The organism is Micromonospora sp. DT231 (assembly GCF_049847025.1).
GTDB lineage: Bacteria > Actinomycetota > Actinomycetes > Mycobacteriales > Micromonosporaceae > Micromonospora.
Window position 1 is genome coordinate 71,567 of the sequence record NZ_JBNCNO010000013.1, and the last position, 56,454, is coordinate 128,020.

At 71.8% G+C, this 56,454-nt stretch carries 51 protein-coding genes and 1 pseudogene (1 of these 52 running past the window's edge); 28 read left to right on the top strand and 24 right to left on the bottom strand.

The genetic code is table 11. The features are described from left to right. Positions 1–269: 269 nt before the first annotated feature. On the bottom strand, positions 270–1,130 hold the full coding sequence (locus ACPXBU_RS27505; protein ID WP_425760405.1) for a hypothetical protein: 861 nt from the start codon (positions 1,128–1,130) through the stop codon (positions 270–272). Between ACPXBU_RS27505 and ACPXBU_RS27510 the strand changes: the two are divergent. Next, positions 1,042–1,437, top strand: a pseudogene (locus tag ACPXBU_RS27510) (hypothetical protein); the annotation flags it as partial. The gene ACPXBU_RS27505 and the pseudogene ACPXBU_RS27510 overlap by 89 nt on opposite strands. A 328-nt stretch (positions 1,438–1,765) precedes the next feature. Here the strand turns inward: ACPXBU_RS27510 and ACPXBU_RS27515 are convergent. Further along, on the bottom strand, positions 1,766–3,061 hold the full coding sequence (locus ACPXBU_RS27515; protein ID WP_425760281.1) for an MFS transporter: 1,296 nt from the start codon (positions 3,059–3,061) through the stop codon (positions 1,766–1,768). A gap of 75 nt (positions 3,062–3,136) precedes the next feature. After that, positions 3,137–4,414: an MDR family MFS transporter gene (locus ACPXBU_RS27520; RefSeq protein WP_425760282.1), complete on the bottom strand. Its 1,278-nt coding sequence runs from the start codon at positions 4,412–4,414 to the stop codon at positions 3,137–3,139. A gap of 153 nt (positions 4,415–4,567) precedes the next feature. Here ACPXBU_RS27520 and ACPXBU_RS27525 point away from each other — a divergent pair, with 153 nt between their 5' ends. Then, positions 4,568–5,335 (top strand): phosphoglyceromutase, encoded by a 768-nt coding sequence (locus ACPXBU_RS27525; RefSeq protein WP_357068292.1) that lies wholly within the window; start codon positions 4,568–4,570, stop codon positions 5,333–5,335. Between the two features lie 50 nt (positions 5,336–5,385). Here the strand turns inward: ACPXBU_RS27525 and phoU are convergent, their stop codons facing one another. Further along, on the bottom strand, positions 5,386–6,039 hold the full coding sequence (phoU, locus tag ACPXBU_RS27530; RefSeq protein WP_393369880.1) for a phosphate signaling complex protein PhoU: 654 nt from the start codon (positions 6,037–6,039) through the stop codon (positions 5,386–5,388). A gap of 204 nt (positions 6,040–6,243) precedes the next feature. On the opposite strand from phoU, the gene ACPXBU_RS27535 reads away from it, so the two are divergent. Both ACPXBU_RS27535 and ACPXBU_RS27540 read left to right on the top strand, forming a co-directional pair. Further along, the gene (locus tag ACPXBU_RS27535; RefSeq protein ID WP_393369883.1) at positions 6,244–7,527 is read left to right on the top strand and encodes a sensor histidine kinase; all 1,284 of its coding nucleotides are present in this window, start codon (positions 6,244–6,246) and stop codon (positions 7,525–7,527) included. A 22-nt stretch (positions 7,528–7,549) separates the two neighbouring features. Beyond that, positions 7,550–8,233, top strand: coding sequence for a response regulator transcription factor (locus ACPXBU_RS27540; RefSeq protein WP_039906992.1), 684 nt, complete (start codon positions 7,550–7,552; stop codon positions 8,231–8,233). Between the two features lie 61 nt (positions 8,234–8,294). On the opposite strand, the gene ACPXBU_RS27545 is transcribed toward ACPXBU_RS27540, so the two are convergent. Then, a complete protein-coding gene (locus tag ACPXBU_RS27545) occupies positions 8,295–8,948 on the bottom strand; it encodes an NADPH-dependent F420 reductase (protein WP_425760283.1) in 654 nt (217 codons plus the stop codon). Positions 8,949–9,531: 583 nt separating this feature from the next. On the opposite strand from ACPXBU_RS27545, the gene ACPXBU_RS27550 reads away from it, so the two are divergent. Beyond that, positions 9,532–10,110 carry a TetR/AcrR family transcriptional regulator gene (locus tag ACPXBU_RS27550; RefSeq protein ID WP_425760285.1) on the top strand — a complete coding sequence of 193 codons (579 nt, stop codon included), beginning with the start codon at positions 9,532–9,534 and terminating at the stop codon, positions 10,108–10,110. A gap of 173 nt (positions 10,111–10,283) precedes the next feature. On the opposite strand, the gene ACPXBU_RS27555 is transcribed toward ACPXBU_RS27550, so the two are convergent. Beyond that, the gene (locus ACPXBU_RS27555; protein ID WP_393370456.1) at positions 10,284–11,081 is read right to left on the bottom strand and encodes a hypothetical protein; all 798 of its coding nucleotides are present in this window, start codon (positions 11,079–11,081) and stop codon (positions 10,284–10,286) included. Between the two features lie 80 nt (positions 11,082–11,161). Between ACPXBU_RS27555 and ACPXBU_RS27560 the strand changes: the two genes are divergently transcribed. Next, complete coding sequence (locus ACPXBU_RS27560) at positions 11,162–12,106, top strand: Ppx/GppA phosphatase family protein (protein WP_393369889.1); 945 nt, start codon at positions 11,162–11,164, stop codon at positions 12,104–12,106. 75 nt (positions 12,107–12,181) lie between these two features. Continuing rightward, entirely contained in the window at positions 12,182–12,988 is an 807-nt protein-coding gene (locus ACPXBU_RS27565) for a sugar phosphate isomerase/epimerase family protein (RefSeq protein WP_425760286.1), read from the top strand. Positions 12,989–13,046: 58 nt separating this feature from the next. Here the strand turns inward: ACPXBU_RS27565 and ACPXBU_RS27570 are convergent, their stop codons facing one another. From ACPXBU_RS27570 to ACPXBU_RS27580, 3 genes are read right to left on the bottom strand one after another with little or no spacing between them, the layout of a single operon-like run. Next, a complete protein-coding gene (locus ACPXBU_RS27570) occupies positions 13,047–13,634 on the bottom strand; it encodes a CGNR zinc finger domain-containing protein (protein ID WP_393369895.1) in 588 nt (195 codons plus the stop codon). A gap of 18 nt (positions 13,635–13,652) precedes the next feature. Next, on the bottom strand, positions 13,653–14,819 hold the full coding sequence (locus ACPXBU_RS27575) for a glutathionylspermidine synthase family protein (RefSeq protein WP_425760287.1): 1,167 nt from the start codon (positions 14,817–14,819) through the stop codon (positions 13,653–13,655). A 1-nt stretch (position 14,820) separates the two neighbouring features. Then, complete coding sequence (locus ACPXBU_RS27580; protein ID WP_425760289.1) at positions 14,821–15,093, bottom strand: hypothetical protein; 273 nt, start codon at positions 15,091–15,093, stop codon at positions 14,821–14,823. Positions 15,094–15,201: 108 nt separating this feature from the next. On the opposite strand from ACPXBU_RS27580, the gene ACPXBU_RS27585 reads away from it, so the two are divergent. The 9 genes from ACPXBU_RS27585 (at position 15,202) to ACPXBU_RS27625 (ending at position 24,152) form a co-directional block, all read left to right on the top strand. Further along, positions 15,202–16,122 (top strand): proline dehydrogenase family protein, encoded by a 921-nt coding sequence (locus ACPXBU_RS27585; RefSeq protein ID WP_425760291.1) that lies wholly within the window; start codon positions 15,202–15,204, stop codon positions 16,120–16,122. An 82-nt stretch (positions 16,123–16,204) separates the two neighbouring features. Continuing rightward, on the top strand, positions 16,205–17,494 hold the full coding sequence (locus ACPXBU_RS27590; RefSeq protein WP_393369905.1) for a hypothetical protein: 1,290 nt from the start codon (positions 16,205–16,207) through the stop codon (positions 17,492–17,494). Between the two features lie 42 nt (positions 17,495–17,536). Continuing rightward, positions 17,537–18,928 (top strand): efflux RND transporter periplasmic adaptor subunit, encoded by a 1,392-nt coding sequence (locus ACPXBU_RS27595; RefSeq protein WP_425760293.1) that lies wholly within the window; start codon positions 17,537–17,539, stop codon positions 18,926–18,928. After that, positions 18,925–19,836, top strand: coding sequence for an ABC transporter ATP-binding protein (locus ACPXBU_RS27600; protein WP_425760295.1), 912 nt, complete (start codon positions 18,925–18,927; stop codon positions 19,834–19,836). Before ACPXBU_RS27595 ends, ACPXBU_RS27600 begins: the two co-directional genes overlap by 4 nt. Next, positions 19,833–21,017: an ABC transporter permease gene (locus ACPXBU_RS27605; RefSeq protein ID WP_393369913.1), complete on the top strand. Its 1,185-nt coding sequence runs from the start codon at positions 19,833–19,835 to the stop codon at positions 21,015–21,017. The genes ACPXBU_RS27600 and ACPXBU_RS27605 overlap by 4 nt, the downstream gene beginning before the upstream one ends. A gap of 239 nt (positions 21,018–21,256) precedes the next feature. Next, positions 21,257–21,466 (top strand): helix-turn-helix domain-containing protein, encoded by a 210-nt coding sequence (locus ACPXBU_RS27610; RefSeq protein ID WP_110563213.1) that lies wholly within the window; start codon positions 21,257–21,259, stop codon positions 21,464–21,466. Positions 21,467–21,680: 214 nt separating this feature from the next. Further along, a complete protein-coding gene (locus tag ACPXBU_RS27615; RefSeq protein ID WP_007465623.1) occupies positions 21,681–21,782 on the top strand; it encodes a 30S ribosomal protein bS22 in 102 nt (33 codons plus the stop codon). A 122-nt stretch (positions 21,783–21,904) separates the two neighbouring features. Continuing rightward, positions 21,905–22,981: an NAD-dependent epimerase/dehydratase family protein gene (locus tag ACPXBU_RS27620; RefSeq protein ID WP_425760297.1), complete on the top strand. Its 1,077-nt coding sequence runs from the start codon at positions 21,905–21,907 to the stop codon at positions 22,979–22,981. Positions 22,982–23,255: 274 nt separating this feature from the next. Beyond that, a complete protein-coding gene (locus ACPXBU_RS27625; protein WP_425760397.1) occupies positions 23,256–24,152 on the top strand; it encodes a lysophospholipid acyltransferase family protein in 897 nt (298 codons plus the stop codon). A 6-nt stretch (positions 24,153–24,158) separates the two neighbouring features. On the opposite strand, the gene ACPXBU_RS27630 is transcribed toward ACPXBU_RS27625, so the two are convergent. The 3 genes from ACPXBU_RS27630 to ACPXBU_RS27640 form a co-directional block, all read right to left on the bottom strand. Next, the gene (locus ACPXBU_RS27630; RefSeq protein WP_425760299.1) at positions 24,159–25,034 is read right to left on the bottom strand and encodes an HAD family hydrolase; all 876 of its coding nucleotides are present in this window, start codon (positions 25,032–25,034) and stop codon (positions 24,159–24,161) included. A gap of 170 nt (positions 25,035–25,204) precedes the next feature. After that, a complete protein-coding gene (locus tag ACPXBU_RS27635; protein ID WP_425760300.1) occupies positions 25,205–26,092 on the bottom strand; it encodes a DUF5667 domain-containing protein in 888 nt (295 codons plus the stop codon). Positions 26,093–26,371: 279 nt separating this feature from the next. Further along, on the bottom strand, positions 26,372–27,328 hold the full coding sequence (locus ACPXBU_RS27640) for an ECF subfamily RNA polymerase sigma factor, BldN family (RefSeq protein ID WP_425760301.1): 957 nt from the start codon (positions 27,326–27,328) through the stop codon (positions 26,372–26,374). Between the two features lie 732 nt (positions 27,329–28,060). Here ACPXBU_RS27640 and ACPXBU_RS27645 point away from each other — a divergent pair. Beyond that, positions 28,061–28,315, top strand: a complete 255-nt coding sequence (locus ACPXBU_RS27645; protein WP_357253871.1) for a glutaredoxin family protein — start codon at positions 28,061–28,063, stop codon at positions 28,313–28,315. A 20-nt stretch (positions 28,316–28,335) separates the two neighbouring features. Next, positions 28,336–28,995, top strand: coding sequence for an HAD family hydrolase (locus tag ACPXBU_RS27650; RefSeq protein ID WP_425760303.1), 660 nt, complete (start codon positions 28,336–28,338; stop codon positions 28,993–28,995). On the opposite strand, the gene ACPXBU_RS27655 is transcribed toward ACPXBU_RS27650, so the two are convergent. After that, positions 28,976–29,626 carry a response regulator transcription factor gene (locus ACPXBU_RS27655; protein WP_393369932.1) on the bottom strand — a complete coding sequence of 217 codons (651 nt, stop codon included), beginning with the start codon at positions 29,624–29,626 and terminating at the stop codon, positions 28,976–28,978. The genes ACPXBU_RS27650 and ACPXBU_RS27655 overlap by 20 nt on opposite strands. 53 nt (positions 29,627–29,679) lie before the next feature. After that, positions 29,680–30,981, bottom strand: coding sequence for a sensor histidine kinase (locus ACPXBU_RS27660; protein WP_425760305.1), 1,302 nt, complete (start codon positions 30,979–30,981; stop codon positions 29,680–29,682). A gap of 368 nt (positions 30,982–31,349) precedes the next feature. On the opposite strand from ACPXBU_RS27660, the gene ACPXBU_RS27665 reads away from it, so the two are divergent. Genes ACPXBU_RS27665 through hemB form a run of 5 tightly spaced genes read left to right on the top strand, consistent with a single transcriptional unit; the run spans position 31,350 to position 37,060 of the window. Beyond that, a complete protein-coding gene (locus ACPXBU_RS27665) occupies positions 31,350–32,120 on the top strand; it encodes a redox-sensing transcriptional repressor Rex (protein WP_425760307.1) in 771 nt (256 codons plus the stop codon). After that, a complete protein-coding gene (locus tag ACPXBU_RS27670) occupies positions 32,117–33,514 on the top strand; it encodes a glutamyl-tRNA reductase (RefSeq protein WP_425760309.1) in 1,398 nt (465 codons plus the stop codon). Before ACPXBU_RS27665 ends, ACPXBU_RS27670 begins: the two co-directional genes overlap by 4 nt. Beyond that, a complete protein-coding gene (gene hemC, locus ACPXBU_RS27675; RefSeq protein ID WP_393369941.1) occupies positions 33,511–34,479 on the top strand; it encodes a hydroxymethylbilane synthase in 969 nt (322 codons plus the stop codon). The genes ACPXBU_RS27670 and hemC overlap by 4 nt, the downstream gene beginning before the upstream one ends. Then, on the top strand, positions 34,476–36,056 hold the full coding sequence (locus ACPXBU_RS27680; protein WP_393369944.1) for a uroporphyrinogen-III synthase: 1,581 nt from the start codon (positions 34,476–34,478) through the stop codon (positions 36,054–36,056). The genes hemC and ACPXBU_RS27680 overlap by 4 nt, the downstream gene beginning before the upstream one ends. A gap of 20 nt (positions 36,057–36,076) precedes the next feature. Then, positions 36,077–37,060, top strand: coding sequence for a porphobilinogen synthase (gene hemB, locus ACPXBU_RS27685; protein WP_425760310.1), 984 nt, complete (start codon positions 36,077–36,079; stop codon positions 37,058–37,060). On the opposite strand, the gene ACPXBU_RS27690 is transcribed toward hemB, so the two are convergent. Both ACPXBU_RS27690 and ACPXBU_RS27695 read right to left on the bottom strand, forming a co-directional pair. Continuing rightward, on the bottom strand, positions 37,011–38,537 hold the full coding sequence (locus tag ACPXBU_RS27690; RefSeq protein ID WP_425760311.1) for a DHA2 family efflux MFS transporter permease subunit: 1,527 nt from the start codon (positions 38,535–38,537) through the stop codon (positions 37,011–37,013). The two genes, hemB and ACPXBU_RS27690, sit on opposite strands and share 50 nt — an antisense overlap. 8 nt (positions 38,538–38,545) lie before the next feature. Next, positions 38,546–39,121 (bottom strand): NADPH-dependent FMN reductase, encoded by a 576-nt coding sequence (locus tag ACPXBU_RS27695; RefSeq protein ID WP_425760312.1) that lies wholly within the window; start codon positions 39,119–39,121, stop codon positions 38,546–38,548. 57 nt (positions 39,122–39,178) lie between these two features. Between ACPXBU_RS27695 and ACPXBU_RS27700 the strand changes: the two genes are divergently transcribed. Beyond that, complete coding sequence (locus ACPXBU_RS27700) at positions 39,179–39,526, top strand: MerR family transcriptional regulator (protein WP_393369955.1); 348 nt, start codon at positions 39,179–39,181, stop codon at positions 39,524–39,526. Between the two features lie 515 nt (positions 39,527–40,041). After that, positions 40,042–40,272, top strand: a complete 231-nt coding sequence (locus tag ACPXBU_RS27705) for a hypothetical protein (protein ID WP_425760314.1) — start codon at positions 40,042–40,044, stop codon at positions 40,270–40,272. A gap of 69 nt (positions 40,273–40,341) precedes the next feature. On the opposite strand, the gene ACPXBU_RS27710 is transcribed toward ACPXBU_RS27705, so the two are convergent. The 3 genes from ACPXBU_RS27710 to ACPXBU_RS27720 all read right to left on the bottom strand — a co-directional run bounded on the left by ACPXBU_RS27710 (position 40,342) and on the right by ACPXBU_RS27720 (position 46,380). Continuing rightward, the gene (locus ACPXBU_RS27710) at positions 40,342–43,644 is read right to left on the bottom strand and encodes a lamin tail domain-containing protein (RefSeq protein WP_425760315.1); all 3,303 of its coding nucleotides are present in this window, start codon (positions 43,642–43,644) and stop codon (positions 40,342–40,344) included. A 93-nt stretch (positions 43,645–43,737) separates the two neighbouring features. Beyond that, positions 43,738–44,754 (bottom strand): GNAT family N-acetyltransferase, encoded by a 1,017-nt coding sequence (locus ACPXBU_RS27715; RefSeq protein WP_393370458.1) that lies wholly within the window; start codon positions 44,752–44,754, stop codon positions 43,738–43,740. A 72-nt stretch (positions 44,755–44,826) separates the two neighbouring features. Continuing rightward, entirely contained in the window at positions 44,827–46,380 is a 1,554-nt protein-coding gene (locus tag ACPXBU_RS27720; protein ID WP_425760399.1) for a lytic murein transglycosylase, read from the bottom strand. 57 nt (positions 46,381–46,437) lie between these two features. Between ACPXBU_RS27720 and ACPXBU_RS27725 the strand changes: the two genes are divergently transcribed. Next, positions 46,438–46,653: an FmdB family zinc ribbon protein gene (locus tag ACPXBU_RS27725; RefSeq protein WP_425760316.1), complete on the top strand. Its 216-nt coding sequence runs from the start codon at positions 46,438–46,440 to the stop codon at positions 46,651–46,653. A 152-nt stretch (positions 46,654–46,805) separates the two neighbouring features. Next, the gene (locus ACPXBU_RS27730; RefSeq protein ID WP_425760317.1) at positions 46,806–49,646 is read left to right on the top strand and encodes an ATP-binding protein; all 2,841 of its coding nucleotides are present in this window, start codon (positions 46,806–46,808) and stop codon (positions 49,644–49,646) included. Between the two features lie 131 nt (positions 49,647–49,777). Here ACPXBU_RS27730 and ACPXBU_RS27735 read toward each other — a convergent pair whose 3' ends face one another. Then, positions 49,778–50,314, bottom strand: coding sequence for a phospholipase (locus tag ACPXBU_RS27735; RefSeq protein ID WP_393369975.1), 537 nt, complete (start codon positions 50,312–50,314; stop codon positions 49,778–49,780). A gap of 180 nt (positions 50,315–50,494) precedes the next feature. Further along, entirely contained in the window at positions 50,495–52,150 is a 1,656-nt protein-coding gene (locus ACPXBU_RS27740; RefSeq protein WP_425760318.1) for a glycoside hydrolase family 10 protein, read from the bottom strand. Positions 52,151–52,383: 233 nt separating this feature from the next. On the opposite strand from ACPXBU_RS27740, the gene ACPXBU_RS27745 reads away from it, so the two are divergent. Then, the gene (locus ACPXBU_RS27745) at positions 52,384–53,832 is read left to right on the top strand and encodes an amino acid permease (RefSeq protein WP_425760319.1); all 1,449 of its coding nucleotides are present in this window, start codon (positions 52,384–52,386) and stop codon (positions 53,830–53,832) included. A 49-nt stretch (positions 53,833–53,881) separates the two neighbouring features. Here the strand turns inward: ACPXBU_RS27745 and ACPXBU_RS27750 are convergent, their stop codons facing one another. The 3 genes in view from ACPXBU_RS27750 to ACPXBU_RS27760 are tightly spaced (at most 10 nt apart) and all read right to left on the bottom strand, a layout consistent with a single transcriptional unit that may run on beyond the window. Next, on the bottom strand, positions 53,882–54,898 hold the full coding sequence (locus ACPXBU_RS27750) for a glycoside hydrolase family 43 protein (protein WP_425760321.1): 1,017 nt from the start codon (positions 54,896–54,898) through the stop codon (positions 53,882–53,884). Continuing rightward, positions 54,895–55,752: a carbohydrate ABC transporter permease gene (locus tag ACPXBU_RS27755; RefSeq protein WP_393369987.1), complete on the bottom strand. Its 858-nt coding sequence runs from the start codon at positions 55,750–55,752 to the stop codon at positions 54,895–54,897. The genes ACPXBU_RS27750 and ACPXBU_RS27755 overlap by 4 nt, the downstream gene beginning before the upstream one ends. 10 nt (positions 55,753–55,762) lie before the next feature. After that, a protein-coding gene (locus tag ACPXBU_RS27760) for a carbohydrate ABC transporter permease (RefSeq protein WP_393369990.1) crosses the window boundary here: on the bottom strand, positions 55,763–56,454 show its 3' portion. The gene runs 274 nt beyond the window's last position; only the last 692 of its 966 coding nucleotides appear in the window; the start codon falls outside the window, past its right edge; it ends in the stop codon at positions 55,763–55,765.

A 56,454-nucleotide genomic window follows, 5' to 3' on the forward strand; every position in this document is an offset into this window, starting at 1 on the left:
CGCTCGCGCTCGCGCCATGCATGATCGTGCTCGAACCAGGTTGTCGTGGCATCTGGGCGCGGGGAGGCCACTTGATCCTGGATCGAGCGCGATCATGGTGGGCAGACGGTGGTTCGGACTGCTCCTGACGGGTATGCCGCTCCGCGCGGTGCGGCGAGGGACCCCCGCGCGCCGAGGACGGAGTGTCAAGGAGCGGAGCGTCCCATGGCTCAGCGGAACAGCTCAGGTCGCGGCGCGACTGCGACCAGGACGAAGCGACAGGCCGGCAATCAGACGCCGGGTACCCCGGGTGTCTCCGAGTCGGAGATCTCCCGGATGCGGGTGGACGACATCCGCGGGCAACTACGCAAACGCGGGGTCTCCGGGATCTCCGCGCTGCGCAAGCCCGACCTGGTGAAACAGTTGGTGCGCTCGATGCGGGCCGGCGCGGGTCGAAGCAGTACCGGCCCGACGGGCCGGGCCACCGGCACCCGGGCGTCGGCGGGTCGCGCCGCCGCCACGAAGAAGTCGGCGGCGAGGCCCGCATCGGGCCGCGCGAAGGCCGCACCGGCGAACAAGAGCGCTCCCGCGAAGCGGGCCGCCGCGACGAAGGCGACCGCCACGCGGACGTCGACGGCGGCGGCGAAGAGGGCGCCGGCGAAGAAGGCGACCGCCGCGAAGAGGACCACAGCGGCGACGTCGACGGCCGCCCGTAAGACCACGGCCGCGAGCCGGACCACGGCCGCCCGCAAGACCACGGCCGCCCGCAAGACCACGGCCGCGAGCCGGACCACGGCCGCCCGCAAGACCACCGCCGCCCGTAAGACCACGGCGGCACGCAAGACAGCGACGGCGCGTACGGCGCCCGCGCGGAAGGCGCCGGCGAAGAAGGCACCGGCCCGTCCGGCGGCGAAGCGCACGGCACCGGCCAAGAGTGCGGCGGCCAAGCGCACGACAGCGAAGCGCGCGACGCCAACCAAGAGTGCGGCGGCCAAGCGCACGACAGCGAAGCGCACGGCACCGGCCAAGAGCGCGCCGGCGAAGCGCACGCTGACACCATCGACTGGTGGCGGCACGACGGCCGGTGGGATCCGGACCGGACGGGGCACCGGACGGTCGGTCCGCAGCTCGCAGGTGATCTCGTCGGTCATGGACCGGCCCGAGCGGCCGGGGCGGAGTCTGATCACCACGAATCACGAGGTGATCCAGCGCTGGGCCCGGGAGCGTGGGGCCAAGCCGGCAACCATCGCGGGCACCGAGCGCGACGGTCGGGCGGGCGTTCTGACCTTCAACATCCCCGGTTACCGGGAAAGTAGCCGAATTCGCGAGATCACCTGGGATGAGTGGTTCTATACCTTTGATCTGCGCCGGCTGAACCTGATTTATCAGGAACAGTTGCGCAACGGTCGGCAGAGCAGCTTCTTCCGGACCGAGTCCCCCGATCGGGAGGACGGTTGAGGCGTTTGCGGGAATGGCTGACGGGTACCCGGCTGTTGCCAGAGATCGAGGCCCGAGCAGCGGATACTCGTCAGTTGTGACCGGCGAGACAGCGGTTCTGGGTTGAATCCAGAATCCGGGCGAACTAACTTTATTGCACCGCGCCACGCTTGGAAACGTTCGGGGGAGCGGCGGATCGATCAGATCCGCGCACCAGGCGAGGCGCGAGGGGACGGGTGGATTTACCGTTGGGGGACGGTGGCCACCTGTTTGGACCGGCGGCTGAGCGGGCGATGCTTACGGGGGTGAGTGTTTGCCCGCCGCCGCCGGCCCCACCGGCGGGCGCCCACTACGACCTCTGGGCCGTGGTGGGCGCTTTGCCGTGTCGAGGGTCGTGCGGTGCGGGCGACGGTGTCTGCTCCCGGCGCAGCGCGGCGACGTGCCGTTCCCGGGGTGGTCCGGCCACCAGGTGCCCGACGGCCGCGGCCAGGCCCAGCCCACCCACGAGCAGCCAGTGCCGGTCGCCGAGGTGTTGCAGGCTCACCCCGCCGAGGGTGGGAGCGACGAACGCCGCAGCCGGAAACGTCAGGTAGAAGACCGCCTGATAGCGGGCGCGTAGCTGCGGCGGCGCCAGGTCGGCGTTGATCTGCGCGTTGGGCGGTGCGGCGAGCATCGAGCCGATCGTCCAGACCGCCGCGGCGCCCAGGTAGACGGCCAGTTCGTCGGCGACGACGAGCACCCCGAAGCCGAGCGCGAGCAGCGCGGTGGAGGCGGCCAGCACGACGTCCTTGTGGTGCCTGTCGATCAGCCTTGGCACGAACAGTTGCCCGATCACGATCAGCGCGCCGCCGAGCGCCACCACCAGCCCGTACGCCGACGGCCCCAGGCCGTCCGCGCGCATGGCCAGCGGCATGATCGTCGACGTCTGCATGGTGAGGACGGCCAGCACGAAGGTGAGCCCGACGAAGACCAGGAAGGTGCGGTCGGTGAGCGCGGTGTGCAGTCCCGGTCGACGGGGACGGAGCGACGCGCGGGTGGCCGGTGCGGAGTCGGCCGGCCGCAGGGTCTCCGGCACCTTCCAGCCGATCACGGCGGCCGCCGTCAAGGTGGCCCCGGCGTCGACCAGGAACAGCGCGGTGAAGCTCGCCTCGGCCAGCACTCCGGCGAGCAGCGAGGCGACCGCCATGCCCAGGTTGAACGCCCAGAACTGCAGGTTGAACGCGCGGGAGCGACGTTCGGCGGGCACCACGTCGACGATCGCCGCGACGAACGCCGGACTGGGCATCGAGTGGACCACGCCGACAAGCGCGGAGAGCACCGCGATCAGGAGCAGGTGCTGGCTGAAGGCGAGCGCCACCATCAGGGCGACAGTGCTCAGGTGCGCGGCGAGCAGGGTCGACCGGCGGCCCCACCGGTCGGCGAGGACACCACCGAGCAGGACGCCGGCCGCGCCCCCGGCCCCGTACGCGCCGACCACGGTGCCGGCCAGCCCGATGCTCGCCCCGCGTACGTCGGTGAGGTAGAGCGACAGGAACAGCATGGCGAAGGCGCCGGCCCGGTTGATCAGCAGACCGGCCCAGAGGTACCAGAAGGTGGCGGGTAGCCCACCTGCGGTGTCGTGCCACAAGCGCCGCAGGGCGTGCACCCGACCTCCATACAGTTCGCTTTCTTAACTGTTCCGAGTGCAGGGTAGGAAATCGGGCCGCCCCGGCGCCAGTCGTCAGGCGGCCGCCTCGGCGGGTTGCGGCGTCCGGCTGGTGTCGACAGGTGCCAGTGCCTCGCCAGAGCGGCGTAGCGCGGCGGCCCGCCGCTCCCGGGCCGGCCCGGACACCAGGTGGGCCACGGCGGTCAGGACGCCGAGCGCGGCGCAGCCGTACCAGAGCGCGTCGTTGCCGATGTGCTCGCGGACCAGGCCGCCGAGGATCGGCGCGCTGGCCCCGGCGATCTGCCAGGACAGGGAGAACACGCCCTGGTAGCGACCGCGCAGCTCGGCCGGGGAGAGTTCGGCGATGAGGGTGGAGTTGGAGGGCGAGTTGAGCATCTCGCCGACCGTCCAGATCAGCACGGTCAGCCCGTAGAACCAGGCGGTGCCGGCGAACGCGGTCAGCCCGAACCCGACGCCCATCACCACGGACGCCAGCGCGAGCACGTGGGAGCGGCTCCGACCCCGGATCAAACGGGGTACGAAGAGTTGGCCGACCACGATGAGGATCCCGTTGAGCGCGATCACCGAGCCGTAGGTGGCCGGGCTCAGGCCGTCGTCGCCCATCGCGATCGGCAGCATCGAGATGTGCTGGAGGAAGACCAGCGCGGCGAACAGGTTGAGGGCCACGAAACCGAGGTAGACGCGGTCGGTGAGGATCGTGCGCAGGGCGCCGCGGGGAGCCGCGGTGGCGGTGACCGAACGGGCCTGCCGTGTCTCCGGTACCCGGGTGAAGATGATCAGCGCGGTGACCAGCATGGTGCCGGCGTCGACAACGAAGAGCAGCAGGTAGTCGGCCTGTGCGGCGAGGCCGGCGAGGACGGCGGCGCAGGCGAAGCCCAGGTTGATCGCCCAGTAGTTGAGCGAGAAGGCGCGCAGCCGGTCCTTCGCCGGCACCACGTCGATCATCATCGCGCCGAACGCGGGCCGGGCCGCCTCGGCGAACATGCCGAGCAGCAGGGCGCCCAGCGCCACCGCCCAGAGGTCCCGGGCCAGGCCGAGGCCGAGCATCATCGTGGCCGCGCCCACGTGGGCGGTGAGCAGTGTCGGCCGCCGACCCCACCGGTCCGCGAGGGTGCCGCCGGCGGTGGTGCCGAACGCGCCGCCGACGCCCCACAGCCCGATCACCAGGCCCGCCTGGGAGGCCGAGAAGCCGCGTTCCTGGGTGAGGTAGATGGCGAGGAAGACGAGGACGAACGAGCCGAGCCGGTTGATCAGGGTGCCGGACCACAGGTACCAGAAGGTGGTGGGCAGGCCGCCGGTGGTGTCCCGGAACCAACTCCGCATCGTCCGCATCTGGCGCCCCCGCTTGCAAGTAATGACCGGTATGACTGTCGCGCCTTACAACCCTAGTAGCGGCCGCAGCCGCAGGTCATCCGTGTTTTCACGTGGTGGTCGTCACGACGGCTGCCCGCGTGTCCCTTCGGCGGTTGAGGCAGGATGATCCGCATGACTGCGAGCGAAGGGCCCACCGTCGGGACGCTGGTCCTGCTGCGACACGGTGAGAGCGACTGGAATGCCAAGAACCTCTTCACCGGTTGGGTGGACGTCGACCTGACCGAGAAGGGCGAGGGCGAGGCGCGGCGCGGCGGCGAGTTGATGCGCGAGCACAGCCTGCTGCCGGACGTCGTGCACACAAGCGTGATGCGCCGTGCGATCCGTACCGCCGAGCTGGCGCTGAACGCCGCCGACCGACACTGGATCGCGGTGCGCCGGTCGTGGCGGCTCAACGAGCGCCACTACGGCGCCCTGCAGGGCAAGAACAAGAAGCAGACCCTCGACGAGTACGGCGAGGAGCAGTTCATGCTCTGGCGTCGGTCGTACGACACGCCGCCTCCGCCGATCGACGACAACGACGAGTGGTCGCAGGTCGGCGACCCCCGCTACGCGCTGCTGCCGACCGAGCTGATGCCGCGTACCGAGTGCCTCAAGGACGTCGTCGAGCGGATGCTGCCCTACTGGTACGACTCGATCGTGCCGGACATCCTGGCCGGCCGTACGGTGCTGGTGGCCGCGCACGGCAACTCGCTGCGCGCCCTGGTCAAGCACCTCGACCAGATCTCCGACGAGGCGATCGCCAAGCTCAACATCCCGACCGGCATCCCGCTGCGCTACGACCTCGACCCGCAGCTGCGCCCACTCACCCTGGGCGGCACCTACCTCGACCCGACGGCAGCGAAGGAAGCCGCCGCCGCGGTCGCCAACCAGGGCCGCTGAGCCGACGACGAAGGCCCCCGGGATTCCCGGGGGCCTTCGTCCTGCCCGGTTCAGCTCGCGGAGGGCCCGCTCTGCCCGGTGATCAGGTAGATCACGTGCTCGCCGGCGTTCACCGCGTGGTCGGCGAAGCGCTCGTAGAAGCGGCCCAGCAGGGTGGCGTCGATAGCGGTCTCCACCCCGTACGGCCAGTCGTCGCCGAGCAGCACCGCGAACAGGTTCTTGTGCAGCTCGTCCATGGCGTCGTCGTCGCCGTCCAGCTCGCCGGCCAGGTCGGCGTCGGGCTTCGCCAGCACCGAGCCGATCTTCACGGCCATCCGGTCGGCGATCTCGGACATCTCGGTGAAGACCGTCCGCAGCTCGGCCGGGACGGCGGGGGAGGGGTGCCGGCGCAGCGCGGTCTTCGCCACGTGCTCGGCGAGGTCGCCCATCCGCTCCAGATCAGCGGCCACGTGCAGCGCGGTGATCATCGCCCGGAGGTCGGAGGCGACCGGCGCCTGTCGGGCGAGCAGGTCACAGACCCGCTCCTCGACGTGTCGGTAGAGGTCGTCGATCTCGGCGTCCCGCTCGATGACCGTCTCGGCGGCCTGCCGGTCGGCGGTGAGCAGGGCCCGGGTGGCCTGGCGCATGGCGGCGCGGACGCCCTCCGCCATGTCCACCAGCAGTTGGCTGACGATCTGGAGGTCGGCCCGAAACTCGTCGCGCATCATCACGTCCTGTGGTCGGTCGCCGCCGGCGGGTGCCGGCGCAGGGGGTTGAGCAGGTGCGACGCCAACGGTATGGGGCGCGGACGGACCTCGGATGAACCACGGTGAACGACGCCAGACGCAGGGGTGAACACTTCTCGAAGTGCGGGTGGTTCGTCCCGTTCTGTGTGGTAGCCAGGTTAACAATGACCCTACGATCGCCGGGTGGAGTGGACGGTGGCGGTCGTGGTGGCCGTGGCGTTGGTGGCCGGGTTGGCCGCCGGTCTTCTGCTGCCCCGGTTCCTGCCCGTGCGGGACGGCCGCTCCACGTCGACGGGGAGCATCAGCTCCCGCTGGAGCAGGGGGAGGCCCGCGATAGCCGACGAGCAGCAGGCCGGGCTCGGCCGCCGGACGATCGACTCACTCCGGGCCGGTGTCGTGGTACTGGACAACGACGACGTCCCCGTGTTGATCAACCCGGCCGCCCGCGCGATGGGGCTTCTGCGTACCGGCAGCACCCCCGGCTCGATCGCCGCGCACCCGCTGATCCGTACCCTCGCCGGCCAGGTGCGGCGCACCGGAGTGCGGCGCGAGATCGAGCTGGACCTGCCCCGAGGTCGCGACAGCGCGGGGGAGAACCCGCTCGGCGTGCACCTGCGGGCGATGGGTCTCGGCAACGGCTTCATCGCGGTGGAAGCGGTCGACGTGACCGAGTCGCACCGGCTGACCCGCGTACGACGCGACTTCGTGGCCAACGTGAGCCACGAGTTGAAGACCCCGATCGGGGCGCTACAACTGCTCGCCGAGGCGTTGCTCGACGCCACCGAACCGGCCGACGCGGCGGCGCCCGATCTCTCCGAGGACCTGGTGGCCGCGCGCCGGTTCGCCGAGCGGATCCAGCACGAGTCGACCCGGCTGGGTCGGCTGGTGCAGGAGTTGCTGGAGTTGACCCGGTTGCAGGGCGCCGAACCGCAACCGCCACCCGAGCCGGTCGCGTTGGACTGGGTGATCGCCGAGGTCGTCGACCGGACCCGGACCACTGCTTCCGCCCGTGGGGTCGAGGTGACCGTGGACGGTCAGCGTGGCCTCACCGCGTACGGCAGCGACTCCCAACTCGCCACGGCGGTGGCGAATCTGGTGGAGAACGCCATCAACTACTCGGGTGAGGACACCGCGGTGCGGGTCACCCTCCGCGGCGACGACGAGCACGTCGAGATCGCGGTCGCCGACCAGGGCATCGGGATAGCCCCGACCGACGTGGACCGCATCTTCGAGCGGTTCTACCGGGCCGACCAGGCTCGTTCGCGTGCCACCGGCGGCACCGGACTCGGCCTGGCAATCGTGAAACACATCGCGAGCAACCATGGCGGACGGGTCGAGGTGTCGAGCACTCTTGGTGGTGGATCGACGTTCACCCTCCGGCTGCCCGCCAGTCCACCGGACGACCTGCTGGCGACACTGCCGCCGGTTGGGATCGAGTCCGGTCCGGCTGGGCTACGGCAGGTCTGACAGCAATGAAAGGAAATCCCCGTTGAGCCGCGTTCTGGTGGTCGAGGACGAGGAGTCGTTCTCCGACGCCTTGTCGTACATGCTCCGTAAGGAAGGCTTCGAGGTGTCGGTCGCCGCGACCGGCACCGACGCCCTCACCGAGTTCGACCGAACCGGCGCCGACATCGTGCTGCTCGACCTGATGTTGCCCGAGATGTCGGGGACCGAGGTCTGCCGGCAACTTCGGCAGCGGTCGGCCGTGCCGATCATCATGGTCACCGCCCGGGACAGCGAGATCGACAAGGTGGTCGGGCTGGAGATCGGCGCCGACGACTACGTCACCAAGCCGTACTCGCCGCGGGAACTTGTCGCCCGGATCCGGGCCGTGTTGCGCCGGCAGAGCCCGGAGGTGGCCGAGGCGGGGGCGCCGACACTGGCCGCGGGTCCCGTGCGCATGGACATCGAACGGCACGTGGTGACCGTCGAGGGCGGGGCGGTGCAGTTGCCGCTCAAGGAATTCGAGTTGCTGGAACTGCTGCTGCGTAACGCGGGCCGGGTGCTCACCCGTGGCCAGCTCATCGACCGGGTCTGGGGCGCCGACTATGTCGGTGACACCAAGACGCTGGACGTGCACGTGAAGCGGCTGCGTTCCAAGATCGAGCCGGAGCCGTCCGCGCCGCGTTTCATCGTCACCGTCCGGGGCCTGGGCTACAAGTTCGAGCCGTGATCGGCGTACCCGAGGGGGGTCTGCGCTCGACGCAGGCCCCCCTCGGGCTGTTCGCGCTTGGTCAGCGGACGACCTTGAGGTTGAAGATCGCGGTGTCGAGCCGGCCGTAGAGCCGCAACCAGAGCGGCATCAGCATCTCGGTGCCCCGCGCGGTGGAGAGGTCGCCGAGGTCGATCACGTCGGTGTGCCCGAAGCTGATGAGCAGCCCGGTGACGATCCGCTTGGCCTCCGCGTCGTCACCGGAGACGAACACGCTGTGCTCACCGTCGGCGAGTTGACGCGGATGCACCATCAGCTCGGCGGTCAGTGTGTTGAGCGACTTGACCACCAGGGTCTGTGGAAACTCGCGCTGGATGCGTTCGGCGAGGGAGTCGGTGTTGTGCACCGACAGGGTGGGCGGGAAGCCCGCGCCGAAGTCGAGCGGGTTGGCGATGTCGAGCAGCACCTTACCGGCCAGATTCGGTGCGCCGGCCGCCGTCAGGGCGGGAAGCGAGCCGTTGCCGTTTGTGGCGTTGACCACCAGCTCGGCGGCGCTGGCGGCTTCGGCCAGGGTGCCCAGGCCGACCTCGGGGTGCTGCGCCGACCAGGCGGCGTAGTCGCCGGCCCGGGTGGCCGCGACATCGCGGGTGCCGATGGTGACCTGATGGCCCAACTCCGCGGTGCGAGCGGCGATCGCCTGCCCGACCGAGCCGGTTCCGAGAACTGCGATACGCATGTCGATCGATCCTCCGTCGGTGTGCCGAGTGGACTCGTGCCGAGTGTCAGCAGGCTAACAGACAGGTCTGTCTACTGCGGCCCCATGAAGGGCGTCGTGCGCGTCAAGCCCACGTGCCAGGGCGGGGCGAGGCGGGCCGGGGCGCGCGGGGCGTGGCGGGGCGGGGCGGGGCGCGCGGGGCGCGGCGGGATATGGCCGGTGGCTGGGTGCACCCCCGCGACCCCTGTAGAGCTGCCCCAGATGTGGGGCGGGTCAGGCGTGTGGCTCCAGGAGGACTGGAATCGCGCTGCCCGCGCTGCCCGCGCTGCCCGTGCTGCCCGTGCTGCCCGTGCTGCCCGTGCTGCCCGTGCTGCCCGTGCTGCCCGTGCTGCCCGTGCTGCCCGTTTTGAAGTGTCCGCCCCATATTTGGGGCAGCTCTACAGGGGTCGCGGGGGTGCACCCAGGACCGGGCAGTGGACGTGCCGAAGGCGGTGGGACGCCAGGCGGGCCACGCCCGGGCGGTGCCGGCCGTTGACGCGATGAGGTTTGCAGACGGAACTGTCTGTAGGATCTGTGCCGCCACCAGCAGATCGAGGGAGTGTCGATGCCCGCGCCCCGCACCCCGGCCGGCTCGGCCCGGGACCGGATCCTGGACACCGCGTTCCGGCTGTTCTACGCGCACGGGCCGCGCGGCGTCGGCGTGGACACGGTGATCGCCGAGTCGGGCGTGGCGAAAGCGACGCTCTACAAGCACTTCCCGCGCAAGGACGATCTTGTGCTGGCGTACCTCGATCGGGTTGACCAGGCGTGGTTCGGCGCGTTGCGGGCGGCGGCCCGGGACGCCGGCGGCGAGCCGCGCGACCAGTTGGTCGGGATGTTCGACGCGCTGGTCGGCGCCTGTCGCCGGGACGGTTACCACGGCTGCGCGTTTCTCAACACCGCCGCCGAGTCACCTGCGGGCGGGCCGGTGCACGCCCGGACGGTCGAGCACAAGACAGTGGTCCGCGCCTGGGTGACCGAACTGGCCCGGCAGGCCGGCGCTGCCGAACCGGAACTGCTCGCCCGGCAGCTCACCCTGTTGCTCGACGGCGGGCTCGCCAGCGGTGTGCTGGACGGCGACCCGGCGATCGCCGAGGCGGCTCGGCGCAGCGCCCGCACCCTGGTCGACGACGCCCTACGCTGACCCGCCGCCGAGCGCTCAGAACAGCTTGCGCAGCGCGGCGGCGATCTCGGCAACCTCGGTCAGCCGGCTCTCCGTCACGCTGATCACCAGGTCGTACGCGATGTCCTGGTCGACCTCGTCGAGCTGAGCGACGGTGACGGCGTCCCTGATAGCAACTCTGCTACCAAGATCTGCTAAATCTGGTCGGCGGGGTGTGGGGCGACCATGCCCTGCTTCGTCCGGGCCGCGCACAGCTCGGCCAGCCGCTCGTAGGCGGCAGCGCCGATGAGCGCGGTCAACTCCGGGGCGTACGACAGGTACATCGGCTCGGCGCCGACGTGCGCGTCCGTCGAGGAGGTGCACCACCAGTCCAGGTCGTGCCCACCGGCGCCCCAACCGCGCCGATCGAACTCGGAGAGGGTGGAGACCAGCACCTTGGAGTTGTCCGGCCGCTTGACCCAGTCCTGATCCCGGCGGATCGGCAGCTGCCAGCAGACATCCGGCTTGTATTCCAACGGGTGCACGCCGTCGCGCAACGCCTGGCCGTGCAGAGCGCAGCCACCGCCGCCGGCGAAGTCGGCGTCGTTGAGGAACACGCAGGGACCGTCGGGGCCCTGGGTGGCGGTGCGGCGGGCCGGGTTCTTGCCGTCGATGGTGTCCTCGTCGGTCCAGTTCTTGAACCCGCGCCGGAAGTGCTGCCAGGTCGCCGGGGTGAGCCGCTTGACGGCGTTGCGGACCCGCTTCTCGTCGTCCGAGTCGGTGAAGAACGCCCCGTGCGAGCAGCAGCCGTCGGCGGCCCGGCCGGCGATGATGCCGTGGCAGCCCTTGCCGAAGATGCAGGTCCAGCGGGAGAGCAGCCAGGTCAGGTCGGCGCGGATCAGGTGCGTCTCGTCAGCGGGGTCGGTGAACTCGATCCACTCCCGCGGGAAGTCCAGTGGCACCTCACGGCTGCGCGGGTCGCCTGGGTCGTCCACCAGCACACGGAGCTCCATCGTCACCCGGACCAGCGTACGCGCGGTGACGTCCGCAGGCCGGCGAGCCGCGCAAACGAGTTGCACCTAGGGTCTTCACCATGCGACTGGGTGTCCTCGACGTCGGATCCAACACGGTGCACCTCCTCGTGGTGGACGCGCACCACGGCGCGCACCCGTGGCCGGCGCACTCCGAGAAGGTGGTGCTCCGGCTGGCCGAGCAGATCGGCCCCGACGGCGCGCTGACCGAGGCGGGTGCGGACGGCCTGGTCAAGGCCGTGGGCATGGCCAAGGCGGCGGCCACCGGCCTGGCGGCGGACGACCTGATCGCGTTCGCCACGTCCGCGGTGCGCGACGCCACCAACGCGGCCGAGGTGCTGACCCGGGTCCGGGATGAGACCGGTGTACGGCTCGCGGTGCTCTCCGGCGCGGACGAGGCGCGGTCGACGTTCCTCGCCGTCCGGCGGTGGTTCGGCTGGTCGGCGGGGCGGCTGCTGGTGCTGGACATCGGTGGCGGCTCGTTGGAGATCGCCGCCGGCATCGACGAGGACCCGGGCGTCGCGATCTCGCTGCCGCTCGGTGCCGGCCGGCTGACCCGCGAGCGGCTGGGGGTCGACCCGGCCAGCGCGGCCCCGCCGTCGGCGGAGGCCGTCGAGAAGCTCCGGGAGTACGTGGACGGCCGGCTGGACAAGGTGGTCGACCAGATCACCCAGGTCGGCTGGGACCGCGTGGTCGCCACCTCGAAGACGTTCCGGACCCTGGCCCGCCTGGCCGGGGCAGCTCCCTCCGGTGCCGGGCTGTGGGCGCGGCGCAGCCTGACCCGGGCAGGCCTGCGACAGGTCATCGGGTTCATCCGACACATCCCACCGGCCCAGTTGATGGAGCTGGAAGGGGTCAGCGCGGGTCGGGCGCACCAGCTGCTGGCGGGTGCCGTGGTGGCCGAGGCGGTGATGCGTCGCCTGGATCTGGACTCGCTGGACATCTGCCCGTGGGCGCTGCGCGAGGGCGTCATCCTCCGTCGACTCGATCAACTCGAACCGATCTGACCCGGCGGCCGGTTTCGGCCGGTTTGCCGGCGCTCGTCGCAATGGCGACAGCGCTGCCGGGCTACGCTGGCTGATGTGACTTCCCGCGTTCCCGTGCTCCTGTCCAGCTCGTCGGTCTTTCCCGAGCCGACCGCGGCGGCCTTCCAACTGGCCGCGGCACTCGGCTACGACGGGGTCGAGGTGATGGTCTGGACCGACGTGGTCAGCCAGGACGCGGGCGCGCTGCGCGGCCTCTCCGCGCACTACGGCACGCCCGTGCTCTCGGTGCACGCGCCGTGCCTGCTCGTCACCCAGCGGGTGTGGAGCCCGGACCCGTGGGAGCGGCTGCGCCGGGCCGCCGAGCTGGCCGAGACGCTCGGGGCGCCGACGGTGGTGGTGCACCCGCCGTTCACCTGGCAACGGGACTACGCGCGCAACTTCACCGAGGGGTTGGCCACGGTCGCGGACCGGTTCAGCGGGCTGCGGTTCGCGGTGGAGAACATGTACCCGGTGCGGATGGCGGGCCGGCAGTTCGTCCCGTACGTGCCCGGGTGGGATCCCACCGACACCGGCTACCCGTCGTACACCCTGGATCTGTCGCACTGCGCGGCCTCGCACAGCGACCCGCTGGAGATGGCCGACCGGATGGGCGCCGGGCTGGCGCACGTGCACCTGGGCGACGGCACCGGCGAGGGCCGCGACGAGCACCTGGTGCCCGGGCGCGGCACCCAGCCCTGCGGTGAGCTGCTCTCCTCGCTGGCCGGGCGTGGCTTCACCGGGGCGGTGGCGGTGGAGGTCGCCACCCGGGGCGCGAAGAGCCGCGCGGTACGCGAGGCGGACCTGCGTGCCGCGCTGGAGTTCGCCCGTCAGCACCTGACCGCGGCGTCCCCGGTCGACGCCTGACCACGTCCGCGTCCCCGGTCGACGCCTGACCACGTCCGCCCGCAACGGGCGGGCGGTGTCAGCTGACCGGTGAGAGCGCGTCCACGGCGCTCGTCGGCTGCGCGGCGACCGGCACCTGCTCACCGACCGCCGCCCGCTTGCGGGCCCGGTGCGCCGCCACGTGCGAGCGGGTGGCGCAGCGCTCCGAGCAGAACCGCCGGCAACAGTTGGACGACGTGTCCAGGTAGACGTTGCCGCACCGCTCGTCGGCGCAGACCCCGAACCGGGCACTGCCGTACTCGCAGAGCCAGACCGACAACCCCCAGACCGCGCCGGCCAGGTATTCGGCACTGACCGAGGCGCCCCGGCTGGTCACGTGCATGTGCCAGTCGCTGGAGTCGTGCCCGGAGATGCGCGGCTGCACCGGGAAGGCCTCGAGCAGCGCGTTCAGCTCGGTGACAGCCTGGCCGTCGCGCCCCGAGGTGCCGTACTCGAAGACGTCGCGCAACCGTTTCTGGGCTCGCCGGAAGATCGCGACGTCCCGGTCCGCGACCTCGTCGCGCATCCAGGCGTTCTCGTCGGGGAAGAGGGCCCGCAGGTCGTCGAGGTCGTCCAGGCGGGCGTTGACCAGGTCAACGCCGGTCCGGGCGTACGCGTCGAAGTTCACGCCCCAACGGTAGACGACTCATGGGGTGCGTGCCGCGTCGATGTAGTGCGGCAGGAACCTCGCGTAGCCGTCGGTGATCAGACTCGCGCTCTCCCGCACGCCCACGCCGGCCGACTCACCGTCGACGATCCAGCTGCCCAGCACCATCCGGTTGCCGTCGAACTGCGGCAACGCCCGGAACTCCTGGTAGCACCAGCCCTCGTCCCCGTAGATCCCCGGATTGGTGATCTCCTCCTCGGCGGTGACGATGCGTACCGAGCCGCCCTCCCGGCCGAGCAGCGGCTTGGCCACGTACTCCGTCATGCCGCGCGGCGAGTCGAGGTAGGCGGGAAGGAGCAGCTCGTGGTCGGGGTACAGCTCCCAGAGGACCGCGAGCAGTGCCTTGTTGGACAGCAGCAGCTTCCACGCCGGCTCGATCCAGGTGGTCGGGGTGCCCGGGGTCAGCGCCGCCGGCCCGTACGGCTCGGCCAGCATCCACTCCCACGGGTAGAGCTTGAAGCACGTGGTCACCGGACGGTCGTCGGCGTCGACGAAACGCCTGCCGTCCCAGCCGATCTTCTGGATCGGGAGCAGCTCGACGTCCAGGCCGGCCTGACGGGCGGTCTCGGCGAGGTAGCCGGCGGTCATGTGGTCCTCGCCCGACTCCTCCTCGTTCGACCAGAGCACGTGCACCCGTCGGTCGTGCAGCCCGGCCCCGATCTTGGCCCAGGCGCCGACCAGTCGCTCGTGCAGGCTGTTCCACTGGTCCAGCTCCGGCCGGGTCTGCTCCAGCCAGTACCACTGGATGATGCTCGCCTCGACGAGCGCGGTGGGGGTGTCCGCGTTGTATTCCAGCATCTTCGGTGGCCAGGTGCCGTCGTACGCCAGGTCGAAGCGCCCGTAGAGGGTGGGTGGGGCCTCCCGCAGCGACCGGGCCACGGCGTCGGCCGCCCACTCCGGGATGCCGAAATCGGCGTACCGGCGGGTGGCCACCACGTGCGCGGCAGCGGCCACCGACATCCGGTGCAGATCCTCGGTGGCCTCCTCCAGCCGCAGCACCTCGTCGAGGTCGAAGGCGTACGCGCCGGTCTCGTCCCAGTACGACATGATCCCGCCGTCGGGCAGCTCGGTGTCGACGTAGACCAGACCCTGCGCCCGGATGGTGGCGTCCCAGTCGGGTCGGGGCGTGACCTTCTCGCGGCGCACCTCAGCCGCCGCAGGAGGCGAGGTGGGTGCCGAACCCACCCCGATCGGGCAGGGCGGCCGTGGTCGGCTCCGGGGCGGCGCGGCCGGCGGACGGGTCGGGGACCCGCATCGCCAACGCGACCGTGTCGCCGCCGCCGACCGGCCCGAGGGCGCAGTCGTCGTCATCGTCGTCGTCAGAGGTCATGTTGCAGCCGGAGAGGGCGAGCGCGAGAGCGGTGAGCGCGCCGAGCTGCACGGAGGCCGACCGTAGCCGGCGGCGGGGGCGTTGGTCCACGGCATCGTTGTAGCCGATGGGCGCCACCGCCGTTGCCCCGCCCCCGGGTCCGGGGCGACCCTCCCCGCCCCTCGGCGGGGGTCCTGGCAGGGGCGATACGCTCGGCTCATGCTCCGTTCCGTCATCCTCGCCGCCTCCCGGTCATCCCAGGTCGAGCGGCTCGTCGCGACCGCCCCGTACACCCGGGACGTCGTTCGCCGGTTCGTCGCCGGCGCCACCACCGACGACGCGTTGCGCGCGACCCGCGAGCTCGTCGACAACGGTCTCGCGGTCACCCTCGACCACCTCGGTGAGGACACCGTCACCCCCGAGCAGGCCATCGCCACCCGGGACGAATACCTGAAGGTGCTGAAGATGCTCGGCGGCGCCGGGCTCACCCCGCCCGCCGAGGTGAGCGTGAAGCTCTCCGCTCTCGGACAGATGTTCGACGAGCAGTTGGCGTACGACAACGCGCGGGCGATCTGCACGGCGGCGGACGCGGCGGGCACCACCGTCACCCTGGACATGGAGGACCACACCACCACCGACTCGACGCTCGAGGTCCTCAGCCGGCTGCGCAAGGACTTCCCGTCGACCGGGGCCGTGCTCCAGGCGTACCTGCGCCGGACCGAGTCGGACTGCCGGGAGCTGTCCTCGGCCGGGTCGCGGGTGCGGTTGTGCAAGGGGGCGTACAAGGAGCCGGAGTCGGTGGCGTACCAGTCGGCCCGGGAGGTCGACAAGTCGTACGTCCGCTGCCTGAACATCCTGATGTCCGGCGACGGCTACCCGATGCTCGCCACCCACGACCCTCGGATGATCGCGATCGGCGAGGACCGGGCCCGCTGGTTCGACCGGGGACCGGAGCGCTTCGAGTTCCAGATGCTCTACGGCATCCGCCCGGAGGAGCAGACCCGTCTGGCCGGCGAGGGCTACATGGTGCGCACCTACGTCCCGTACGGCGACGAGTGGTACGGCTACCTGATGCGCCGGCTCGCCGAGCGCCCCGCCAACCTGGTCTTCTTCGGCCGCGCCCTGATCTCCAAGAAGTAGTTCCCCCGGTTCGGCCGACGGACCGGACCGATCGGCCGGGGCGGCTTCGCCCCGGCCGGCGGATGGTCGTACCCTTCGGCGGGTGACTGACGGGGTGCAGCAGCCAGCACCACGGCGGCTCTGGCCGCTGTGGACGGTGCTCGTGGTGGTCGTCCTGCTGCTGGGCTGCGGCCTGCCGGCGCTGCTCGTCGTCGGCGTGATCCGAGAGGGTGGCGCCCGGTCCACGATCAGCCGGGCCGGCGCCTCGACGGCCGACGACCCCGCCACCGCCGCGGCCCGCGAGCTGACCGACCGGATGACCGCCCAGCTCGACAGGCAGTCCGCGGCGCTGCTCGGCGGCGACCGCGCCGGCTTCCTCGCGATCGCCGAGCCCGTCGTGCACACCGAGCTGCGCCGACGCTTCTCCGCACTCCGCGAGCTGAAGGTGACCGTCTGGCGGGCCGAACCGAGCGGCCTGCCCGCGCCGATCATCGGCAAGCCGGGGGAGTGGCGGCTCCTGGTCCGCTTCCAGTACTGCTTCGTCGCGCCGAACTGCCGGCCCAGCCCGGTGCTGATCGGCACCCGCTGGCGGGAGAACGGCGACCAGCCCCGGTTGGTCGCCATTGAGGAATCCAAGTCGGTGGAGACCGGCACCCGACCGTGGGAGGTCAGCGACCTGGTCGTGGCGATCGGCGCGCGGACCATCGTCGCCACCACCCCGGCGCTGCGCGGCAAGCTGCCCGGTCTGCTGGCCCAGGCCGAGGCGGCCGCCAAGGTCGCCGACGGGTACGTGGTCGCGGGCTCGCCACCGGACCGCTACCGGATCTTCTACGCCGGCCGCGCCGAGTGGAAGCGCTGGTACGGCGGTGACCGGCCGGGGTGGACCGGCGGTTACGCGGTGACCGTGGGCGGCGGCCACCACGAGGTGGTGCTCAACGCCGACGGGCTTCCCAGCAGCGGCACCGACGACCTGCTCCGGCACGAGTTGACCCACGCGGCCTCGCTGCCGGAACGCGGCTACCCCGGCAAGACCACCTGGTGGCTGGTGGAGGGGCTGGCCGAGTTCGCCGGTGCCGGGGGTCAGGCGGTCGACAGGTACGAGGGGCTCGCCGAGGTACGCAAACTGGTCCGGGGCAGGTGGGACGGCAAGTTGGCGGGCGTCAACCCGGCCGACGACGCCTCCGCCGAGCAGGTCGGCGGCAGCTACGGTGTCGGCTACCTGGCCGTCCGGCACCTCGTCGACAGGTACGGGCCGCAGCGGTTGCTCACCTTCTTCAAGGCCGTGGTGCACGAGCGCAAGACCCTCGACGTGGCCGCCGAGGAGGCGTTCGGCGAGCAGTGGTCGACGCTGCACGACGAGTGCGTCGCGTATGTCCGTGCCGCCACCGCCTGACGTGCTCGCGGGTGGCGCGACGGTGCGCCGTACCATCGATGGGTGCGCCGCCCTCAGTCACCTCGGCCGGGCAGCACCATCCGGCCTCGCCTGCTCGTCGCCCTGACCGCCGTCGCCGTCCTCACCTTCACCACCGCCGCCTCGTGCGGCGACGACGACACCGACCTCGCGCTGGCGTCGGCGGCCCGCAACCCGGTCAGCGAGCTGATCGATGCCCCGGCGACGGTGACCGCCCGCGCCGCCGCGACCCTTACCGCTCCCGCCGACGGCACGCTGAGGAGCCTGCGTGTCCAACCCGGACAGCGGGTGAAGAGTGGTCAGGTTCTCGCCGTCGTCGACTCGCCCGCGGCCCAGCAGCGGCTGCGTCAGGCGAAGGAGGCGTTGGACGCGGCGAAGCGTGCCGGTCGGGGTGTCTCCACCGGCAACCTGACCAGCAGTCGACGTGGCACCGACAGGGCGGCCGACGAGGCGTTCGACGCCACCCGTAAGGCCGCCGAGAAGATCGCCGACCCGCAGGTGCGGGACGCTCTGCTGACCCAGGTGACGGCCGCGCAGCGGCAGTACGCCGCCGCCGCGCGCAGCGCCGACCAGGCCGTCCGCGCGGTGCAGCGGGGGATCAACGGGCTGAGCTCGGCCGTCGGGGCGCTCTCCGCGGCGCAACGGCTACAGGCCCAGCAGGCGTACGACCTGGCGAAGATGACAGTCGACGCGTTGACCCTGCGCGCGCCGATCGCCGGCATCGTGCAACCGGGCGGCACCCGGGCCGGCGGTGGTCCGAGCGGTGGCCTCGCAGGGCTGTTGGAGCAGGCCGGTGGCGCCCAGGCGGGCGGCATCGACCCGTCCGTGCTGACGCCCGGCCAGGGCGGGCCGCCCGCCGGGGTGGACGACGCGGTCGCGGTCGGCGGCCAGGTCACCGCCGGCACACCGGTGCTGACAGTTGTGGACACCGGGCAGCTGGGGTTGCTCGCCGAGGTGGACGAGACCGACGTGCTGCTGGTCCGGGCCGGTGTGACCGCCACCGTCGAGTTGGACGCGGTCAGCGGCGCCAGCTACGACGCGACGGTCCGCTCGGTGGACGTGCTGCCCACCAACTCCGCCCAGGGCGGGGTGACCTACCGGGTGCGCCTCGCGCTGGGCGCCGGAAAGCTGGCCGAGGACGCGCCGGCCCCGACGCCCCGCCCGGGCATGAACGCGATAGTGCACCTGCGGGTCCGCGAGGCCGCCGACGCGGTGACCGTACCCGCCTCGGCGGTGTTCTCCGCCGACGGCCGGGACGCGGTCTGGGTGGTCCGCGACGGCCGGGCGGGCCGGGCGGCGGTCACCGTGGGCGTCCAGGGGTCGGATCTGGTGCAGATCCTCAACGGCGTGCAGCCCGGCGACCGGATCGTGGTGCGCGGCACCGACCAGGTGCGTGACGGCCAGGAGGTGCGGTGACCGACGCCCCGCCGGCGATCGAGGCGGTGGAGGTGTCCCGGACGTACCAACTGGACGGGGTGTCCGTCGAGGCGTTGCGCGGGGTGTCCCTCGTCGTGCGACCGGGCGACTACGTGGCCCTGGTCGGTCCGTCCGGCTCGGGCAAGTCCACACTCATGCATCTCCTCGGCGGGCTGGACCGGCCGACCGGTGGCCGGTTGGTGATCGGCGGTCGGGACGTCAACACCCTCGCGCCGCCGGAGATGGCCGCCCTGCGCAACGAGACGATCGGTTTCGTCTTCCAGGCGTTCCACCTGCTGCCGCGTACCTCTGCGGTGGAGAACGTGGCCCTTCCGCTCGTCTACCGGGGCGTGCCGGCGCGGCAGCGTCGGGAGCGGGCGGCGGCGATGCTCGGCCGGGTCGGCCTCGGGCACCGCCTGGACCACCGGCCCAACCAGATGTCCGGCGGGGAGCAGCAACGGGTGGCGATCGCCCGCGCGCTTGTCACCGAGCCGACGGTGCTGCTGGCCGACGAACCGACGGGCAACCTGGACAGCGTCACGGGCACGGCGGTGCTGGAGTTGTTGGAGCAGTTGAACGTGGAGTCCGGGGTGGCGCTGGTGATGGTCACCCACGACCAGGAGGTGGCGGCCCGAGCCCAGCGGCGGATCACGATGCGCGACGGAGTGGTCGTGTCGGACAGCGACACCCCTCATGATCGACCGCCGTCCGTCGATACCTGTCGACCTGCGACACTGGTCTCCGCTCCCAGCGCGGAGCCCCGGTCCGCGTCCGGAAGCGGCCCGGGGCACCCGTCCGGTGGCTCCGGTGGCGCCGCCGGAGCCACCGGGCGCCTTCCGCGGGAGGCCGATCCGGGCCGGCCCCAGGTCGAGCGGCCCGAGGTCGAGCGGCCGGGGGGCGCGGCGTGAGGGTCGCCGAGGCGTGGCGGGTGGCGCTGGACGCCCTGCGGGCCAACCGGTTGCGCAGCGCGCTGACCATGCTCGGGGTGATCATCGGGGTCGCCTCGGTGGTCCTGCTGGTGGCCATCGGCACCGGCACCAAACAGAAGGTCGAACAGCAGGTCGAGGGCCTCGGCTCCAACCTGCTGCTGGTGGTCCCCGGCCGGATCGAGGTGGGCAACGCGCCGGTGGTCTCGCCGCTGACCCTCAAGGACGTCGACGCCGTCAGCCGGGTGGTCGGCGACCCCGACCTGGTGGCGGTCACCGTCGCCTCCGGAGCGACCGCGCGGGCCGGTGCCCGTTCCGACTTCACCACCGTGCAGGGGGTGCTGGAGACCACCCCGACGGTGTTCACGCGGTCGCTGGCCCGGGGCCGCTATCTCACCCGCACCGACGTGGACACCAGCCGACGGGTGGCGGTGCTCGGCGACGCGGTGGCCCGCACGCTCTTTCCGGACCGGGACCCGCTCGGCCAGCAGGTGACGCTGGCCGGGGTGCGGTTCCGGGTGATCGGCACCTTCGCGCCCCTCGGGCAGAGCCTCGGCGTCGACCGGGACGACGAGGTGCACGTGCCGGTGACCGCCGCGCAGCGGCTCTGGGGCACCCAGCGGGTGGACGGCATCGCCGTGAAGGCCCCGGACCGGGAACGGATCGACGAGCTGGGCGAACGGATCGTCGCGGAGCTGAACCGCCGCCACCCGGACACCGAGTTCAGCGCCGTCACCCAGCAGCAGATCCTCGGTGTGCTCGGCGACATCCTCGGCATTCTCACCGGCGTACTCGCGGCCATCGCCGGCATCTCCCTGCTCGTCGGCGGTGTCGGGGTCTCCAACATCATGCTGGTGAGCGTGCGGGAGCGGACCCGGGAGATCGGGCTGCGCAAGGCCGTCGGGGCCCGCCCCCGCGACATCGGTGTGCAGTTCCTGCTGGAGGCGGTGCTGCTCACCACGATCGGTGGGGTGACCGGGATGGCGCTGGGCGTAGGCACCGCCCTGCTGATCGACGGGCTGTCGCCGATCCCGGCCGCGATCACCTGGTGGTCGTTGGCGCTCGCCTTCGGGGTGTCCGCCGTGGTGGGCATCGTCTTCGGGGTCGTCCCCGCGCAGCGCGCCGGCCGACTCGACCCGGTGGTCGCGCTGCGCGCCGAGTGAACAGCGTCGGAGCAACGGAGACGCCGGGGCGGCGTCGGAGCAACCGGACGCGGGGCGCGGGTGGGGAGATTCCGGGAGTGTGGATCGGGTGAACGGCGAGAAGAAACATGATCAGTTGTACGAAGGGATCGCGCCGGTCACAGCCGCCCCGCTACCGTACTGGTAACACGCGCGTCGCCGCCCGGCCCGGAGCATCCGTCGGGTTGGCACGCGCCGGGCATGGGATGGGTTGGTGAGCCATGGCCGGGTCACAGTCCGACGGGCGACTGTCGGAGGTCAGGTTCCTGACCGTCGCGGAGGTGGCGACGGTCATGCGGGTCTCGAAGATGACTGTCTATCGCCTGGTGCACAGCGGTGAGCTCACCGCCGTCCGGGTCGGCAGGTCGTTCCGGGTGCCCGAGCACGCGGTGCACGAATATCTCCGGGGCGCTTTCCAAGAGACCGCCTGAGTCGTCGTTCGGCTTCCCAGGTGCCGTCCAACCGGCATCGACGGGGGCGCGTTGGTCCGGCTGAGGCCCTCCGGCTACCCTGGAGCCCGACCGAGACCCCACCGGTGCGCCCCGCCGCCCAGACTGGTCCGGTCCGTTGTCCGCAAGCGGTCGCCGTCGCCACCTGCGTGGTGTCATCCGGTCCGCCCCGCACGTTGTATCGAAAGGCTGTCGTATGGGCTCGGTGGTCAAGAAGCGCCGTAAGCGCATGGCTAAGAAGAAGCACCGCAAGCTGCTGCGTAAGACCCGCGTCCAGCGTCGCCGTCTCGGCAAGTGATCGCCGCCGGGCTCCGTGCCCGGCGTTCGGCGGCACTTGCCAAACTGTCGACCCCCGGAGGCTCAGGTGATCAGGCCGTGGTCGTCCCGGCTCGGTCCATCCTGCCGGGGTAGGTGCGTCAGATGACCCCCGGTGGCACCTCAGGTGCTCCGGGGGTCGTCCTCGTCACCGGGGTCGGCCGCTACCTCGGTGCCCACGTGGCGGCCCGGCTGGCCGCCGACCCGCGTATCGAACGGGTCATCGGCGTCGACGCACCGGACTCCGGCACCGAGTTCACCGACCTGCTGGACCGGGTCGAACGGCTCCGCGTCGACCCGGGTTCGCTCGGCGGCCTCCTCGCCGACCTGGACGTCGACGCCGTCGTGCACCTCGCCCTGGTCAGCTCCCCCGACCCGCAGCACGGTGGCCGGTCCGCGATGAAGGACCAGAACGTCATCGGCACCATGCAGCTCCTCGCCGCCTGCCAACGGGCACCACGGCTGCGCAAGCTCGTGGTCCGCTCGTCGACCGCCGCGTACGGGGTGTCGTTCCGGGATCCGGCGGTCTTCACCGAGGAGACCGAGCCCCGCGAGGTGCCGCGCGGCGGTTTCGGCCGCGACATTCTCGACCTTGAGGGGTACGTCCGTGGCTTCCGGCGCCGCCGGTCCGACGTCACCGCGACGGTGCTGCGCTTCGCCCCGTTCATCGGCTCGACCGCCGACACCACGTTGACCCGCTACTTCGCTCAGCCGTTCGTGCCGACGGTCTTCGGCCGTGATCCTCGGTTGCAGTTCCTGCACTTCGACGACGCGTTGGAGGTGCTGCACCTGTCGATCGTGGAGGACCATCCCGGCACCTACAACGTCGCCGGTCCGGGGGTGCTGTCGCTGTCGCAGGCGATCCGGCGGGCCGGTCGGGTCGCCGTACCGGTGCTTGAACCGGGTCTCTCCGGTGCCGCCGCGCTGGCCCGCAGCATGGGCTTCGGCCGTTACGGCCTGGACCAGGTCGACCTCTTCGTGCACGGCCGGGTGGTCGACACCAGCCGGCTCGAGCAGGAGTACGGCTTCACGCCCCGCTCCACCGCCAAGGCGTTCGAGGACTTCATCCGCGCCCACCAGGGCGGGGTGGTCGTCACCCGGGGTCAGTTGGCCGCCGCCGAGCAACTCGTCCTGGACGGCATCCGGCAGGTCCGCTCCGCAGTCCGAGAGCGGTCGTCGTGAGCGCGAGGAGTGAGCCGGTTTTGCGAGCCCCGCAGTCGCGAACCGAGGTGGCACCGTGACCGGGCCGGGGGAGGGGCGCGAGCCGCAGGGGATCGGGCGTTTCGACGTACCGCGGCCGCCCGCGATGGACGTGGAGCCGGCGCGGCGTAACGGACATCGGCCGGCCGCCCAGGTCGCGCCGACCCCGACCCCGACCCCGACCCCGACCCCGACCCCGACCTCGACGCCGGGCGACGAGGTCGACACCGCGGCCACCGACGAGCCCGGGGGTGACCTGGTCGGCTCTCCGGCTTCGGGCGGCACCGCGCCGGCGGTGCGGGACCGGCCGGGGGACCACTGGGACCGCAAGGTCGCCAACGGCCTGGCCTTCCTGCGCCGGCGCCTCTCCGGCGACTACGAGGTCGACGAGTTCGGTTTCGACTCGGAGTTGACCGACGCGGTCTTCCACCCCCTGCTGCGGCTGCTCTACCGGGACTGGTTCCGCACCGAGGTCAGTGGCATCGAGCACGTGCCCGTCGACGGACCCGCCCTGGTGGTCGGCAACCACTCGGGGACTGTGGCGCTGGACGCGTTGATCCTCTCGGCGGCGCTGCACGACAAGCATCCGGCCCACCGCTACCTTCGGCTGCTCGGCGCCGACCTGGTCTTCCGGATGCCTGTGGTGTCCGAGTTGGCCCGCAAGACCGGTGGCACGGTGGCCTGCAACCCGGACGCCGAGCGGCTGCTCGGCGGCGGCGACCTGGTCGGGGTGTTCCCCGAGGGTTTCAAGGGCATCGGCAAGCTCTACGCCGACAGGTACAAGCTGCAACGGTTCGGGCGGGGCGGGTTCGTCTCGGCGGCGCTGCGCACCGGCACCCCGATCGTGCCGGTCGCCATCGTCGGCGGCGAGGAGATCTATCCGATGCTCGCCGACATCAAGCCCCTGGCGCGGCTGCTCAAGCTGCCCTACTTCCCGGTCACGCCGACCTTCCCGTGGCTCGGGCCGCTGGGCATGGTGCCGCTGCCGAGCAAGTGGCTGATCGAGTTCTGTCCGCCGATCCCCACCGCGCACCTGACCGACTCGGCGGACGACCCGCTTGTGGTCTTCAACCTCGCCGACCAGGTGCGGGAGACCATCCAGCAGACCCTGCACACACTGCTGGAGCGACGGCCGGACCCGTTCGGTCCCTGAGGTTTCTCAGCCGGCGCGGCGGCGGCGCTGCAACGCCAGCCCGGCGGTGACGGCGCCGACGACCAGCCCGGCCGCCGCCGTCGACGGTACGGCGATCTTGACCGCTCGGCGTCCGGTGCGGAAGTCCCGTACCTCCCAGCCGTGCTGGCGTGCCTGCCGCAGCAGGGCGCCGTCCGGGTTGACCGCCACCGCCCGGCCCACGGCGGAGAGCAGCGGCAGGTCGTTGGCCGAGTCGCTGTACGCCGCGCAGCGGATCAGGTCGAGCCCTTCCACGGCGGCGAGTTGGGTGACCGCCTCGGCCTTCGCCGGCCCGTGCATCAGGTCACCCACCAACCGCCCGGTGTACGCCCCGTCCACCACCTCGGCCACCGTGCCGATGGCACCGGTCAGGCCGAGCCGGGCGGCGATCACCCGGCCGATCTCCACCGGGGCGGCGCTGACCAGCCAGACCCGCTGGCCGGCCGCCAGGTGCCGTTGCGCGAGTTGGTGGGTGCCGGCCCAGATCCGGGGAGCCATCATCTCGTCGAAGATCTCCTCCGCGAGGTGCTCCACGTCGTCGACCCGCCAGCCCTCGACGAAGGCCAGCGCGGCCTCCTTGGCCAGGGACATGTCACCGGCGTGCTCCCGGGCCAACAACCGGAACCGCAGTTGCTGCCAGGCGAAGCGGGCCAGGTCGGCGGTGGTGACGTAGTTGCGGGAGGCGAGCCCACGGGCGAACCAGTAGATCGACGCGCCCTGCATCATCGTGTTGTCCACGTCGAAGAAGGCCGCAGCGGTCGGGTCGGGTGCGGGGGTGACGGCGGGGGTCAGGTCGGTCTCGGCCCAGCCCGCGGTGTGCCCGTGGGCGTCGGTGCTGACCGTCACCTTGCGGCTGCGCGCCACTCGACTCCCTTCCTCACCAGTAACGACGGATGCCCCAGGGCATGTCGAAGACCCTGGCCGGGGCTTCTGACACATGCCCTAGCGAGGGTAGCCGCCGCGCACGGTCGACCGGCCGGGCACAGAACGAACTGTGGCGAGGCCGGTCGGACGTGCGGTATAGGGGGAGGGGGTCAGCGCGCCCCGGGGCAGGCGCTCGGGTACGGGCCGAGGGTGTCGCTGGTGGTCGGGGCCGGCAGGCCGCAGGCGATCGCCGCGCCCAGCGTGTCGGAGCGCTCCCGGATGCTGTCCAGCAGGCGCAGGGACCGCTGGGTCCGTTCCCGGTCGACGCGGGTGCTCCCGTCGAGCAGACCGCTGACCGCCCGGCGTTGGCTGGTGACGAACGTGTTGAGCGTCTCCAGGCTGCCCGGCTCCGCCCGCTGCGCCGCCGCGGTGGTCAGCAGGCGGACACCCTGACGGGTGTCGGCGTCCATGTCGTCGAGGACGGCGCTGTAGCCGATCCGGTCGCCGCGCAGCTTGGAGGCCTCGGCGAGTCTGGTCCGGGCGAAGTCCAGGAGGAGTTGACCGCGGCTGATGTCGGAGCTGGCCAGGGCGAGCTGGGCCCGTTCGGTCGAGCGCTTCATGCCGTACAGCGCGTCGCCGGGCACCGCGTTCTCGCTGGCGGCGGAGATGCCGGAGACGGCGATGGCGCCGGCGGCGATGCCGACCAGGATCGCGCCCCGGGCTCGGGCCCGACGGGCGGTGACCGCCGGCAGCAGCCGGCCCCGGGCGGTCGTGGCCGGACGCGTGGCGGCAGGTTCGCCGGCCGTCGGCGCGGTGCCGAGCCCTTCCCGTTCGGCGGTGGCGAGCAGCATCGCCCGCAGACCGGTCCGGAAGTCCTGGTCCACCTCGACAGCCGGAGGGTCGGTCCTGATCCGTTGGCCCACCGCGACGAGGGGCGCGAGTTGGCTGTCCACCCGGGCTCGTACGTGGTGTCGCCGAGCGCCGTTGGCCTCGTCGAGAAGCTGCGCGAAGCGCTCGGCGCGCCGGCGAGAGAAGAGGATGTCGTCCACCGCAGGCACCTCCTCTCGCTGGTCACGGCCGGTCGGCCGCCGTCAATGCCGGGGACCGGGCGGCAGTGTGACACCACGGAGGTGAGGTGCCGCCGGCTCGCCGGTCGGACCTCGGTGCCCCGGCCTGCCGGGACAACCACCGGTCGCACCCGGAGAAACGCGGCGGACCGGGCACGGGTTACGGGCCTGGCGGGGCGGAAATTACAGAAAGTGATCGTCGTCACCGGGCGGGACCGACCCTGAGCTGCACGGACGTCGATCGACGTCCATCGGTCCCGCCGCCACAAACTACGGCTGAAAGCCGTCCGGGAGCAGTCGGGCCAGGGCACGCACGGCGCGGTACTGGAGGGCCTTGATGGCACCCTCGTTCTTGCCCATCGCGCGAGCTGTCTCGGCGACCGAGAAGCCCTGGAGGAAGCGGAGCACGATGCACTCCTGCTGCTCCGGGTTGAGCTGCTTGACGGCGGTGAGTAGCGCGACGTTGGTGATGTGTTCCACCACCGCCGCCTCCGGGCTGCCCTCCGGGCCCCGGTCCTCCCGATCGGCGTCGAGCACGTCACCTGTGGTGACCTCCAGCCGGTACCGGCCCGACTTGAAGTGGTCCGCGACCAGGTTGCGGGCGATCGTCACCAGCCAGGCGCCGAGGTCGCGGCCCTGCCAGGTGAAGCTGCCGATCCGCTTGAGCGCACGCAGGAAGGTGTCCGAGGTGAGGTCCTCGGCGAGTTGGCGGTTGCCGACCCGGAAGTAGATGAACCGGAACACGGTGTCCACGTACCGGTCGTAGATCAGACCGAACGCCTCGGACTCGCCGGCCTGGGCGCGCTCGATGAGAGTCCAGACCTCGGTGGCCGGGTCGGACGGGTCCGGGCGGCTCGGGAAGCCGGTCGGGGTGGTGGCGGTGGTGGCCGGCACCACCGGGATCACCGCCGTCTCGCCCGCCGCTGGATCGGTGGTCACCGTCGGTGTGTCGCTGACCCGTCGACCCTGCGCCGGCATTGTCGGTCGGGGTGGAACGGCGACCCGGCCGCCGGTTGGCCGTGCGTTTCCGCCGGGCACCACGGGCCGCGGCGGCGGCTCGTTGTGGTGTGGCCGGCTGCGGGTGCGTTGGGTCGCGCCGTCGCCCCGCACGGCGGCGCCGTGTGGTTCGTCCAGCGGGGCACGGACCGTCGGTCTCTCGTTGACGTGTGAGCGTGCCGGCTGGCCGGTCAGGCCGAGCGGGCGTTCCGCGTAACCGAAGGTGGTCACCGAGTTGCCCCCGTCCCGTCGGTCGCCGGATGGGCCGGTCTGTGCGTTGTCGGGGCGGACCGACCGGGCAGTCGGTCGGGCAGGACGGTCGCGGGGGTTGCCGATGGGCGGCAAATCCCCTGGAGGTGCTGGTCCAATGCGCTAACAGGCACGGGGGCCTCCTCGGGCTGAGGGGTGTCGACTCACGGCAAATGGGGTGAGCCGACCCGAGTGATAATAGGGCCAACGTCACCCGCGCGTGGCAAGTCCGTTACACAAGGCGGAAGTATTTCCCGCTCCGTTCGACCACTGCCGGACCGGTTGTCCGTCGTGTGCGATTGACTTTCCGTCGACCCGGTGTTCCTCGATGGATGCGCTGGTCGCGGCCTGTCGCCCGTTCGGTTGTCCCGATCGTCACGGGTGGCCGTGTGGGCGTGGCCGAAACGTCTGCGGACGACGCCGCCCATCCCATCGGCGGGACTTGATCGGATCGCCGATGGCACACCGGGCAGTCCCGTAGACGGGACGCTGCGGTCGCACCGCCCGAACACCCGTCCCGTCCGTCGGTCGTGGCCGGTCGCCGGCCGCTGTGCCAGACTTGATCACCGCGCAGACCGAGTCGGCGGTACCGGGTGTGCCGCATCCGCGAACCGGCGAGACTGTGCGGGCGTACGTGGTGACGGCGTCGGCGCGACAGGTGCCCGTTCCGACCGACCTGCCGGCGAGCGCCGAAACCCCAGACGGAGGTAAGCGATGTCCAGTGACGCCCGGCTCGCCCTGATCACCCGACCCGGCTGCCACCTGTGCGACGACGCCAAGGCGGCTCTCGACCGGGTGGTGGCGGTCACCGGCGACAAGTGGGTCGAGTGGGACGTCACCGACGACGAGGGGCTGGAGAGGGAGTACGGAGACCGACTGCCGGTGGTGCTGCTCGACGGCAAGGAGCACGGCTACTGGCGGGTCGAGGAGGACCGGTTGCTGCGGGACCTGACCACGCCACAGCTCTGAGGAGTGCCTATGGTGCTCTGATGACCTCACCGCCGCACCTCGTCTGGGACTGGAACGGCACCCTGCTCAACGACCTCAGCCTCGTGGTGTCCGCCACGAACGTCGTGTTCACGAGCCTTGGTGGGCCGACGGTCAGCCTGGACGAGCACCGGGTGCGGTTCCGTCGGCCGATCGCCGAATACTACGCCGAGGTGCTCGGGAAGGCCGTCGACGACGACGAGTTCGGTCGACTGGACAAGATCTTCCACGACGCGTACCGCACCGGTTTGACCACCTGTGAGCTGGCGGCCGACGCGCGCGCCGCGATGGCCGCCTGGCCGGGCAGTCAGAGTCTGCTCTCCATGTGGTTCCACGAGGAGCTGGTGCCGACCGTGCACACGTACGGGTTGACCGGCCACTTCACCCGGGTCGACGGGCTGCGGGCCACGGTCGGCGGCGGCCGCAAGGCCGAGTCGCTCCGGTCGCACCTGGCGGAGCTGGGCGTGGACGGCGCGTCGGTGGTGCTGATCGGGGACTCCATCGACGACGCGGACGCCGCGCTCGCGGTGGGCGGCCGTGCGGTGCTCTACACCGGCGGGTTCACCGACCCGGCCCGGTTGCGCGCCTCCGGTCACCCGGTGGCCGACACCCTCACCGACGCGGTCGACCTGGCGCGGGAGGTCAGTTCCGCAGGTAGGTGAGGACGGCCAGCACCCGCCGGTGCTGCTCGGTGTCCGGCGGCAGGGTGAGCTTGGTGAAGATGTTGCGCACGTGCTTCTCCACCGCGCCGTCGCTGACCACCAGGGCGCGGGCGATGGCGGTGTTCGAGCGTCCCTCGGCCATCAGGGCGAGCACCTCACGCTCGCGGGGGGTCAGCTCGCGCAGCGGGTCGTCGCGGCGGCGTCGGGCGAAGAGCTGGCCGACCACCTCCGGGTCGAGCACCGTGCCGCCGGCCGCCACCCGGCGCAGCGCGTCCAGGAACTCCTCGATCGCGGCGACCCGGTCCTTGAGCAGGTAGCCGATGCCGCCGCCGGCGCCGCCGGTGGCCAGCAGATCATCGGCGTACGAGACCTCGACGTACTGGGAGAGCACCAGGATCGGGGTACGCGGCACCAGCCGGCGTGCCTCCACCGCCGCCCGGAGTCCCTCGTCGGTGTGCGACGGCGGCATCCGGACGTCGACGATCGACACGTCCGGTTGGTGCTCCACCACCGCCTTGACGAGCGCGTCGCCGTCCCCGACGGCGGCCACCACCTCGTGCCCACTCTCGGTCAGCAGCCGGACCAGCCCCTCCCGGAGCAGGACGGCGTCGTCGGCGATCACGATGCGCATGGCTGTGTTGTCTACCACGTCCGGCCGGTCATGTGTGCGCGGCGCGGGACTGGTCACAGCGGTAGCTCGGCGCGGATCTCGGTGGGGCCGCCGACCGGGCTGATCACCGCCAGCTCGCCGCCGGCGGCCCGGACCCGGTCGGCGATGCCGGCGAGTCCGTGCCCCTTGGCCAGGTGTGCGCCGCCCTGTCCGTCGTCGCCCACCCGCACCTGGAGGTGGACGCCCTGCCGGGCGACGGCCACCACGGCCTCGGTGGCCCGTGCGTGTTTGGCGACGTTCGTCAACGCCTCGGACACCACGAAGTACGCGGTGTTCTCCACCGCCGGGTCGAGCCGCCCGCCCGGGGTGCCGAGCTGCGGGTCCACCTGGAGTTCGATCGGGATCAGCCCGCGCCCGGCGATCGCGGCCAGGGCGCTGGGCAGACCCCGGTCGACGAGGATCGGCGGGGCGATGCCCCGGGACAGCGCCCGCAGCTCGGCCAGCGTGTCCCGGGTCTGGGTGACGGCCTCGTCGATGGTCAGGCCGGCGGCCTCCGGGTCGGAGGCGAGCTGCATCCGGGCCCGGCTGAGGTCCATGGCCAGGCGGACCAGGCGCTGCTGGGGGCCGTCGTGGATGTCGCGTTCCAGTCGGCGCAGCGCGGACGCCTCGGCGGACACGGCGGCCCGTTTCTGCTCCTCCAGCACCGTGATCCGGTCGCGCATCTCGGCCACCCCGGTCAGCATGGCCTTGGCGAAGCTGGCCTGCAGCAGCGCGCATCCCCGGACCACGATCGGCAGGGTGATCAGGAAGAACACCCCGAGCGCGGTGTTCAGACCGATCCGGGCGGTGGTCGAGTCGCCGAGGCCGAGCAACTGCGCCAGGTCCTGGTCCTCGCCACTCGGCCGGGGCAGCGCCCAGTCGTACACCCAGTAGAGCGAGCCGGCGATCGCGGCGGCCCACCAGATCACGGTCACCAGGAAGGTGGCCGCCGCCGCGACCAGCCGCAGGATGCCGTGTGCCAGGTCGAGCCAGGACTGGGCGTCCCGCATCGGCACGAAGATCCGCCGCCAGGCGTTCGCGCCCGCCTCGGGCAGCCGGTAGTGCGGCCGGATCCGGGGTTGCCGGAGCACCGCGGGCAGCCGCAGCCGTTCGATGTCGGCCAGCCCTCGGGCGGTGTACAGGGTGCCGCTGAGGATCGGCAGACCGATGACAGTCACCACCAGGCCGATGCCGACCGCGGTGCCGACGATGAGGACGACGAAACTGGCCACCGCCAGGGGTAGACCGAGTAGCACGTAGCCGGAGTCGACAAAGAGTTGGCGGGGAATGCTCGGTGCCAGCGTGGGTTGGTCGCTGGTGGCGGCAACGGCGGTCATGGGAAAAGGCTAGGCATTGCGGCTTCCGATCCCCATCCCGAAGCCCCGCCTCTCCCCCGTAGTGCTGCCCCTACCACCTGCGGAGCGACACTGTGAGGCTCGGCGCGGGATTGGTCAGAGAAGTCGGGATTGAGCAATAATTGGCCGGGCGGCGCGGGCGAAAGTCGCTAAATCGATCTTGCGGAATGGAGGTGCTGGTGGAGTCGCGGCGCGCAGCGACAAGATCGCGATTTGTGCACGTCTTCACAAGCGCCTACTCTGTGACTCCGACGCGCCCTGCTAGCACAGCCGGCAATCTCGGTCGCCAGCGGGAGTCCATAAGCGGCCGACCAGCGGAGTTGGCCGAGGATCGCACCGCACGGAGTCTCATGAGTCAGCACCGTCACCCAGGCGCGCCCGGCCGCGCCGGTGCCGTACCAGCGCTCCCGGATCTGCCCGAGGCCACCGTCGCTCGGCTTCCGGAATATCTGCGCGCGCTGCACAACCTCGCCGACACCGGGCACGAGACGGTCTCCAGCGAGGAGCTCTCCGCCGCAGCCGGCGTCAACTCCGCCAAGCTCCGCAAGGACCTCTCCCACCTCGGCTCGTACGGCACCCGGGGCGTCGGCTACGACGTCACGCTGCTGATCGAGCAGATCGAGAATGTGCTCGGGCTCACCCAACGCCGGGCGGTCGCCCTTGTCGGCGTGGGTAATCTCGGTCACGCTCTGGCCGGCTACGACGGCTTCGCCGGCCGGGGCTTCCGGATCGCCGCACTGCTCGACGCGGACCTCTCCCGCGTCGGCGAAGAGATCAACGGCCTGGTGGTCCGGCATGTCGACGAGCTGGCGACGGTCGCCGCGGAGGAATCCCTCGCGATCGGCGTGATCGCCACCCCGGCCGCGGCCGCCCAGCAGGTCGCCGACCAGCTGGTCGCCGTCGGCGTGACGAGCATCCTCAACTTCGCGCCGTGCGTACTCTCGGTGCCGGAGGGGGTCGACGTGCGCAAGGTCGATCTCGCCATCGAGCTGCAGATTCTGTCCTTCCACGAGCACCGCAAGGCGTCGCTGACCGCGCTGCCCGCCACCGGCGGGTCCGCTCTCACGGCCCTGCCGGGCGGGTTCGCGGCCACCGACACCCAGGAGGCGATCGGCACGTGAAACTGCTCGTCGTCGGCGCGTCCTACCGGACCGCCCCGGTCGCCACGCTGGAACAACTGGCCGTGCCTCCCGCCGACCTCACCCGCACCCTTGATCGCCTGATCGCCCAGCCCTACGTGGCCGAGGCGGTGATCGTCTCCACCTGCAACCGGGTGGAGGTCTACGCCGCCGTGTCCGGTTTCCACGGCGGGCTCGGCGACGTGTGCGCCGTCCTGGCCGATCAGGCCGGCAGCTCGCCGGCCGCGCTCGCCAGCCACCTGTACGTGCACTACGACACCGCTGCCGTGGACCACGTGTTCCGGGTCGCCACCGGTCTGGACTCGATGGTGGTCGGCGAGGCGCAGATCCTCGGCCAGTTGCGCGACGCGTACCACTGGGCCACCGGTGCCGACTCGGCCGGCCGCCTGCTGCACGAGCTGATGCAGCAGGCGCTGCGGGTCGGCAAGCGGGCCCACGCCGAGACCGGCATCGACCGCGCCGGCCAGAGCGTCGTCACCGCCGCGCTGGAGCTGGCCGCCGGGCACCTCGACGGCGACCTCGCCGGCCACCCGGCCCTGGTGGTCGGCGCCGGCGCGATGGGCTCACTCGGGGTGGCCACGCTGTCCCGGCTGGGCGCCGGCCCGCTCACCGTCAGCAACCGGGGCGCCGACCGGGCCGTCCGGCTCGCCGAGTCGTACGGGGCGAGCGCCGCTCCGATGACCGAGCTGGCCGACACCCTCTCCACAGTGGACATCGTAGTGGCCGCCACCGCGTCCACCGAACCGGTCCTCACCCGAGCGGTGGTCGGCGCGGCGCTTGCCGAACGGGACCCGCTCCGGGGCCCGCTGGTCCTGCTCGACCTGGCCGTCCCGCGCGACGTGGAGGATGGTGTCGCCGAGCTGCCCGGCGTCGAGGTGATCGACATCGACCGGATGGCGGCGCTGCTCGCCGACGGTCCGGCCGCCGCGGACGCCGCCGCCGTCGAACGGATCGTGCTGGGCGAGGTGGAGAGCTTCCTCACCTGGCTGCGTGGTGCCGACGTGGCACCCACCGTGGCCGCGCTGCGTGGCCGGGCCGACGACGTGGTCACCGCCGAGCTGCGCCGGCTCGCCCAGCGTCGCCCCGACCTCGGTGACGACCTGCGCGCCGAGGTGGCCCGCACCGTGCACCGGGTCGTGCAGCGGCTGCTGCACCAGCCCACCGTCAAGGTCCGCCAGTTGGCCGCGGAGCCCGGCGGCGACCAGTACGCGGCCCTGCTGCGCGAGCTGTTCGACCTCGAGGTGCCGCAGACCTCTCCGGTGGACACCGTGCCGGACGTGCTGACCCCCGACCTCGGCATGGCACTGCCCGGCGTCGACCCGGTTTCCGGAGCCGACGCCGCCGAGCCCACCCCACCCTTCGGAGGTGCGCGATGACCGCCCCCCTGCGCCTCGGCACCCGGGGCAGCACCCTGGCGATGGCCCAGTCCGGCCAGATCGCCGAGGCGCTGACCGCCGCCACCGGCCGCCCGGTCGAGCTGGTCGAGGTGGTCACCGCTGGCGACCGCTCCAACGCGCCGGTGCACCGGCTCGGCGTCGGGGTGTTCGTCTCCGCGCTGCGCGACGCGCTGACCGCCGGGACCATCGACTTCGCGGTGCACTCCTACAAGGATCTGCCCACGGCTGCCGCCGCCGGGCTGCACATCGCCGCGGTGCCCGCCCGACAGGACCCGCGTGACGCGCTGATCGCCCAGGGCGGCCGGACGCTCGCCGAGCTGCCGCCCGGAGCCACCGTGGGCACCGGCGCGCTGCGCCGGATCGCCCAGCTGCACGCGCTCGGCCTGCAACTGGAGGTCACCCCGATCCGCGGCAACATCGACACCCGCCTGGCGCGGGTGCTCGGCCCCGAGGCCGACCTCGACGCCGTCGTCCTGGCCCGGGCCGGACTGGCCCGAATCGGTCGGGTCGACGTGATCACCGAGACGCTGGACCCGATGCTGATGCTGCCCGCGCCCGCCCAGGGCGCGCTGGCCGTGGAGTGCCGGGTCGACGACAACGACCTGGTCGAGCTGCTCGCGACGCTCGACCACGCACCGTCGCGTTCCGCGGTCACCGCGGAACGCGCGTTTCTGGCAACCCTGGAGGCCGGGTGCTCCGCACCCGTCGCCGCCTACGCCGAACTCGCCGAGGGCGACGACGGCGATGAGATCTACCTGCGCGGGGCGGTGATCAGCCCGGACGGCACGCGTGACCTCCGGCTGTCGCGCACCGGAACGCCCGCCGACGCGGCGGAGATCGGTAAGGCACTCGCCGCCGAACTCCTCGACCTCGGCGCCGACTCGATCCTCGGCCACGAAGGACACACCGGCCCGGGGACCCAGCAATTTGGGAGCACAGAATGACCCGCACCCGTAAGCCCGTCGGCCGTATCGCGTTCGTCGGGGCTGGCCCCGGTGACCCAGGGCTGCTGACCCGTCGGGCCCACGACGCCCTGGTCGACGCCGACCAGGTGATCTACGACCGGGGAGTCCCGGAGTCGTTGCTCGCCGTCGTACGCGCCGAGGCCTCCGACGATGCCGAGTTCACCCCCGCCGAAGGCGCGCCGGGGGACGTGGCGAAGGTGCTGATCTCCGCGGCCCGCTCCGGGTTGAACGCGGTGCACCTGGTCGCCGGCGACCCGTTCGGCCACGACTCGGTGGTCAAGGAGGTGCAGGCCGTGGCCCGCACCGCCGCCCACTTCGAGGTGGTGCCCGGTGTCGGCCAGGCCGAGGGTGTGGCCACCTACGCGGGTGTTCCGCTGCCGGGTGTGCGTACCGCAGCCGACGTCGAGGACGTCAGCGCACTGGACTTCGAGGCGCTGGCCGCGGCCGTCGGGCGGGGTTCGCTCGCGCTCGCCGTGGACGCCGGTGACCTCGCCGCCGTCCGGGACGGGCTGCTCTCCGTCGGGGTCGACGGCACCACGGGCGTCGGCGTGACCGGCGACGGCACCGGCGAGACCCAGTACACGACCACGTCGACGGTGGACAGCTTCGTGGCCGCCGCGCTCGGCTTCACCGGCCGGGTGGTGCTCACCGTCGGTGTCGGTGTGGGTCAGCGCGACAAGCTGAGCTGGTGGGAGAACCGCCCGCTGTACGGCTGGAAGGTGCTCGTACCCCGGACGAAGGAGCAGGCCGGCGCGATGAGCGCGCGGCTGCGGGCGTACGGGGCGATCCCGTGCGAGGTGCCGACGATCGCGGTCGAGCCGCCGCGTACCCCGGCGCAGATGGAGCGGGCGGTCAAGGGCCTGGTCGACGGCCGGTACGCCTGGGTGATCTTCACGTCGGTCAACGCGGTCCGCGCGGTGTGGGAGAAGTTCGCCGAGCACGGCCTGGACGCCCGGCACTTCGGCGGCGTCAAGATCGCCTGCATCGGTGAGGCGACGGCGGACGCCGTGCGCGCGTTCGGCATCCAGCCGGAGCTGATCCCCGCCGGGGAGCAGTCCTCCGAGGGTCTGCTTGCCGAGTTCTCCCCGCACGACGAGATCCTCGACCCGGTGGGCCGGGTGCTGCTGCCGCGCGCCGACATCGCCACCGAGACGCTCGCCGCCGGGCTCACCGAGCGCGGCTGGGAGGTCGACGACGTGACCGCGTACCGGACCGTGCGGGCCGCGCCGCCGCCCGCCGAGATCCGGGACGCGATCAAGTCGGGCGGGTTCGACGCTGTCCTGTTCACGTCGTCCTCCACCGTGCGGAACCTGGTCGGCATCGCCGGGAAGCCGCACGCGCGTACCGTTGTTGCCGTCATCGGGCCCAAGACGGCGGAGACCGCGACGGAGTTCGGCCTGCGGGTCGACGTCCAGCCACCGCACGCCTCGGTGCCCGACCTGGTGGAGGCGCTCGCCGCCTACGCCGTCGAGTTGCGCGAGAAGCTGGCCGCCATGCCGGCCAAGCAGCGCCGCGGCTCCAAGGTGCAGGGCCCGACCGCCCTGCGCTTCCGGTAGTCGTTCGAGGAGGGCCTGTCATGTCGTACCCCGAGATCCGGCCCCGCCGGCTGCGCCGCACCCCGGCGATCCGCCGGCTGGTGTCCGAGACCCGGGTCGACCCGGCCGAGCTGGTCGTGCCGATGTTCGTCAAGGAGGGGCTGACCGAGCCCCGCGCCATCGGGTCGCTCCCGGGGGTGCTCCAGCACTCCCGGGACTCGCTGCGCAAGGCGGCGGCCGAGGCGGTCCAGGCCGGCGTCGGCGGGATCATGCTCTTCGGCGTGCCGGAGCGGCGGGACCCGACCGGCTCCGGCGGCATCGACCCGAACGGCATCCTGAACGTCGCCATCCGCGACGTGGTGGCCGAGGTGGGCGACGCCGCGGTGGTGATGAGCGACCTCTGCCTGGACGAGTTCACCTCGCACGGGCACTGCGGGCTGCTCACCCCCGGCGGCGAGGTCGACAACGACTCCACCCTGGCCGCGTACGCCGAGATGGCGGTGGCCCAGGCCGCCGCCGGGGTCGGCATGGTCGGGCCGTCCGGGATGATGGACGGCCAGGTCGGCGTGGTACGCAAGGCGCTCGACGCCGCCGGGCACCAGGACGTGGCCGTGCTGGCGTACGCGGTGAAGTACGCCTCGGCGTTCTACGGCCCGTTCCGGGAGGCGGTGGAGTCGGCGCTGGAGGGCGATCGGCGCACCTACCAGCAGGACCCGGCCAACCTGCGCGAGTCGCTGCGTGAGGTGGCGTTGGACGTCGCCGAGGGCGCCGACCTGGTGATGGTCAAGCCGGCGCTGCCGTACCTCGACGTGGTGTCGGCGGTGCGAGCCGCAGTGGACGTGCCGGTGGCCGCCTACCAGGTCTCCGGCGAGTACGCGATGGTCGAGGCCGCCGCCGCGAACGGCTGGGTCGACCGGGAGCGGGTCATGCTGGAGACGCTCACCTCGATCAAGCGGGCCGGCGCGCAGGTCATCCTCACCTACTGGGCGGTCGAGGCCGCCGGGCTGCTGCGTCAGCGCTACTGACCGACTCCGCGGTTCCCGCCGGGGTGGCCATCTCGTCGGCACCCGCGACGGCGGACGGAAGTCGCCGGCTGGTCAGCCAGGCGAGCGCCAACAGCACGGCCGACACCGCCAGCGCGAGCCGGGTGGCCTGCGCCAGGTCCGGCGCGAGGCCGAGCCGGCTCGCCGGGTCGAGCCGACTGGCGGCCGTGATGCCCCCGCCGCCCAGGCTCGGGACGAGCTGGCCCGCCAGCCAGGACAGGGCGGCAGCGACCAGCGCGGTGCCGGCGGCGACCGAGCTGTGCGACACGGTGGTGAGCAGCGTGGAGCCGGACGGCAGGTCGGCGGGCGGGAGTGATCGACTGGCCGCGGTCATCGTCGGCATCAGCGTCGCGCCCATGCCCAGGCCGATGACCGCACCCAGCGCGGCCAGCAGCGGGTACGACGTGTCGGCGTCGAGCACCAGCACCCGGGCCACCGTGCCGGCCACGGCGGTAGCGATGCCGAGCCCGACGACCCGCCGCGCCGAGACGTGGTCGACGAGCCGGGTCGCGACCTGGAGCATCAGCCCGGTGGTCAGCGCCTGCGGGATGCCGATCACCCCGGCCAGGGTGGCCGAGTCACCGCGTACCACCTGCACGTAGGCCGGGATGATCAGGAACGAGCCGAAGTATCCGGCGGCGAACAACGCCACCGTCGCGGCGCCTCCGGCCATCCCCGGGGCGCGCAGCACGGCCAGGTTCAGCAGTGGTTGCCGTATCCGGCCGGCCCGCCAGACGAAGGTGACGACCAGCGTGGAGCCGAGCGCGAGCGGCAGCAGCACAGGTGTGCTGACCACCCCGCCCCGCTCGCCGGTGACGCTGAGCCCGTACACCGCCAGCGCCAGGCCGGGGCAGAGCAGCAGCAACCCGACGACGTCCAGCCGGACCGGTGGTCGTCGCGGGTCGGCGGCCGGCAGCACCGATCGGCCGAGCAACACCGCCAGCAACCCCACCGGCAGGTTGATCCAGAAGATCCACCGCCAGGACGCGTGATCGAGCAGGAGCCCACCCAGCACCGGCCCGATCAGGGGCCCGACCAGGACCGGCAGGCCGAGCAGGCTCATCATCCGTCCTCGCCGCCCCGCCGGCACCGCAGCGAGCGCGAGGGCCATCCCGACCGGGTTGAGCAGCCCGCCACCCAACCCCTGGAGCACCCGGAACACGATCAGCGACTCGACGTTCCAGGCGGCTCCGGCCAGCACCGAGCCGGCGGTGAACAGCAGCAGCGCGGTCAGGTAGGTGCGGCGGGCACCGAAGCGGCCGATCGCCCAGGCGGCGGTGGGCATCACCGCGACCAGGGCGAGCGCGTAGCCGCTGGTGACCCAGCCGATCGTGGTGAGGTTGGTGTCGAGGTCGTCGACCAGCTTCGGGAGGGCCACCACGGTGACCGTGGTGTCGATCACCGCGAGCAGGCCACCCAGGGTCAGGTACCAGCCGAGCCGTCGCGCGGATGCGTCCATGTCGAGGCTCAGGGCCGGGCCCGACGGGCAACGCGCAGCGCCTCGGCCCACCAGGCCAGCTCGCTCAGCGTGGAGTCGGCGGCCTGTCGCAGCGGCTCGTCGTCGACCAGCCGACCGGTCTCGTCGAGCCGTTCCCACGGTGCCCGCAGCACCACCCCGGAGCGGGTGGTGGCGGCCTGCACCTCGGCGAAGACCAGCCGGAGCTGCTCGACCGCGCGGATGCCGCCGGAACCGGCGCCGTACGACACGAAGGCCACCGGCTTGCGGGCCCACTCCCGGTAGTGCCAGTCGATGGCGTTCTTCAGGGCGGCCGGAAAGCTGTGGTTGTACTCGGGTGTCACCACCACGAACGCGTCGGCGGCGGCCAACCGGGCACTGATCGGGCTGGCCGCGTTGCCCCCGGGAGGGGTGTCGACGAGGGGCAGCGGCACCTCGGCGAGGTCGACGAGGTCCAGGTCGAGGTCGGCTCGGCGACCCGCGTGGGTGACGAACCAGTCGGCGATCGAGCGGCCCACCCGAGGTTGACGGACGCTCCCGACGAGCACGGCGACGGTCGGCGGAGCGGTGTCCTCTTGCGTAGTCATGCCTCGGACGCTAGGACTTGAAGTAATAGTGAAGTCAATGGTGGCGGGGGAGTGGCGATGGGCACGTTGACGGTCGGCGAGGTGGCCCGGGAGAGCGGGGTCAGCGGCTCTGCCGTGCGGTTCTACGAGCGGCAGGGCCTCATCTCGGCTGCCCGCACCAGCGGCAACCAGCGGCGCTTCGACTCCGACGCGGCCTGCCGGATCAGGGTGGCGCGAGTGGCCCAGCGCGTCGGCCTGACCGTCAACGACATCCGCGCCCTGCTCGCGGCCCTGCCATCCGACGCCGGGCCGGCGGACTGGCAGGGCGTGCACGATCGGCTGATCGCCGAGGCCGAGCGTCGCATCAGCGACCTGCACGCGGCACTCGACGACATCGGCTCCGGTCGCCGCCTCTGCGACCTCTGACGTCGCCCAGTCGACTCGCCCGGCGGTGTCCGGCCGCGAGGAGGCGCATCGATCGTGGCGCGCTTGATGGAGCGTGCACAGGATGTGGCCTCGGCGGCTGGCCCCGGGTTTCGTTTGGCCGGCCCCTGGCCCCGACCCTCCATGCCTACCTTTGCTCTGCACCCGCGGATGCGACGGCTACGGTCCGCGACTGGCGCATATTGGGGTGCAGAGCAAAGGAGGGAAGGGTTGGGCTACCGTCCCTGCTCCTTGGCGACGAGGACGTTATCCACAGGTCCTTTCGTTTTCCACAGGCTCGGCAGACGGGGCTGCGAGAAACGGAGCGAGCCGGGACGGTGGCGGCATGGACGACTCACCGATACCTCCGGATGCGGGAGCATCCAGCACCGCGCGGCGGCAGGTGATACTCAGCGAGCCCTCCGACACGCCGTGGCCGGTCGTCGGCATTGTCCGGGCGATCCGTCGTCACGCCGACCTGAGCCAACGTGAGCTGGCCCGGTGGGCGGAAGTGCACCATGCGACAATCGGCCGCATCGAGGCGCCGCTACCCGTCGCACCTGGACACCATCCTCGACCCCGAGCCGGGGGAGTGGTGGGCGGACATCTACGGGCTGGCCCGCCCACCCGAGACGTTCTACCGCAACCGGGAGGTTCGGGACGCGATGCGTCGGCGCAGTCAGTGGGAGGTGCGGGTGGCCCAGCACCGGGGCGATCCGCCGCCGCCACAGCTCTGGCGATACCGCTGACGCGTGGATCGGCGACGGCCCGCCGAACCCCACTCGGGGCGGCGGGCCGTCATCGACCAGACTCCGGGATCAGTCGTCGTTGGTGATGGTGCCCGTCGCCAGCGGGTCGGCCAGTCGCAGGCCCGGTACGCCCGCCACCAGCAGCGTCAGCTTCTCGTCCGACTCCCGCTTGCGGTCACCGCGCACGGTCACCGGGAAGGCCACCGACGTCTGCCCGGCGGCCAACACCTTGCAACCGGCGTACGTGTCGAAGTCCGCACCCGACTGTGCGGTGAGGCCGACGGTGGTGGCGCAGAGCAGCGCCGGCTGGGACAACGGCCGGGACACGGTCGCGGTGAAGGTGAGCTGCCGGGTGCCCTGGTTGCCCTCGACCACGGCCGCGTCGGCGGCGGTGAGCGAGGCACGGGACCGGAACCGGGCCACCTGCGGGTCGTGGTCGCTGGACCCCCGTGAACCGTCGCCGGTGAACTCCGCCGGCCAGTCGGCGTTGATGTGCGCCGCCCGCACCTGCACGAGATCGCCGTAGAACGCGTCGTTGACGAACAGGTGGTCGAGTGTCTGCGCCTGCCCCTCGAAGCTGTACGAGTACGCCGACGCCGGCACCTCCGCGACCAGGTTGTCCCACAGGTTGTGCAGACCCGCCTCGTACAGCGGCGCGAGCTGGTCCGACGGCGTGGGCTGCGCGCCGGTGGCGCTGAGTTCCTGGTGCCCAAAGGGCAACGGATCGTCCGGGCGGGGGAAGACGTTCAGGTCCCCGCCGTAGACCACCCGGGCGCTCTGGTCGGCGGCCTCGATCGCGGTGACGATCGCCGCGCCGTAGCGTGCCTGCTCCCGCCGCTGCCCGACCCGGCCGTCCGGGCCGGAGGAGTAGTGGTTGCTGAGCGCGTACAGGGTGAACCGTTCGGTCGAACCGGGCGACGCTGCCACGCTGAACTTGCCCAGTTGGGGAGCGCGGGTGAAGACGTTGTTCCCGTCCCGACCGGTCGAGGTGTCCACGTCGGAGGGCAGCACCGCGTTGAGCGCCTTCGGGTTCTGCACGTCGGCGTTGGCCGGCAGCCCCGCGGCGCGGTACTGCACGGTCGGTGCCGAGCCGAGCAGCGGGTCGTTCGCCGTCGCGGCCGCCAACGACAACCGGTCCGTGCGGTACAGGAAGGCCGCGGTGATCCCGCGGGCGTCCGCGCCGGTCCGGTCATAGGCAGCGGCGTACGCGGGCCCGCCGACCGCCGCCACCCGGAGCGCCAGCTCCTGGATGCTGTCCGGAGCGCCGTCCGCGTTGTTCGTGTCACCGCAGCTCAGCGCGGCACCGGAGACCGTGCAGATGTCCTGGTCCTCGGCTTCCTGCACCAGGATCAGGTCCGGTGCGTGCAGATCGGAGACGATCTGGTCGGCGAGTGCGCCCAACTGCTGCTGGTAGTCCGCCTCGCTGCTCGGCACGTAGTCGAACGGCGGGTCGACACCCGGGCAGCCGGCGTTGCCGGTGAAATCACAGCCGTCGAACGGGTCGTCGCGGTAGTCGTACAGGTTCTCCACGTTGTAGGTGGCGACGGCCACCTCCTGCGACCGGTCGGCCGGCTTCGGCGGGTTGTTCTTCGACGGGTCGGCCCCGGCGGCGAACTCCGCCTGCTCGACCTGGACGCCGTACTTCTCGAACGAGTAGTAGACCCCGCCCACCGCGTCCGCGCGCAGCGTGTCGAAGGTGTGCGCCGGCGGGAGCAGTGCGGCGCTGTCCCCGGCGGTGGCCTTCACGCCCATGCTGCCGAGCAGCGTCCGCTGGCCGTTGCCGTCGTCGAAGCGGCGGGTCGGGTCGTTGTCCAGCGGGTGCGAGTCCCGGAAGACCCGCCGGGCGTACGGGTCGGCGCGGTCCAGCAGCGGGTCGTCGCGGTCGACCACCCACAACTCGGCGTCGGCGGTGGAGGAGAAGACGTCCCGTCCGCTCACCGCGCCGCTGCCCGCGCGTACCCGCATCCGGGCGCCCTCGTGCCGCTCCCAGAAGCGCAGCGCGTCGGTCAGCTCGACCGGCGGCACCGCGTCGGTCACCGCGACAGTCGTGTCCACGGCCAGGCCGGTGGCGATCCGGCGGACCAGCGACGCGCCGGAGAGCTGGGTGAAGGTGTAGTACTCCGACACCCGGGCCCGCAGCACGACCTCGTCGCCGACCGTCGGCACGTAGCCGCCGATCAGCGACGTGAAGGCGCCCATGAACACGAAGACGCCGTCGGAACTGGTCGGGTCGCCGTCGGTGTCGCCGGTACGGCTCTGCAGGAAGAAGCCGTGCTGCTCCGCGCCGGCCGACGTGCGGGCCAGGGTCAACTGGGTGATCACGCCGCGTACGTCGTACATCGTGCTGCTCGTGCCGTTGCCGCTCGCCGGTGCGAGCGGCGACCGGTCGGTCGGACCGGCCTCGGCGTCGGTGGTCGGGCCCTGCACCTCGCCGACGGTCAGCTCCCGGGTCACCTGCACGGCCAGCGCGCAGGTGGCGGTGCCACCGCCCGCGTCGGTCGCGGTCAGGGCGACGGTGTACGCCCCGGCGGCGAGGTCGGCGCTCACGCCGATCGTGGCACGGGCGGTGCCGCCGCTGCCCTCCGCGGGACTGAAGGCGGTACGGGTGATCGAGCCGGCGGACGGGATCGGGCTGACCGAGGTCACCGCCAGGTCGACGATCGTGTCATCGGGGTCGGTGGCGGTGACCTCCCGGCTCGCCGCCGTGCCCGCGCTGGTGACCAACGGGCCGCCGCAGGTCAGCGTGGCCGGGACGTCGACCGGGCCGCCGCCGTCCACGGTGTGCGTGCCGAGGCCGTCGAAGGTGTCCACCGGGAAACCGGCCCACTGGGCCGCGGGGTCGAACGCGTCCGTCGGGTCGGTGTCGCCGCTGGTCACAGTCGGCAGGCGGCGCAGTGTGTCGTCCGCGGTGCTGGTGACGCCCGCGCCCCACTCGGTGCCCGGGTCGACGCCCACCTGCCCGATCGAGTCGAGCACCGTGGCGCCCCGGAGCAACACGATCGCGTCGTCGCCGTTGAACAGGCTGGCCCCGGTGGTCTGGTCGGCCTGGGCGAGGACGGCGGCCCCGGCCGAGGCGCTGGCGAACACGAACACGTCACCGGCGGACACGTTCCCGGTCAACGCGATGGTGGTGGCCGTTGTCGATCCGTTGAAGTAGAGCTGGAGCCGGTAGCCGTCGGCGGCGAGGTCGACCGGGGCCCCGGTGCCGTTGAACAGCTCGATCGCCTTGTTGTTCGACGAACCCTCGACGTACTCCGAGATGAACAGATCGGTGGGCGCGGCGCTGGCCGCGGTGGGTGCGACGCCGAGCGCCGTGATGGTCACGGCGGCGGTGGCGGTCGCGAGCGCGGCGATTGAGCGGCGCGGGCGCATAGGGCCTCCACGATGGGTGGATGGGAGTCAACGCACGTTAAGGTGCGCGATGGTCCAGCGTCCATCCCCTAGTGGACAGTTGCGTGAATTCCCTCAGCGCGGCGGATCGAGTCGGTGCACCAGCTCCGCGACGTCGACGCTGTATTCCCACCAGTCCCGGTCGGGCTGGTAGCCCAGCTCGGCGTTGACCTTCAACATCGCCTCGTTGGCCTGCGCGTTCCAGGTCTGTACCTCGATCAGCTCCGGCTCGGCGGAGCGCAGCTCCAGCAGCATTCGGGCCTTGATCGCCCGGTCGATGCCGTAGCCCCGGTGGTCCTGCGCGACGATCGTGTCGTACTGGTCGGCACGGGTCGGGTGCTGCGCGGGTACCACCACCTCGGTCAGGCCGGCCACCTCGCCGCTCTGCTCGTGCCGGGCAAGCACGATGTACGGTTTCATGCCCCGCCGGTGCAGGGTGTCGAGGCTGTCGCGCAGCCGCTCCGGCTCGTAGGAGCTGGGGCGCAGCTCACCGTCGTCGACGTCGCGCACCTCGGCCTTCGCCCGCGCGTACGCCTCGATCAGGTCGTCCGGTGGCCCACCCGGGAAGAACTCCAGGTGGTAGCCCGCCGCGATGCCGTTGGCCATCTGCGTCAGCTCGGCCCAGTCGACCGCGGTCAGGTCGAGCACGCTGCGCGTCTCCACGTATTCCTTGGTGAAGCCGAGCGACTCGTAGAAGCCGACCGCGGGCGTGTCACCGACCACCTCGACCCCGATCGAACGGAAGCCCTCCTGGTAGACCCGGCGGGCGGCACGCAGGACCAGGTCACGGCCGAGGCCGCCGCGCCGCACGGACGGGTGCACCAGCACCTCGAGCACGCCGATGTCACCGAGGAGCAGCACGTGCACCTGGCCGAGCACCGCGCCCGGATCACCGGGGTCGGTCGGCTCCGCCTGGGCGATCCAGGAGATCCGCCGTTCGCCGGGCATCACCTCGGCGAGGTATTCGCGCAGTGAGGTCTCCCGCCACGGCGGATCCTGCGGCAGATCGGCCGCCAGCACCGCGTTCAGCGTGACCAGCAGCGACGCGATCTCGGCGGACGACGCGGTCCTAGGGTCCCACTCGCGCACCATCACCCGTCTAGCTTGCCGCTAACAGAGGCCGGGGGGAAGTGTCCAGTTCTCCAACGTATCGAGACGATCACTTCACAGGCGACTGGCCCGTCCGTACCGGTTGGCGGTGTCGTAGACCTCCTGGGCGTACCGCCGTACATCGTTGTAGGACAGGATCGCGTTCCACCAGTCGCCCGGGATGCTCAGGTTGCGACCGCCCTTGCAGAGGTAGTTCCCCGCTGCCAGGGCGGCGTCGTCCAGGTCGTGCGGGTCCTTGATCCCGTCCTTGTCGGCGTCCGCGCCGATCTCCTGCCAGGTGGTCGGGATGAACTGCATCGGCCCGATCGCCCGGTCGAGCGTCGTGTCCCCGTCGAGCACCCCACGGTCGGTGTCGATGATCCGCATCCGGCCGCCGTTGCCGTCCAACGGCAGCCCGATGATCTTTGGTAGCGCCTTGCCGTCCTGCCCCAACCGGGCGCCGTTGGCCGAGCCGTGCCCCGATTCGACCTGCCCGATCGCGGCCAGCGTGGTCCAGCTCAGCGCGCAGCTACGGTTTGTCTGGGCGAGCATCAGCTCGGCGTAGCCGTACGCCTGCATGGCGACGGCCGGAATGTTCACCCTGGCGCTGATTTGCTGCGCCCAGCCAGCCAGGGCGTCCGACGGCCGCCCGCCGCCCCCCGGACCGATGCCGGGTCCGGTGGGCAGTCCACCGCTGGGTAGTCCGCCACTGGGCAACCCGCTGGGCAGCCCGCCGCCCGGTAGCCCGCCACTGGGCAGCGGGCCGGTGGGGACCAGCCCGGTGGGCAGTGGACCGGTGGGCAGGCGGGACGCCGCCCCTGGCGGCACGGTGGGCGTGCCGGAGGCGTCGGCCGAGACCGGGCGGGGTGCGCGGATCGTGGCCGGCACGAGCAGGGCGCCCGCCGCAGCGGTCGCGGCCACAAGCGCCAGCAGGAAGAGGCCGGGCAGGGTGAGCCGACCACTCGGTCGGCCAGCCCAGGCCCGGGTCGCGCGGGCGGCCGAGGCTGCCATCTGGCGCGGCGGCAGCCGAACCGCGTGCGCGAACGGCACCCGCCGTCGCCGGGCGGGGCCGGACGCCGGTACGGGGGACAACTCGTCCACGGTTGTCTTCGCCGGGTCCGCGGCGGCCACGATGACGGTCTTCGCGTCGTCGGCGGGCGTGCCGGTCTTCGTGTCGTCGGCCGGTGCGCTGGTCTTCGCGTCGTCGGCGGGCGTGTCGCTTTTCGCGTCGTCGGCCGGTGCGCTGGTCTTCGCGTTGTCGGTCGGCGTGTCGGCGTTCGGCCCGGTGGCGGACTTCGACGTGGCCGGATCAGTGGCGCTGCCGGCCGCCTTCGGGTCGTCGGCCTTGGGGGCCGTTACCTGCGTGTCGGCGCCGCCGTCCGCGACCGGATCGGGCTTGGCCGGGTCCTTCGTGCCGCCGTCGGTCACGCCCGAGCCCGGTTCGGACGTGGCGGCGTCGGTCGGGCTGGGTGTGGTCGGCGTACTCGCGGTCCGGCTGCTCAGCCAGGGCCGGCGGGGGCGGGGCACCGCGCGGACCGGGTCGGGCGCGGCTCCCGAGCCTTCAAGTGGCCCGTCCAGCGGCGCGGCCGGTCGTAACGGTTGCACACGCGTGTCGTCCTCGCCGTCCACCACCCGTCGAGTATCACCCATCCTCCGCCGGACGTCAGATCCACGTACCCTGGGTGCATGCCCCGGTACGAGTTCCGCTGCCGCGCCTGCGGCGACACTTTCGAGGTCAACCGTCCAATGGCGGCGGCCGCTGACCCGGCCTCCTGCCCGCAGGGACACGCCGACACGGTCAAGCTGCTCTCCGCGGTCGCGGTCACCGGCCGGGGTGGGGCCGTCGGTGGTGCCCCGGCACCCTCCGGTGGTGGGTGCTGCGGAGGCTCCTGCGGCTGCTGATCGGACCAATTCACCGCCACCTGGTGGGCTGGCCTTGCCGTGAGCGGGTCCGAGTGGCACTTTGAGGCGGCATCTGCCCGACCGTTCTTACGATGCGTTACCGCTCGGACTCAGGCAGCATGAACCCGACGTCACGGGCGGAGGTTCCACGCATGTCGCCACGGATCCAGCTCCCGAGCGGTTGGGTGACCTTCGTTTTCACCGATATCGAGGGCTCGACCCGGCTGGCCCAGTTGCTCGGCCCCGACTACCGCCCGGTGCTCGCCGAGCACCGCCGGCTGTTGCGCCGCACGCTGGCCACCACGGGTGGCGCGGAGCTGTTGACCGAGGGCGACTCGTTCTTCCTGGCCTTCCAGGACGCGACGGCGGCGGTGACCGCCTGCCTGACCGCCCAGCGGGCACTGTCCAGCCACGACTGGCCGACCGCCGAGGCCGCACCTCGGGTGCGGATGGGCCTGCACACCGGTTACGCCGAGCCGCGCGACGGCGACTACGCCAGCCCCGAGGTGCATCGGGCTGCCCGGGTGGCTGCCGCGGCGCACGGCGGGCAGGTGCTCTGTTCGGCGCCCACCGCCCGTCGGGCCGAGCCGCTGCCACCAGGTGCGACACTGCTCGACCTCGGTCTGCACCGGCTGCGCGGCTTCGACGACCGGGAACGACTCTTCCAACTGGTCGCGCCGGGCCTGGAGCGGCAGTTCCCGCGCCCGCGCACCGCCGACGCGGTGGCGCACAACCTGCCGACCCAGGTGACGTCGTTCGTCGGTCGGCAGGCCGAGCGCGTCGAGTTGAGCCTGCTGGTGGAGCAACACCGCCTGATCACGGTGCTGGGCGCGGGCGGGGCGGGCAAGACCCGGCTCGCGGTGGAGTTGGCAAGCGGGGTCGTCGAGGCGTACCCGGACGGGGTGTGGTTTGTCGACATCGCCGCGGTGACCGACCCGGGGCTGGTGGCGTTCGCGATCGCCGCGGTGCTCGGCCTGCGACCCGAGCCGGGTCGGCCGATGCTGGACACCCTTGTCGAGTACGCGGCCGGTCGCCGCATGCTCGTCGTCCTGGACACCTGTGACACCCAGCCGGCCGCCTGCGCGGAGGTGATCGCCAGGTTGTTGTCCGGCGGCAGGGGGGTGCGGGTGCTGGCGACCAGCCGTGAGTCGTTCAGCCTGCCGGGCGAGGTGGTGTGGCGGATCCCGCCGCTGTCGGTCGACCCGCAGGCCGACGGTGTGGAGAGCGACGCGGTGGCGCTCCTGCTGGACCGTACGGCGGCGGCGCGGGGTGGCCGGCGGCCGGACCCGGCCGAGTCGGCCGACCTCCGGCGGGTGGTGCAGCGGCTGGACGGGTTGCCGCTCGCCATCGAGTTGGCCGCCGCCCGGCTGCGGGTGCTCTCGGTGGGCCAGCTCGCGGAGCGCCTGGACGATGTTCTCGGCACGTTGGACGCCGGCCGGGAGGACCCGGATCCGCCACCCGTGGAGCGCGGCTGGTCCGGCAACCAGCAGGACACCGTGGACCTGGTCGCCGCGGCGTCCGGGGCGTCGCCGCCCACCCCGGCGAGCAGGGCGGTGCAGCGGTCGGCCACGGAACGGCACCTCACCATGCAGGCCACGGTCACCTGGTCGTACCGGACGCTGGGCCCTCGGGCCGCCCGCCTGCTGCGCTGGCTGTCGGTCTTCGCCGGCCCGGTGGACCTGGCGACCGTGGAGTGGCTGCTGGGTGACGACCCGCTGGATCCCCTCTCGGTGCTCGTGGACAAGTCGATGGTGCTGGCCGAGCCGCGAGCCACCGGCAGCACCTACCGGATGCTCGACCCGATCCGGGCGTACGCGGCGCGGCGGTTGGCCGAGGCGGGTGAGGAGAAGGCCGCCCGGAACCGGCATGTGGCCTGGTCGGCCCATGCGGTGGACCGGGCACACCTGGGTCAGGACGGCCGTCCGGTGACGCTGTCGCTCTATGCCCTCGATCCGCTGGCCGGGGAGGTACGCGCCGCGTTGCGGTGGTGCGCCACCGGCGGCAGCGCCCGTGCCGGTCTCGGTCTGGCCGGCGGCCTGGACCAGTGGTGGCTCGAGCGGGGCCTGGCCCGGGAGGGGCGGCTGTGGCTGTTTCGGTTGTACGGGCGGCTCGCCGAGACGGGTGAGCGGATCCCGGAGGCGGAGCTGGCGGCGGTTTACCACATGCATTCGCTGCACGCCGGCGCGGACGGTGAGTTCGCCGAGGAGCTGCGTTACTCCCAGCGGGCGGAGGCGGCCGCCCGCCAGGCCGGTGATGCCGGTCTGCTGGCCCGGGTGCTCGCCGGCCGGGCCGCACCACTTGTCGACATGGGGCAGTTCGTCGAGGCCGAGCGGGTGTGCCGGGAGGTCATCGACTGGGCGCACGGGCAGGACGTGGTCGGCGAGGCGTTGTTGGCGGTGTTCAGCCTCGCCGAGCTGCTCTGGCGGCGAGGCGCCCTGGCCGAGTCGGCGGACCTGCTGGGGGCGGTCCGCCCGGTGGAGGCGGCCCGTCCGGTGGAGCGGGGCCGGCGGTCGGTGGACATGCTGCTCGGGATGGTCGCGCTGGCCCGGGGCGATGTGATCGCCGCTCACGAGCACCTGCTGGTGGCGCTGCGCTCGCGGATGGGTCATGGCTACCACGGTCGGGCGTGTGACACGTTGAACGCGGTGGCGGTGCGCTGCGCGATCGGCGGGGACCGGTTGACCGCGGCTCGCCTGTTCGGGGCGGCGCAGGCCACCCGGGCGAGCATGCGCGCGACCCCGGGCATCTACGGCGGCTACTGGGCCGAACAGCAGGCCGAACTGCGCGCGCAGTTGGGCGACGCGGTGTTCGACGACGCGTACGGCGAGGGCGCCGAGTTGGGGCTGGACGAGGCCGCGGCGCTGGCGCTGGACGTGGAACATCCGGACCTGGCCGCCGATTCGACACGCTTCAGCACCGGCCTGTCCCAGCCCACCCCCCGCCACCCCGCCAACCCCGACCGCCACCCCGCAACCCGAACCGAACGCGCCTAACCACCCCCACCCCCGCCCACCCCGCCCACCCCGGCGATCTTGCACTTTCTGTCGTCACGTAACGGTGCCAAAGTGGCAAACCGGCGACAGAAAGTGCAAGATCGCGTGGGCGTGGGCGTGGGCGTGGGCTGTTAGTGGGTTTTGGCGTTGGCTTCGGCTTGGGCCTTTATCTGGGCGGCGCGGTCGATGTCGGCCTGCTGGACGGCTGCCACCGAACCGAAGACGCTGACCGCCTGGTAGTAGGTCCAGGCCAGGCTGTAGCAGGCCGGTCGGACGACGGTGTTGTACGTGGTGCAGACGCGCTTCAGGTCCTCGTAGAAGGCACTGTCCAGGCGGGACTTGTTCGCGGGGAACTGACCGACCGCCTTGTAGTTGCGGTAGCCGAAGTCGTGCCGGTAGCAGCCGAGGCTGAAGGTGAACCCGAGCGGGTTGTCCGGGCTGGACGAGCAGTAGTCGGTGGACCAGGTGAAGTTGTACTCGGCCCAGGGGGCCCGGTTGACCCGGGCGCTGTTCCAGGAGTTGTAGCTGGAGGCGCTGGTCTGCGTCCAGCTGGACAGCACGGACAGCTTCTGTGCCGGGGTGACGGCGGCGGCGGGGGAGGCGATGGCGAGGGTGGCGAGCAGCGCGAGCGCGCCCGAGGAGAACAGGGTGGCGAGACGTCGGGGCACGGGTTTACCTCCGCGGGGGTGAGCGGGTGGGACGGAAGTTACCGGCGGGTCACCGGATGCGATAAGTTTCGATCAAGGGATCGACCAGCGGGAATGCGACTCGCAAACTATTGGTGACATACGTCGAAACAGGCGAATGCCCCGGGCGCGCGGGGCGACCGGGGCATTCGGGAGTACGGGTCAGCGCCCGACGAGTGCCGGCGGGCTCACCGGGCTCTCGTTGGCCGACCGGTCGAGCGCGGTGAGCTGGTAGGTGTAGCGCCTACCGGGCTCGGCCGAGGTGTCCACCCAGGACTGCGAGCCGCCGGGCGTGGCCCGGACGGTGTCGACCAGCTGCGCGGCGTCCGCCGTGGCGCATCGGCCGGGCAGCGTGAGGCCGTCGAACCGGTAGATCGCGTACGAGGTGGCGGCGCCGAGTGGCCCGACGCCGTCCGCCGGCTGACGCCAGGTGAGCCGAACCCCGTCGCTCTCCCGGGCCGCCCTGGTGACCACCGGGAAGAGCAGCGGCTTGGCCGGCAGGTGCGGCATGGCCGGCACCAGCGCCGGGCGGGAGTAGTGCTCGGCGGCGTAGGTGTCGGTGGCGCCGAGCCGGTTGGCCCGCACCTGGACGGCGGAGAAGTGCACGTTGCCCCGCACCTCCGGGTACGACCGGTTGAGCGTCAGGTGGTCGGACAGTTCGCGCGGGTTCTGCCAGTACGACCCGTACGCCGGGTCGCCGCTCTTGTAGTCGGCCTGGCCGATGTAGAGCTGTACGCGGGTGCCGCGCACCGTCTCGGCCCACCACGGCACGAGCCGCGCGTAGTCCGCGGCCGGGTACTGGCCGATGTACCAGTAGAGCTGCGGCACCACGTAGTCGATCCACTCCTGCTTGATCCACTTGCGGGTGTCGGCGGAGATGATGTCGTACGACTGGCTGCCGGTGGTGTCCGAGCCGAGCGGGTCGGCGGCCTTGTTGCGCCAGATGCCGAACGGGCTGACGCCGAACTTCACCCATGGCTTCGCCGCCTTGATCCTGCCGCTCATCTCCTGGACCAGCAGGTTGATGTTGTCCCGCCGCCAGTCGGCCCGGTCGGTGAAGCCCCTGTTGTACGCGGCGAAGGTGGCGTCGTCGGGCACCTGGTAGGTGCCGCTGGGATAGGGGTAGAAGTAGTCGTCGAAGTGCACGCCGTCGATGTCGTACCGCGTGACCGCGTCCATCATCGCGGTCTGCACGAACTCGCGTACCTCGGGAATGCCGGGGTTGTAGTAGAGCCGGCTGCCGGCCACGCCGGCCGGCGGGTAGGCGAAGGTCCAGTCGGGGTGCTGCCGGGCCGGGTGGCCGGGGGCGAGCTGGGTCAGGTCGGCGCCGGCGCCGCCGGGGGCCGGCATGGAGACGCGGTACGGGTTGAACCAGGCGTGGAACTCCAGGTTGCGCTTGTGCGACTCGTCGACGAGGAAGGCCAGTGGGTCCCAGCCGGGGTCCTGGCCGCGGACGCCGGTCAGGTACTCCGACCAGGGCTCGTACGTCGAGGGCCAGAGCGCGTCGGCGGTGGGCCGGACCTGCACCACGACGGCGTTGTGGTGCAGTCGTTCGGCGAGGTCGAGCAGTTCGGAGTATTCGGCCTGCTGGGCGGCGATCCGGTCCGGGCTGGTCTGGGACGCCTTGCTGGGCCAGTCGATGTTGACGACCGACGAGATCCACATGGCTCGGAACTGTCGCTTCGGCGTGGCCGGGTCGGTGACGCAGGTGGTGGTGGGAGCGGCGGCATCGGTCGCCGCGCTCGCGGGGGTGGCGGTGACAGTCGTGCCGAGCAGGGCTGCGACCAGCCCGGCGACTCCGAGTCGGGTGGCTCTCATGCGGTGTGTCCCTTCGTTGGGGCTCCCGGATGGTTCGCGGCGCGCGGCAGGATTCGCCGCCGATGTCCGCGTTGCTGGTAGAAAATTTTCACAGTTTGGCAAGTGCCGCAAGGGTTCGTGGTTGACCAATCGCGTCGCTGGGTAGCAACGGCGGTCACCGGCCGCCACGGAGGTGGTCGCACGGTGGGAGGGGTGACCGGGTGTCCGTGCTGCGCACAAAACCAATCAAGGACGTGATAGCCCAAGGTGAGGCGGACGGCAGCGACGGCAAGCTCGGGCTGAAGAGACGGCTCGGCGCCATCGACCTCACCGGCTTCGGCATCGGCATCGTGATCGGCACCGGCATCTTCACGCTCACCGGAATCGAGGCCCGGGACAGCGCCGGACCGGGCGTGGTGATCTCCTTCGCCATCGCCGGCGTGGTCGCCCTGCTCGCCGCCCTCTGCTACGCCGAGCTGGCCTCCAGCGTGCCGACGGCCGGCAGCGCCTACACCTACGCGTACGCCACGATGGGCGAGATCGTCGCCTGGATCATCGGCTGGGACCTGCTGCTGGAGTTCGCGCTCGGCGCGGCGGTGGTGGCCCGCGGTTGGTCCGGCTACCTCGCCGAACTGCTCGACCTGCCGACCCGGTGGTTCGGTGAGGAGGGCAGCACCGTCAACGTCGGCGCGATCGCGATCGTGCTGATCCTGGGCATCGTGGGGATCATCGGCATCCGGGAATCCGCCCGGGTCACCAACCTGCTGGTGCTGGTCAAGGTGGCGATCTGCGTGTTCGTGGTGGTCGCCGGCCTGTTCTTCGTCAAGGCCTCGAACCTCAGCCCGTTCATCCCGGCGGCCGAGCCCGCCGGCAGTGGTGACGACGGCATCAAGCAGCCGGTCACGCAGGCGCTCTTCGGGTTGGAGCCGTCGGTCTTCGGCTTCGTCGGGGTGCTCAGCGCCGCCGCCGTGGTCTTCTTCGCGTACACCGGCTTCGAGGCCGTGGCCAACCTGGGCGAGGAGACGCGCAAGCCCAAGCGGGACCTCACGCTGGGTCTGCTCGGCACGTTGCTGATCTCCACCGTGCTCTACATCGGCGTCTCTCTCGTGGTCGTCGGCATGGTGCCGTACACCGAGATCGACCGCGGCGCCCCCATCGCGTCGGCGTTCGAGTCGGTGGGTGCCGGCTGGGCGGCGACGCTCGTCTCCATCGCCGCCGTCGCGGGCCTGACGAGCGTCATCCTGGTCGACCTGGTGGCCATGGGCCGGATCGGCTTCGCCATCGCCCGGGACGGGCTGATCCCGCCGTCGATCGCGGCGGTGCACCCGCGCTGGGGCACCCCGTACCGGATCTCGGCGATCATGACGGTGGCGGTCGCGCTGCTGGCCGGCTTCCTGCCGCTGTCGGCGCTCGCCGACCTGGTCAGCATCGGCGCGCTCTGCGCGTTCGTGCTGGTGTCGATCGCGGTGCCGATCCTGCGCCGCAAGCGGCCGGACCTGGAGCGGCCGTTCCGGGTGCCGTTCTCCCCGGTGCTGCCGATCGTCTCGGCGCTGGCCTGCTTCTACCTGATGCTCAACCTGTCGGTGGAGACCTGGCTGCGGTTCCTGGCCTGGATGCTGCTCGGCGGGATCATCTACTTCGGCTACGGCTACCGCCGCAACCGGCTGGCCCGGCACGAACCGGCGGTCGCCCCGGATGCGTGAGATCCGCTGAAGGGCCCCCGCGGGATCGCGGGGGCCCTTCAGCGACGGCTCAGGGGCGAGGCTGCGACGTGGCGGTCGGACCCTTCACCACGGGCTTGCCGTCGACCCAGGTCACCTCGTCGAGCCAGACCTGTCGGCCCGGGTCGGTGCTGCCCTCCTGGCCGGGCGGCCAGGCGTGGTACAGCAGCCACGTCCGGCCGTCCTTGACGACCATCGAGGCGTGGCCGGGGCCCGAGGCGGCCTCGGTGCTCTTCAGGATCGGGTTCTCGGCGGCCTTCACACACGGGCCGGTGGGGCTCTCGCAGACCGCGTAGCCCTCGGCGTACTCGGCCCGGTCGTAGGCGTTGGCCGCGAAGAAGAGGAGCAGCCGACCGTCCTGGCGGTGGAAGAACGGCCCCTCGATCAGGGTGCCCTCCCACGGCTCGGTCTGCTTGAGCAGCTTCGTCGGCTCGCCGACGAGGGTCAGGCCGTCGTCCGCGAGACGCTGCGACCAGAGCCAGGTGTCCACCCCGATGGCATTGCCGTCGTTCTTCCACAGCAGCCACAGGCTGCCGTCGGTGTCCCGGAACGGGCTGGCGTCGATCGCGCCGCCCAGGTCGGCCTGGCAGATCAGTGGGCCGTCCGCGTCGTCCGAGTACGGCCCCTGCGGCGCGCTGGCCACCGCCCGCCCGACACACTGCCGGCCCGACTCCCGGCCGGCGACCGTGTAGTAGAGCGCGAACCGGTCCGGCCCCAACTGGATGACCTCCGGTGCCCAGGTCTTGCCGGCGTCCGCCCAGTCCGGCAGCGTCGGCAGGGCATCCTCTGCCTCGGACCAGTCGACCAGGTTCGACGAGGTGCGGACCGGGACGTTGCGTCCGTCGGCGTTGGTGTGGAACAGGTACCAGGTGTCACCCACCTGGATCGCCTGCGGGTCCGGGGCGTCGGTCTGCACGATTGGGTTGGTGAACATGCGGCTCCCGCTGCTCGTGTCGATGGACTCGTCGTCGGCGCAGCCGCCGACGAGCAGTGCGGCGGTGATGACCATCGCCGCCGCACCGCCTCGCCGGAGGTTCCCGGCCGTCATCCCTTCAGACCGCTGCGGGAGACGCCCTGGATGATGTGCCGCTGGGCCAGCACGAAGAGGATCAGCACGGGCACGCTGGCCAGCACCGCGCCCGCCATGATCACCGGGTAGTCGGTGACGTACGAGCCCTGGAGCAGGCCCAGGCCCGGCGGCAGGGTGAGCTTCTCCGGGCTGAACAGCACGAAGATCGGCCAGAGGAAGTCGTTCCAGTTGGTGAGGAACGACAGCACGGCAAGGGTGGCCAGTGCCGGCTTGGACAGCGGCAGCACCACCTTGTAGAAGATCTGCCACTGGTTGGCGCCGTCGAGCGTGGCGGCCTCCTCCAGCTCGTTCGGCAGGGAGAGGAAGAACTGCCGCAGGAAGAAGACCCCGAACGCGCTTGCCGCGCCGGGCACGACCACCACGGCGACGGTGTCGATCCAGTTGAGCTGGTCGACGATCAGGAAGTTCGGAATGATCAACGAGGTCGGCGGGATGAACAGCGTCCCGACGATCAGGGCGAAGGTCACCCCGCGCCCCCGGAACCGCAGCCGGGCCAGGGAGTACGCGGCCATCGAGGCGGTCACCAGCACCAGCAGCGAGTGCAGCGTGGCGGCCACCATGCTGTTGAGGAACCACCGCAGCACCGGGTTCGCCGAGTTGTTGAGGATCTGCTCGTAGCCGTAACCCGCGAGCGGGTTCGGCAGCCAACTCGGGGGGATCTCCTGCGCGGCCGTGTAGGTCTTCAGCGAGGTGATGACCATCCACACGAGCGGGACCAGGAAGACCAGAGTCAGCGCGACAAGGATGGCGTAGAGCCCGACCCGGCGCAGCCCCGATCCGGAGCCGTTCGTGGTCGGCGTGGGCGTCGTCATGGCGATCCCCTCAGTCTTCCTTGTAGCGGAAGAGGCGGAAGTTGGCGATGCTCACGACCGCCAGCAGCAGGGCGAACACGATGCTCATCGCGGCGGCGCGACCGGCGTTGTTGTTCCGCAGGCCCTCCTCGACGATGAACCACACCACCGTGCGGGTCTCCGTGCCGGGCGTCCCCTGGGTGATCAGGAACGACTGGCCGAACATGTTCGCCGAGGCGAGCACCGTCGTCGTGATCACGAAGAGCAGCACCGGGCGCAACCCGGGCAGTGTGACGTTGCGGAAGCGCTGCCACGCGCTGGCCCCGTCCATCCGGGCCGCCTCGTACAACTCCGGCGAGATGTCCTGGAGCCCGGCCAGGTAGATCACCGCGTTGAAGCCGGAGGTCCACCACACGGTCACCCCGACCAGCGAGATCCACGCCCACGGCATGTTCGTCACCCAGGGCGTGTCCGACGGCAACCCGACCACGCCGAGGAGCCGGTTGACCAGGCCCAGGTTGGCGTCAAGCAGGAACCGCCAGAGCAGGCCGATCACCGCGACACCCAGCACGTACGGCGCGAAGTAGACCGCCCGGAAGAACGTCCGGCCCGGGAAGGAGCGGTTGAGCAGCAGGGCCAACCCCAGCGGTACGACCACCAGCAGCGGCACCGACAGCACCGTGAAGATCGCGGTGGCGCGGATGCTCTGCCACCAGTCGCCGT

Excerpts from the sequence above, each read along its gene's own strand:
- ACPXBU_RS27690 (WP_425760311.1), bottom strand. The coding sequence starts at position 38,537 with ATGGACGCATCCGCGCGACGGCTCGGCTGGTACCTGACCCTGGGTGGC.
- ACPXBU_RS27710 (WP_425760315.1), bottom strand. The coding sequence starts at position 43,644 with ATGCGCCCGCGCCGCTCAATCGCCGCGCTCGCGACCGCCACCGCCGCC.
- ACPXBU_RS27620 (WP_425760297.1), top strand. The coding sequence starts at position 21,905 with ATGACCCCCGGTGGCACCTCAGGTGCTCCGGGGGTCGTCCTCGTCACC.
- ACPXBU_RS27645 (WP_357253871.1), top strand. The coding sequence starts at position 28,061 with ATGTCCAGTGACGCCCGGCTCGCCCTGATCACCCGACCCGGCTGCCAC.
- ACPXBU_RS27555 (WP_393370456.1), bottom strand. The coding sequence starts at position 11,081 with ATGGAGCTCCGTGTGCTGGTGGACGACCCAGGCGACCCGCGCAGCCGT.
- ACPXBU_RS27650 (WP_425760303.1), top strand. The coding sequence starts at position 28,336 with ATGACCTCACCGCCGCACCTCGTCTGGGACTGGAACGGCACCCTGCTC.
- ACPXBU_RS27705 (WP_425760314.1), top strand. The coding sequence starts at position 40,042 with ATGCGACAATCGGCCGCATCGAGGCGCCGCTACCCGTCGCACCTGGAC.
- ACPXBU_RS27550 (WP_425760285.1), top strand. The coding sequence starts at position 9,532 with ATGCCCGCGCCCCGCACCCCGGCCGGCTCGGCCCGGGACCGGATCCTG.
- phoU (WP_393369880.1), bottom strand. The coding sequence starts at position 6,039 with ATGCGCGACGAGTTTCGGGCCGACCTCCAGATCGTCAGCCAACTGCTG.
- ACPXBU_RS27755 (WP_393369987.1), bottom strand. The coding sequence starts at position 55,752 with ATGACGACGCCCACGCCGACCACGAACGGCTCCGGATCGGGGCTGCGC.
- ACPXBU_RS27560 (WP_393369889.1), top strand. The coding sequence starts at position 11,162 with ATGCGACTGGGTGTCCTCGACGTCGGATCCAACACGGTGCACCTCCTC.
- ACPXBU_RS27525 (WP_357068292.1), top strand. The coding sequence starts at position 4,568 with ATGACTGCGAGCGAAGGGCCCACCGTCGGGACGCTGGTCCTGCTGCGA.
- ACPXBU_RS27615 (WP_007465623.1), top strand. The coding sequence starts at position 21,681 with ATGGGCTCGGTGGTCAAGAAGCGCCGTAAGCGCATGGCTAAGAAGAAG.
- ACPXBU_RS27730 (WP_425760317.1), top strand. The coding sequence starts at position 46,806 with ATGTCGCCACGGATCCAGCTCCCGAGCGGTTGGGTGACCTTCGTTTTC.
- ACPXBU_RS27715 (WP_393370458.1), bottom strand. The coding sequence starts at position 44,754 with ATGGTGCGCGAGTGGGACCCTAGGACCGCGTCGTCCGCCGAGATCGCG.
- ACPXBU_RS27545 (WP_425760283.1), bottom strand. The coding sequence starts at position 8,948 with ATGCGTATCGCAGTTCTCGGAACCGGCTCGGTCGGGCAGGCGATCGCC.
- ACPXBU_RS27740 (WP_425760318.1), bottom strand. The coding sequence starts at position 52,150 with ATGAGAGCCACCCGACTCGGAGTCGCCGGGCTGGTCGCAGCCCTGCTC.
- hemB (WP_425760310.1), top strand. The coding sequence starts at position 36,077 with ATGTCGTACCCCGAGATCCGGCCCCGCCGGCTGCGCCGCACCCCGGCG.
- ACPXBU_RS27680 (WP_393369944.1), top strand. The coding sequence starts at position 34,476 with ATGACCCGCACCCGTAAGCCCGTCGGCCGTATCGCGTTCGTCGGGGCT.
- ACPXBU_RS27700 (WP_393369955.1), top strand. The coding sequence starts at position 39,179 with ATGGGCACGTTGACGGTCGGCGAGGTGGCCCGGGAGAGCGGGGTCAGC.
- ACPXBU_RS27665 (WP_425760307.1), top strand. The coding sequence starts at position 31,350 with ATGAGTCAGCACCGTCACCCAGGCGCGCCCGGCCGCGCCGGTGCCGTA.
- ACPXBU_RS27725 (WP_425760316.1), top strand. The coding sequence starts at position 46,438 with ATGCCCCGGTACGAGTTCCGCTGCCGCGCCTGCGGCGACACTTTCGAG.
- ACPXBU_RS27610 (WP_110563213.1), top strand. The coding sequence starts at position 21,257 with ATGGCCGGGTCACAGTCCGACGGGCGACTGTCGGAGGTCAGGTTCCTG.
- ACPXBU_RS27505 (WP_425760405.1), bottom strand. The coding sequence starts at position 1,130 with ATGACCGACGAGATCACCTGCGAGCTGCGGACCGACCGTCCGGTGCCC.
- ACPXBU_RS27520 (WP_425760282.1), bottom strand. The coding sequence starts at position 4,414 with ATGCGGACGATGCGGAGTTGGTTCCGGGACACCACCGGCGGCCTGCCC.
- hemC (WP_393369941.1), top strand. The coding sequence starts at position 33,511 with ATGACCGCCCCCCTGCGCCTCGGCACCCGGGGCAGCACCCTGGCGATG.
- ACPXBU_RS27585 (WP_425760291.1), top strand. The coding sequence starts at position 15,202 with ATGCTCCGTTCCGTCATCCTCGCCGCCTCCCGGTCATCCCAGGTCGAG.
- ACPXBU_RS27660 (WP_425760305.1), bottom strand. The coding sequence starts at position 30,981 with ATGACCGCCGTTGCCGCCACCAGCGACCAACCCACGCTGGCACCGAGC.
- ACPXBU_RS27750 (WP_425760321.1), bottom strand. The coding sequence starts at position 54,898 with ATGACGGCCGGGAACCTCCGGCGAGGCGGTGCGGCGGCGATGGTCATC.
- ACPXBU_RS27655 (WP_393369932.1), bottom strand. The coding sequence starts at position 29,626 with ATGCGCATCGTGATCGCCGACGACGCCGTCCTGCTCCGGGAGGGGCTG.
- ACPXBU_RS27695 (WP_425760312.1), bottom strand. The coding sequence starts at position 39,121 with ATGACTACGCAAGAGGACACCGCTCCGCCGACCGTCGCCGTGCTCGTC.